The sequence below is a fragment of the Streptomyces lasalocidi genome (assembly GCF_005280215.1).
In the GTDB taxonomy this organism is placed as follows: domain Bacteria; phylum Actinomycetota; class Actinomycetes; order Streptomycetales; family Streptomycetaceae; genus Streptomyces; species Streptomyces longwoodensis.
This window is the reverse complement of record NZ_SZNQ01000001.1, coordinates 6,104,023-6,159,942: the sequence shown is the minus strand read 5'-3', so window position 1 is coordinate 6,159,942 and position 55,920 is coordinate 6,104,023. Positions and strand designations below refer to the sequence as shown.

The 55,920-nt window shown below is 75.0% G+C and carries 53 protein-coding genes and 2 pseudogenes (2 of these 55 cut by a window edge); 21 read left to right on the top strand and 34 right to left on the bottom strand.

What is annotated here, in order from left to right; genetic code table 11:
• A protein-coding gene (locus E4U91_RS27795) for a winged helix-turn-helix transcriptional regulator (RefSeq protein ID WP_137309365.1) crosses the window boundary here: on the bottom strand, nt 1-65 show its 5' end (the start). The gene continues 562 nt to the left of window position 1, outside the view; only the first 65 of its 627 coding nucleotides appear in the window; its start codon is at nt 63-65; its stop codon lies off the left edge, out of view.
• Nucleotides 66-146: 81 nt separating this feature from the next.
• On the opposite strand from E4U91_RS27795, the gene E4U91_RS27790 reads away from it, so the two are divergent.
• The 4 genes and pseudogenes from E4U91_RS27790 to E4U91_RS39100 form a co-directional block, all read left to right on the top strand.
• Complete coding sequence (locus tag E4U91_RS27790; protein WP_137309364.1) at nt 147-1,355, top strand: pyridoxal phosphate-dependent aminotransferase; 1,209 nt, start codon at nt 147-149, stop codon at nt 1,353-1,355.
• Between the two features lie 20 nt (nt 1,356-1,375).
• Nucleotides 1,376-1,975, top strand: a complete 600-nt coding sequence (locus tag E4U91_RS27785) for a histidine phosphatase family protein (protein ID WP_137309363.1) — start codon at nt 1,376-1,378, stop codon at nt 1,973-1,975.
• Between the two features lie 125 nt (nt 1,976-2,100).
• Nucleotides 2,101-2,745 carry a hypothetical protein gene (locus E4U91_RS27780; protein WP_137309362.1) on the top strand — a complete coding sequence of 215 codons (645 nt, stop codon included), beginning with the start codon at nt 2,101-2,103 and terminating at the stop codon, nt 2,743-2,745.
• 25 nt (nt 2,746-2,770) lie between these two features.
• A pseudogene (locus E4U91_RS39100) lies at nt 2,771-3,175 on the top strand (hypothetical protein); the annotation flags it as partial.
• Here E4U91_RS39100 and E4U91_RS27770 read toward each other — a convergent pair.
• Complete coding sequence (locus E4U91_RS27770) at nt 3,084-3,935, bottom strand: SDR family oxidoreductase (protein ID WP_137309361.1); 852 nt, start codon at nt 3,933-3,935, stop codon at nt 3,084-3,086. The pseudogene E4U91_RS39100 and the gene E4U91_RS27770 sit on opposite strands and share 92 nt — an antisense overlap.
• 95 nt (nt 3,936-4,030) lie before the next feature.
• Between E4U91_RS27770 and E4U91_RS27765 the strand changes: the two genes are divergently transcribed.
• On the top strand, nt 4,031-4,831 hold the full coding sequence (locus E4U91_RS27765; RefSeq protein ID WP_137309360.1) for an AraC family transcriptional regulator: 801 nt from the start codon (nt 4,031-4,033) through the stop codon (nt 4,829-4,831).
• Nucleotides 4,832-4,871: 40 nt separating this feature from the next.
• On the opposite strand, the gene E4U91_RS27760 is transcribed toward E4U91_RS27765, so the two are convergent.
• The 7 genes from E4U91_RS27760 to E4U91_RS27730 form a co-directional block, all read right to left on the bottom strand.
• Nucleotides 4,872-6,233: a nucleobase:cation symporter-2 family protein gene (locus E4U91_RS27760; protein WP_137311023.1), complete on the bottom strand. Its 1,362-nt coding sequence runs from the start codon at nt 6,231-6,233 to the stop codon at nt 4,872-4,874.
• Nucleotides 6,234-6,510: 277 nt separating this feature from the next.
• On the bottom strand, nt 6,511-7,890 hold the full coding sequence (locus E4U91_RS27755; protein ID WP_137309359.1) for an 8-oxoguanine deaminase: 1,380 nt from the start codon (nt 7,888-7,890) through the stop codon (nt 6,511-6,513).
• A 133-nt stretch (nt 7,891-8,023) separates the two neighbouring features.
• Nucleotides 8,024-8,953, bottom strand: coding sequence for a factor-independent urate hydroxylase (gene pucL, locus E4U91_RS27750; RefSeq protein ID WP_137309358.1), 930 nt, complete (start codon nt 8,951-8,953; stop codon nt 8,024-8,026).
• 4 nt (nt 8,954-8,957) lie between these two features.
• Entirely contained in the window at nt 8,958-9,362 is a 405-nt protein-coding gene (gene uraH / locus E4U91_RS27745) for a hydroxyisourate hydrolase (protein WP_137309357.1), read from the bottom strand.
• A gap of 4 nt (nt 9,363-9,366) precedes the next feature.
• Complete coding sequence (uraD, locus tag E4U91_RS27740) at nt 9,367-9,879, bottom strand: 2-oxo-4-hydroxy-4-carboxy-5-ureidoimidazoline decarboxylase (RefSeq protein ID WP_137309356.1); 513 nt, start codon at nt 9,877-9,879, stop codon at nt 9,367-9,369.
• Nucleotides 9,880-10,036: 157 nt separating this feature from the next.
• Nucleotides 10,037-10,405 carry a helix-turn-helix domain-containing protein gene (locus tag E4U91_RS27735; protein ID WP_137309355.1) on the bottom strand — a complete coding sequence of 123 codons (369 nt, stop codon included), beginning with the start codon at nt 10,403-10,405 and terminating at the stop codon, nt 10,037-10,039.
• Complete coding sequence (locus E4U91_RS27730) at nt 10,402-10,650, bottom strand: YkoF family thiamine-binding protein (RefSeq protein ID WP_067229708.1); 249 nt, start codon at nt 10,648-10,650, stop codon at nt 10,402-10,404. The genes E4U91_RS27735 and E4U91_RS27730 overlap by 4 nt, the downstream gene beginning before the upstream one ends.
• A gap of 154 nt (nt 10,651-10,804) precedes the next feature.
• Here E4U91_RS27730 and E4U91_RS27725 point away from each other — a divergent pair, with 154 nt between their 5' ends.
• The 3 genes from E4U91_RS27725 to E4U91_RS27715 all read left to right on the top strand — a co-directional run bounded on the left by E4U91_RS27725 (nt 10,805) and on the right by E4U91_RS27715 (nt 13,428).
• A complete protein-coding gene (locus E4U91_RS27725; protein WP_137309354.1) occupies nt 10,805-11,644 on the top strand; it encodes a TIM barrel protein in 840 nt (279 codons plus the stop codon).
• A gap of 87 nt (nt 11,645-11,731) precedes the next feature.
• Nucleotides 11,732-12,646: a 2-hydroxy-3-oxopropionate reductase gene (locus E4U91_RS27720; RefSeq protein WP_137309353.1), complete on the top strand. Its 915-nt coding sequence runs from the start codon at nt 11,732-11,734 to the stop codon at nt 12,644-12,646.
• Nucleotides 12,647-13,179: 533 nt separating this feature from the next.
• The gene (locus E4U91_RS27715; protein ID WP_422070914.1) at nt 13,180-13,428 is read left to right on the top strand and encodes a hypothetical protein; all 249 of its coding nucleotides are present in this window, start codon (nt 13,180-13,182) and stop codon (nt 13,426-13,428) included.
• A gap of 262 nt (nt 13,429-13,690) precedes the next feature.
• On the opposite strand, the gene gcl is transcribed toward E4U91_RS27715, so the two are convergent.
• Complete coding sequence (gene gcl, locus E4U91_RS27710; protein ID WP_137309352.1) at nt 13,691-15,475, bottom strand: glyoxylate carboligase; 1,785 nt, start codon at nt 15,473-15,475, stop codon at nt 13,691-13,693.
• Nucleotides 15,476-15,677: 202 nt separating this feature from the next.
• Between gcl and E4U91_RS27705 the strand changes: the two genes are divergently transcribed.
• On the top strand, nt 15,678-16,382 hold the full coding sequence (locus E4U91_RS27705) for a hypothetical protein (RefSeq protein ID WP_137309351.1): 705 nt from the start codon (nt 15,678-15,680) through the stop codon (nt 16,380-16,382).
• Nucleotides 16,383-16,459: 77 nt separating this feature from the next.
• Nucleotides 16,460-17,566, top strand: a complete 1,107-nt coding sequence (locus E4U91_RS27700) for a winged helix DNA-binding domain-containing protein (protein ID WP_137309350.1) — start codon at nt 16,460-16,462, stop codon at nt 17,564-17,566.
• A 154-nt stretch (nt 17,567-17,720) separates the two neighbouring features.
• Here the strand turns inward: E4U91_RS27700 and E4U91_RS39945 are convergent.
• From E4U91_RS39945 to E4U91_RS27685, 3 genes and pseudogenes are all read right to left on the bottom strand, one after another.
• Nucleotides 17,721-17,864: pseudogene (locus tag E4U91_RS39945) on the bottom strand (trypsin-like serine protease); the annotation flags it as partial.
• A gap of 150 nt (nt 17,865-18,014) precedes the next feature.
• The gene (locus tag E4U91_RS27690; protein ID WP_137309349.1) at nt 18,015-20,837 is read right to left on the bottom strand and encodes a helix-turn-helix transcriptional regulator; all 2,823 of its coding nucleotides are present in this window, start codon (nt 20,835-20,837) and stop codon (nt 18,015-18,017) included.
• Between the two features lie 140 nt (nt 20,838-20,977).
• Nucleotides 20,978-21,817, bottom strand: a complete 840-nt coding sequence (locus E4U91_RS27685; protein ID WP_168218168.1) for a helix-turn-helix transcriptional regulator — start codon at nt 21,815-21,817, stop codon at nt 20,978-20,980.
• Nucleotides 21,818-22,027: 210 nt separating this feature from the next.
• On the opposite strand from E4U91_RS27685, the gene E4U91_RS27680 reads away from it, so the two are divergent.
• Together E4U91_RS27680 and E4U91_RS27675 are read left to right on the top strand one after the other, a co-directional pair.
• Nucleotides 22,028-23,701 (top strand): AMP-binding protein, encoded by a 1,674-nt coding sequence (locus tag E4U91_RS27680; RefSeq protein WP_137309348.1) that lies wholly within the window; start codon nt 22,028-22,030, stop codon nt 23,699-23,701.
• Nucleotides 23,698-25,332 (top strand): AMP-binding protein, encoded by a 1,635-nt coding sequence (locus E4U91_RS27675; protein ID WP_422070913.1) that lies wholly within the window; start codon nt 23,698-23,700, stop codon nt 25,330-25,332. Before E4U91_RS27680 ends, E4U91_RS27675 begins: the two co-directional genes overlap by 4 nt.
• A gap of 79 nt (nt 25,333-25,411) precedes the next feature.
• Here the strand turns inward: E4U91_RS27675 and E4U91_RS27670 are convergent, their stop codons facing one another.
• The 3 genes from E4U91_RS27670 to E4U91_RS38185 form a co-directional block, all read right to left on the bottom strand.
• Nucleotides 25,412-25,867 (bottom strand): hypothetical protein, encoded by a 456-nt coding sequence (locus tag E4U91_RS27670; protein WP_137309347.1) that lies wholly within the window; start codon nt 25,865-25,867, stop codon nt 25,412-25,414.
• A gap of 49 nt (nt 25,868-25,916) precedes the next feature.
• A complete protein-coding gene (locus E4U91_RS27665; RefSeq protein WP_137309346.1) occupies nt 25,917-26,804 on the bottom strand; it encodes an NAD(P)-dependent oxidoreductase in 888 nt (295 codons plus the stop codon).
• Between the two features lie 203 nt (nt 26,805-27,007).
• Nucleotides 27,008-27,148: a hypothetical protein gene (locus E4U91_RS38185; RefSeq protein ID WP_168218029.1), complete on the bottom strand. Its 141-nt coding sequence runs from the start codon at nt 27,146-27,148 to the stop codon at nt 27,008-27,010.
• 112 nt (nt 27,149-27,260) lie between these two features.
• Here E4U91_RS38185 and E4U91_RS27660 point away from each other — a divergent pair, with 112 nt between their 5' ends.
• From E4U91_RS27660 to E4U91_RS27645, 4 genes are all read left to right on the top strand, one after another.
• Entirely contained in the window at nt 27,261-28,058 is a 798-nt protein-coding gene (locus E4U91_RS27660) for an SAM-dependent methyltransferase (RefSeq protein WP_137309345.1), read from the top strand.
• A 189-nt stretch (nt 28,059-28,247) separates the two neighbouring features.
• Entirely contained in the window at nt 28,248-28,886 is a 639-nt protein-coding gene (locus tag E4U91_RS27655) for a DedA family protein (RefSeq protein ID WP_137309344.1), read from the top strand.
• 63 nt (nt 28,887-28,949) lie between these two features.
• Nucleotides 28,950-29,864 carry a glycosyltransferase family protein gene (locus E4U91_RS27650; protein WP_137309343.1) on the top strand — a complete coding sequence of 305 codons (915 nt, stop codon included), beginning with the start codon at nt 28,950-28,952 and terminating at the stop codon, nt 29,862-29,864.
• A gap of 63 nt (nt 29,865-29,927) precedes the next feature.
• Nucleotides 29,928-30,254 (top strand): DUF3040 domain-containing protein, encoded by a 327-nt coding sequence (locus E4U91_RS27645; protein ID WP_137309342.1) that lies wholly within the window; start codon nt 29,928-29,930, stop codon nt 30,252-30,254.
• Nucleotides 30,255-30,359: 105 nt separating this feature from the next.
• Here E4U91_RS27645 and E4U91_RS27640 read toward each other — a convergent pair whose 3' ends face one another.
• The 12 genes from E4U91_RS27640 to E4U91_RS27585 form a co-directional block, all read right to left on the bottom strand.
• On the bottom strand, nt 30,360-31,256 hold the full coding sequence (locus E4U91_RS27640; RefSeq protein ID WP_137309341.1) for a glycosyltransferase family 2 protein: 897 nt from the start codon (nt 31,254-31,256) through the stop codon (nt 30,360-30,362).
• Complete coding sequence (locus E4U91_RS27635) at nt 31,253-32,128, bottom strand: glycosyltransferase family 2 protein (protein WP_137309340.1); 876 nt, start codon at nt 32,126-32,128, stop codon at nt 31,253-31,255. The genes E4U91_RS27640 and E4U91_RS27635 overlap by 4 nt, the downstream gene beginning before the upstream one ends.
• Nucleotides 32,125-33,063 (bottom strand): glycosyltransferase family 9 protein, encoded by a 939-nt coding sequence (locus tag E4U91_RS27630; RefSeq protein ID WP_241678700.1) that lies wholly within the window; start codon nt 33,061-33,063, stop codon nt 32,125-32,127. Before E4U91_RS27630 ends, E4U91_RS27635 begins: the two co-directional genes overlap by 4 nt.
• Complete coding sequence (rfaE2, locus tag E4U91_RS27625) at nt 33,060-34,487, bottom strand: D-glycero-beta-D-manno-heptose 1-phosphate adenylyltransferase (RefSeq protein ID WP_137309339.1); 1,428 nt, start codon at nt 34,485-34,487, stop codon at nt 33,060-33,062. The genes E4U91_RS27630 and rfaE2 overlap by 4 nt, the downstream gene beginning before the upstream one ends.
• A 41-nt stretch (nt 34,488-34,528) precedes the next feature.
• Entirely contained in the window at nt 34,529-35,113 is a 585-nt protein-coding gene (locus E4U91_RS27620; RefSeq protein ID WP_137309338.1) for a D-sedoheptulose-7-phosphate isomerase, read from the bottom strand.
• Complete coding sequence (locus E4U91_RS27615) at nt 35,113-36,339, bottom strand: glycosyltransferase (RefSeq protein ID WP_137309337.1); 1,227 nt, start codon at nt 36,337-36,339, stop codon at nt 35,113-35,115. Before E4U91_RS27615 ends, E4U91_RS27620 begins: the two co-directional genes overlap by 1 nt.
• Nucleotides 36,336-37,268: a glycosyltransferase gene (locus tag E4U91_RS27610; protein ID WP_137309336.1), complete on the bottom strand. Its 933-nt coding sequence runs from the start codon at nt 37,266-37,268 to the stop codon at nt 36,336-36,338. The genes E4U91_RS27615 and E4U91_RS27610 overlap by 4 nt, the downstream gene beginning before the upstream one ends.
• Nucleotides 37,265-38,251: a glycosyltransferase family 9 protein gene (locus E4U91_RS27605; protein ID WP_137309335.1), complete on the bottom strand. Its 987-nt coding sequence runs from the start codon at nt 38,249-38,251 to the stop codon at nt 37,265-37,267. The genes E4U91_RS27610 and E4U91_RS27605 overlap by 4 nt, the downstream gene beginning before the upstream one ends.
• Nucleotides 38,248-38,862: a D-glycero-alpha-D-manno-heptose-1,7-bisphosphate 7-phosphatase gene (locus tag E4U91_RS27600; RefSeq protein WP_137309334.1), complete on the bottom strand. Its 615-nt coding sequence runs from the start codon at nt 38,860-38,862 to the stop codon at nt 38,248-38,250. Before E4U91_RS27600 ends, E4U91_RS27605 begins: the two co-directional genes overlap by 4 nt.
• On the bottom strand, nt 38,859-39,863 hold the full coding sequence (locus E4U91_RS27595) for a glycosyltransferase family 2 protein (RefSeq protein ID WP_137309333.1): 1,005 nt from the start codon (nt 39,861-39,863) through the stop codon (nt 38,859-38,861). Before E4U91_RS27595 ends, E4U91_RS27600 begins: the two co-directional genes overlap by 4 nt.
• Nucleotides 39,860-41,581 (bottom strand): carbamoyltransferase family protein, encoded by a 1,722-nt coding sequence (locus E4U91_RS27590; protein WP_137309332.1) that lies wholly within the window; start codon nt 41,579-41,581, stop codon nt 39,860-39,862. Before E4U91_RS27590 ends, E4U91_RS27595 begins: the two co-directional genes overlap by 4 nt.
• Before the next feature lie 243 nt (nt 41,582-41,824).
• Nucleotides 41,825-42,787, bottom strand: coding sequence for an NAD-dependent epimerase/dehydratase family protein (locus E4U91_RS27585; protein WP_137309331.1), 963 nt, complete (start codon nt 42,785-42,787; stop codon nt 41,825-41,827).
• A 130-nt stretch (nt 42,788-42,917) separates the two neighbouring features.
• Here E4U91_RS27585 and E4U91_RS27580 point away from each other — a divergent pair, with 130 nt between their 5' ends.
• Together E4U91_RS27580 and E4U91_RS27575 are read left to right on the top strand one after the other, a co-directional pair.
• On the top strand, nt 42,918-43,700 hold the full coding sequence (locus E4U91_RS27580; protein ID WP_168218167.1) for a polysaccharide deacetylase family protein: 783 nt from the start codon (nt 42,918-42,920) through the stop codon (nt 43,698-43,700).
• Nucleotides 43,701-43,780: 80 nt separating this feature from the next.
• Nucleotides 43,781-44,221 carry an SRPBCC family protein gene (locus tag E4U91_RS27575; protein ID WP_137309330.1) on the top strand — a complete coding sequence of 147 codons (441 nt, stop codon included), beginning with the start codon at nt 43,781-43,783 and terminating at the stop codon, nt 44,219-44,221.
• Nucleotides 44,222-44,627: 406 nt separating this feature from the next.
• Here the strand turns inward: E4U91_RS27575 and E4U91_RS27570 are convergent, their stop codons facing one another.
• From E4U91_RS27570 to E4U91_RS27550, 5 genes are all read right to left on the bottom strand, one after another.
• The gene (locus tag E4U91_RS27570) at nt 44,628-45,779 is read right to left on the bottom strand and encodes an XdhC family protein (RefSeq protein ID WP_137309329.1); all 1,152 of its coding nucleotides are present in this window, start codon (nt 45,777-45,779) and stop codon (nt 44,628-44,630) included.
• A 48-nt stretch (nt 45,780-45,827) separates the two neighbouring features.
• Nucleotides 45,828-47,285, bottom strand: a complete 1,458-nt coding sequence (locus E4U91_RS27565; protein ID WP_137309328.1) for an NCS2 family permease — start codon at nt 47,283-47,285, stop codon at nt 45,828-45,830.
• Between the two features lie 162 nt (nt 47,286-47,447).
• Nucleotides 47,448-49,844 carry a xanthine dehydrogenase family protein molybdopterin-binding subunit gene (locus E4U91_RS27560; protein WP_137309327.1) on the bottom strand — a complete coding sequence of 799 codons (2,397 nt, stop codon included), beginning with the start codon at nt 49,842-49,844 and terminating at the stop codon, nt 47,448-47,450.
• Nucleotide 49,845: 1 nt separating this feature from the next.
• Entirely contained in the window at nt 49,846-50,430 is a 585-nt protein-coding gene (locus E4U91_RS27555) for a (2Fe-2S)-binding protein (protein WP_137309326.1), read from the bottom strand.
• The gene (locus E4U91_RS27550) at nt 50,430-51,323 is read right to left on the bottom strand and encodes an FAD binding domain-containing protein (RefSeq protein WP_137309325.1); all 894 of its coding nucleotides are present in this window, start codon (nt 51,321-51,323) and stop codon (nt 50,430-50,432) included. Before E4U91_RS27550 ends, E4U91_RS27555 begins: the two co-directional genes overlap by 1 nt.
• Nucleotides 51,324-51,689: 366 nt before the next feature.
• Here E4U91_RS27550 and E4U91_RS27540 point away from each other — a divergent pair, with 366 nt between their 5' ends.
• Together E4U91_RS27540 and E4U91_RS27535 are read left to right on the top strand one after the other, a co-directional pair.
• Nucleotides 51,690-53,393, top strand: a complete 1,704-nt coding sequence (locus E4U91_RS27540; protein WP_137309323.1) for a PucR family transcriptional regulator — start codon at nt 51,690-51,692, stop codon at nt 53,391-53,393.
• A 167-nt stretch (nt 53,394-53,560) separates the two neighbouring features.
• Nucleotides 53,561-54,349, top strand: coding sequence for a hypothetical protein (locus E4U91_RS27535; RefSeq protein ID WP_137309322.1), 789 nt, complete (start codon nt 53,561-53,563; stop codon nt 54,347-54,349).
• A 192-nt stretch (nt 54,350-54,541) separates the two neighbouring features.
• Here E4U91_RS27535 and E4U91_RS27530 read toward each other — a convergent pair whose 3' ends face one another.
• A complete protein-coding gene (locus E4U91_RS27530) occupies nt 54,542-55,387 on the bottom strand; it encodes a GntR family transcriptional regulator (protein WP_137309321.1) in 846 nt (281 codons plus the stop codon).
• A gap of 161 nt (nt 55,388-55,548) precedes the next feature.
• On the opposite strand from E4U91_RS27530, the gene E4U91_RS27525 reads away from it, so the two are divergent.
• Nucleotides 55,549-55,920 carry the beginning of a (2Fe-2S)-binding protein gene (locus E4U91_RS27525; protein ID WP_137311017.1) on the top strand. The gene runs 504 nt beyond the window's last position, so 372 of the gene's 876 nt are visible here — the first part of the coding sequence; the start codon lies at nt 55,549-55,551; its stop codon lies beyond the right edge, outside the window.

The window sequence follows — 55,920 nt, the reverse complement described above, 5'->3', positions numbered from 1 at the left end:
TCGCCCACGACGTCGAGCGCGCGGGCGGCGGAACAGTACTGGTCGTAGCTTCGGCGAGGTGACATGCGACGCAGTCTAGACAAGTCGTTGGACTTTCCAAGCTCCTACTTGGTAAAACCAAGCAACACGAGTTCCCGGAGGGGCGCATGGAGTTCCGGCAGTCGAACAAGCTGAGCGAGGTCTGCTACGAGATCCGCGGCCCGGTGATCGAGCACGCCAACGCGCTGGAGGAAGCAGGGCACAGCGTGCTGCGCCTGAACACCGGAAACCCCGCGCTGTTCGGCTTCGAGGCGCCGGAGGAGATCCTCCAGGACATGATCCGGATGCTGCCCCGGGCGCACGGCTACACCGACTCGCGCGGCGTCCTCTCGGCCCGCCGGGCGGTCGCCCAGCGCTACCAGGCGCTCGGCCTCGCGGTGGACGTCGACGACGTGTTCCTCGGCAACGGCGTGTCCGAACTGGTCTCGATGGCCGTGCAGGCGCTGGTCGAGGACGGCGACGAGATCCTCATCCCCGCGCCGGACTTCCCGCTGTGGACCGCCGTGACGACGCTGGCGGGCGGCAAGGCGGTCCACTACCTGTGCGACGAACAGGCCGAGTGGTACCCGGACCTGGCCGACATGGAGTCGAAGATCACCGACCGCACCAAGGCGGTCGTCCTCATCAACCCCAACAACCCCACCGGCGCGGTCTACCCCAAGGAGATCGTCGAGGGCGTCCTCGACCTCGCCCGCCGCCACGGCCTGATGGTCTTCGCGGACGAGATCTACGACCAGATCCTCTACGACGACGCGGTGCACCACTCGGCCGCCGCCCTCGCCCCCGACCTGGTGGTCCTCACCTTCTGCGGGCTGTCCAAGACCTACCGGGTGGCCGGCTTCCGCTCGGGCTGGCTCGTGGTCACCGGCCCCAGGCAGCACGCCCGGGACTACCTGGAGGGCCTGACGATGCTGGCCTCCATGCGGCTGTGCGCCAACGCGCCCGCGCAGTACGCCATCCAGGCCGCGCTGGGCGGCCGCCAGTCGATCCGCGAACTCACCGCGCCCGGCGGACGGCTGCGTGAACAGCGCGACGTGGCCTGGGAGAAGCTGAACGAGATCCCCGGCGTGACGTGCGTGAAGCCCAAGGGCGCGCTGTACGCCTTCCCGCGTCTGGACCCCAAGGTCCACCCGATCCACGACGACGAGCGGTTCGTCCTGGACCTGCTGCTGCGCGAGAAGATCCAGGTCGTGCAGGGCACCGGCTTCAACTGGCCCTCCCCCGACCACTTCCGCATCCTGACCCTGCCCCACGCGGACGACCTCGAGGCGGCGATCGGCCGGATCGGGCGGTTCCTCGGTGGGTACCGGCAGTGAGGCCGCTCTAGCCTGGGGCCATGAGTGATCTTTTCCTGGTCCGGCACGGAGAGACCGAGTGGTCGCGGTCCGGACGGCACACCGGGTCGACGGACGTCCCGCTCACCGAGCGGGGGCGCGGGGAGGCGCGGCGGCTGGTGCCGCTCATCCGCTCCCACCGCATCGGTGCCGCGTTCGTCAGCCCTCTGCAGCGGGCGCGCGAGACGGCCGAGCTGATCGGCCTGCACGACGTGCGGGTCGACACCGACCTGCGCGAGTGGGACTACGGCGGCTACGAGGGCGTCACGACCGTCGAGATCCAACGGGACCGGCCGGGCTGGTTCCTGTTCGACGACGGGGTCGCGCCGGGCCCGCCGGACCACCCCGGGGAGAGCCCGGAGCAGGTCGGGCACCGGGCCGACCGGGCGCTGGCCAAGGTGGAGGCGGCGTTCGCCAACACCGAGGGCTGCGTGGTGCTGGTCGCCCACGGCCACTTCCTCCGCGTCCTGACCGCCCGCTGGCTGGGTCTCCCGCCCTCCTCCGGCGCCCTGTTCCAACTGGCCACGGGCACCCTGTCCCGCCTGAGCACGGAACACGGGCGCCCGGTGATCGCGGGATGGAACATCCGCCCGCCGGCGTAACGGACGGCCCCGCCCGGTTGTCAGACCCGCGTCGTAGCCTTCGGGCAAGGAGTCGCGTCGGGAAGGGCGGGCGTCGCAGCGCGAGCCCCGGCGCGCGCGGAGTGCCCGCCCGGAGGGAGTGTGTCGTGAGTCGTCCGCCGACCGTCGCCCAGCGGCGGATGATCGAGGGCGCCGATCCGGTGACCGGGCGGCTGACCGGGACGCCCGCGCAGCTCGCCGCGCTGGTCGGGCGTGGGCTGGCCTTCCGGCACCCCCGGCCGCCGCACGACCACTTCCTCACCCCGGCCGGCCACCGGACGCGGGAGTCCCTCGCCCGGCCGCCCGACCCCATTGCCCCGGCCCGGCAGCCCGCGCCCGCCGCCGACAGCGGGGTGTTCAGCGCGCGCATCGGGGGCGAGGAGACCGCGGACGCCTCGCCCCGCCGCGCCCGCGAGGTGCACAGCGCCTGGCAGGGCCTGCTGGAGCTGCGCCGGATGACCCGGCGCGACGGGGCCACGGACCGGCCCTGCGACTGGGAGCGCGCGCACCTCGTGCAGGCCGCCGCGCTCGCCCTGGAGACGGCCGGTCATCGCCCGGCCGGCCCGGACGCCACGGACGGCTACCGGGTGCGCGCCACACCGCAGCCGGAGGCGGTCGCCGTGCACGCCTCCGACGCGGCCGCCCTGCGGGCCTGCGCGGTCACCCTGGAGGCGGCGGGCTGGCAGACCGGCGAGCACACCGACCCCCGCACCCGCGCCCGCTACCTGCTGGCCTCACCCCGCCGGGCGTGACCGAGGCCGCACGCGCCAGGGACTAGGGTTCGCCGCTGCGATGCCCGCGCTGACCGGCCTCGCGATGGCGGGCGCCCGACCGGAGGACGCCGGCCTCGCCTCCGGCCTGTTCAACACCACACAGGTGGTGGGCGGTTCACTGGGTCTTGCGGTGCTGTCCACCCTGGCCGCCGGCCGCACGGACGCCCTCCTGGACGACGGGACCGGGATGGTCCCGGCGACCGCCGAGGGGTACCGACTCGCCTTCCGGGTCGCCTCCTTCGTCGCCCTGGGCGCGCTGGCCCTGGCGGCGACGGTGCTCCGGGAGCGGGCGGCCGAGCCCGACCGAGCCCCCGGCCTCACGCCCCGTCGAACGCCGCCCGGTGGTCCCGCGCCCACGCGCGGTAGGGGCGGGCCGGGCGGCCCAGCACGGCCGGCACGTCCTCGGTGATGAGGGCGTTGCGGCCTTCGCGGGCGTAGGCCAGGCCGGCCAGCACGTCCTCGGCCGCCCGTTCGGTCAGCCCCCAGGCGGCCAGGTGGGCGCGGGTGTCCTCCGGGGAGAGGTCCCGCGCGGTGACCGGCCGACCGAGCACCTCGGCGAGGACCGCCGCCTGTCCGGGGACGCTGATCGCCTCCGGACCGGTCAGCGTGTACGTCCGCCCGCTGTGCCCGGCGTCGAGCAGGGCCCGCGCGGCCACCTCGGCCACGTCGCGCGGGTCGATCACGCCCTGCCGCCCGTCGCCCGACATGTTGGGCACCGGCTCGCCCGCGCCGATCGCGCCCGCCCAGCTGAGGGTGTTGGAGGCGAAGGACGACGGCCGCAGGACGGTCCACTCGGCCCCGCTCTCGCGCACCGCCCGCTCTCCGGGCACGTGCCAGCCGCCGAAGGAGCCGAGGTCCGGGTCGCCGGTGCCTATGGCGGACAGCTTGACCAGGCGGCCGACGCCCGCCGTGCGGGCCGCGGCCACCAGCGCCTCGTCGTGCTGCGCGTCCGGGCCCGGGACGCCCACCAGGAAGACGGCCGCGACCCCGTCCATCGCCGCGCGCAGCGAGGCCGCGTCGCGGTAGTCGCCGGGCACCACGTCGGCGCCGGGCGGCACCCGGCCCGCCGAGGGGTCCCGGGTCAGGGCGCGCACCTCCTCGCCGCGCGCGGTGAGGAGTCGTACCAGTTCACTGCCGATGGTGCCCGTGGCACCGGTCACGAGGATCATGCCCCCACCGTGCGCGGCGGGGGCGGCGGGCCGCTAGGAAATTCCGGCACGGCTGCGCGGCCCGTGCGGGGCCGGGGCGCCCGTACGGTGGGGGCATGACCTCCGCCGTCGCCGAGCGTGCCCAGCCCCTGCCCGAGCAACTGCGGGCCTACGTCACGCGGTTCGCGGTGTCGGCGACGGACGGCACGCCGGGCGAGCCGTACACCTACGTCCCGGACCCGGCGGTGCAGCTCGTGGTGCGCGTCGCGGCCGGCGGCCGGCCCGGTGCCCTGGTGATCGGTCCGCGCACCCGGGCGGCGTACCACGCCAGTGAACGCCCGGCGTCCTGTGCGCGGTTCTCGCTGGCACCGGGTGCGGCCCGGCCGCTGTTCGGGGTGGCGGCCGCCGACCTGGCCGGGCGTACGGTGGCGCTGGCCGAGCTGCCCGGCCGCGAGGCCCGCCGGCTGGTGGACGGCGGGCGCGACCTGACCCCCGAGGAGTGGGCGGACCACCTGGTCCGGGTCCTGCCGGAGCGCCCGTCCCGCGCCGAGGCGGAGCGGGCCGGGCTGCTGCGGGCCGGGGTCGCCGCGCTGTCCGTCCGGCCGGGTCTGCCCCCGGCCCGGGTGGCCGACGTGGCGCGCGAACTGGCGGTCAGCGAACGGCAGTTGCGCAACCTGTTCACCGACGGCGTGGGCGTCTCGCCGAAGTACTTCGCCCGCATCGACCGGGTGCGCCACGTCCTCGCCCACGCGCCGACCTCCCCGTGGGGGGAACTGGCCGCGGCCAGCGGCTACTACGACCAGTCGCACATGACGGCCGACTTCCGCGCCCTGATGGGCGTGCCGCCGCGCTCGTACTTCACGGGCCGGCTGCCCTCGACCACCCCCTGCCGGGCCGCCCGCGCCGCGCGGGGGTGAGGCGCGGCGCGGGCGGCCCGTCGGAGGGCGCAACGGGGGCTCAGGGCGTGGCCGGGGCGTGCGGCGGCGCCACCCCCGTGGCCGCACCGGTGAGCTCCGTCCCCGCTTCCATGGGGTGCGTGACGTCGGCGGCGTCGGTGTCCCGGCCCAGGTGGTTGAAGACCAGGTTGAGCAGGACGGCCGCCACACAGCCCGTGGAGATGCCCGAGTCGAGGACGATCCGCGCGGTCTCCGGGAAGGCGTGGTAGAACTCCGGCGCGGTGATCGGCACGATGCCGACGGCCAGGGAGACGGCCACGATCAGGACGTTGTTGTCCCTGTCGAGGCCGGCCCGCACCAGCGTCTGGATGCCGCTGGCGGCGACCGAGCCGAACAGGACCACGCCGGCGCCGCCGAGCACCGGCCGGGGTACGACCGCTATCAGCGACGCGGCCATCGGGCACAGGCCCATCAGCACCAGGAAGGCGCCGCCGGTGGCGACGACGTACCGGCTGCGGATGCGCGTCATCGCGACCAGGCCGATGTTCTGGGCGAAGGCGCTGCACATGAAGCCGTTGAACAGCGGGCTCAGCGCCGAGCCGAGGGTGTCGGCGCGCAGGCCGGCGGCGATGGTCCGCTCGTCGGCCGGGCGTTCGACGATCTCGCCCAACGCCAGCATGTCGGCGGTGGATTCGGTCATCGAGACGACCATGACGACGCACATCGACAGGATCGCCGCGAGGTGGAACTGCGGGGTGCCGAAGTGGAACGGCGTCGGGAAGCCGACCACGGCCGCGTCGCTGACGGGCCCGAAGTCGGTGGCGCCGAACGGTATCGCGATCAGGGTGCCGACGATCAGGCCGAGCAGGACGGCGATCTGCTTGACGAAGCCCCGGGTGAAGCGGCGCAGCAGCAGCACGATCAGCAGGGTCGCGCCCGCCAGGCCCAGGTGGGTGCCCGAACCGTAGTCGTCGGCCGCCGGGTCGGGCCCCTGCGCCCAGTTGAAGGCCACCGGCAGCAGGGAGACGCCGATCAGCGTGATGACCGTGCCGGTGACGACGGGCGGGAAGAAGCGGACCGCCTTGCAGAAGACGGGCGCCGCGAGGAAGCCCAGGAGCCCGGCGACGATCACCGCGCCGAAGATGATGGGCAGCGCGTCGGACTTGTCGTGCGTGGAGGCGACGACCGCCGTCATGGGGGCGACGCCCGCGAAGGTGACGCCGTTGACGAACGGCAGCCGGGCGCCGATCTTCCAGACGCCCAGGGTCTGCAGGAACGTGGCGAGGCCCGCGGTGAACAGGCAGGCGCCGGTGAGGAAGGTCAGGTCGGTGGCGGACAGGCCGATGGCCGCGCCGACGATCAGGGGTGGGGCGACGACTCCCGCGTACATGGCGGCCACGTGCTGCAGGCCCGTGGTGGCCATCTTCAGCGGGGGGAGCTTCTCGTCGACGGGATGGGGTGCGGCCACTGCGGCTCCTCCGGTCGGTTACACGGCGTGCGGAGCCACGCCGTGGGTGTCAGGGAGGTGGTGCGGGTGTGGTCGTGCGGGACCAGCCCGGGCCGGTGACCGGCCCGGGGCGACGGTGACCGTCCCGGGGCGCACGTGTGCACGCGCGCCCCGGTTCCGGTCGCCATGGGCCCCGCTGGGGTCCACGGCCGCCGGCCGGGAGCCGTCCCTCCCGGCCGGAGTTCTCGGCGGGTCAGCCCTGGGCGGAGATCCGTGCCAGTCGGCGGGCCTGCTCACGTGTCGTGCGCGCCACGGCGTCCTCGTCGGCGGTCAACAGCCGTCCGTCCTCGACAATCTGACGGCCATTCACGAAGGACGCGGTGACCGGTGCCGCCGCGCCGAACACCAGCGCGGTGACCGGGTCGGCGATGGAGGCGTGGGCGAGGGTATCCATCCGCCACAGCACCAGGTCGGCCAGCTTGCCCGGCTCCAGCGAGCCGATCGCGTCCGCGCGGCCGAGGACCTGCGCGCCGCCGTGGGTGCCCAGGCGCAGCGCCTGCCGGGCGTTCAGCGCGGCCTCGCGGTGGGCGCCGAGGCGGTTGATCAGCAGCGCGTTGCGCAGTTCGGTGTGCAGTTCGCCGGACTCGTTGGACGCGGTGCCGTCGACGCCGAGGCCGACCGGGACGCCGGCCGCGAGCATGTCCGGCACCCGGGCGATGCCCGCCGCGAGCCGGGCGTTGGACGAGGGGCAGTGGGCGACGCCGGTGCGGGTGCGGGCGAAGGCGGCGATGTCGGAGTCGTTCATGTGGACGCAGTGCGCCATCCACACGTCCTGGCCGAGCCAGCCGGTGGACTCGAAGTAGTCGGTCGGGCCCATCCCGAACAGCTCGTGGCAGAACTTCTCTTCCTCCACCGTCTCCGAGCCGTGGGTGTGCAGCCGGACCCCGAGGCGGCGGGCCAGCCCCGCGCCCTGGCGCAGCAGTTCGGTGGAGACGGAGAAGGGCGAGCAGGGCGCGACGGCGACCTGGGTCATCGCCTCGAAGGAGGAGTCGTGGTGCCGGCGGACGGTCTCCTCGGTGGCGGCGAGCGCGCCCTCGAGGGTCTCGACGGCGAAGTCCGGCGGCAGGCCGCCGTCCTTGGCGCTGCGGTCCATGGAGCCGCGGGCCAGGGTGAAGCGCACGCCCATGTCCCGGGCGGCGCCGATGATCGCGCCGGACAGGTCGCCGGAGCCGTGCGGGAAGACGTAGTGGTGGTCCATGGCGGTGGTGACCCCGCCGCGGGCCATCATCGCCAGGGAGCCCTGGGCGGCCGCGTGGACCATCGGCTCGTCGATGCGCGCCCACGTCGGGTACAGCGCGACCAGCCAGTCGAAGAGGTTGTGGTCCGTGGCCAGGCCCCGGGTGATCCACTGGTAGAAGTGGTGGTGGGTGTTGACCAGGCCGGGTGTGACCAGGTGCCCGGTGGCGTCGATCCGCCGCACGACGTCCTGGAGGCCCTCGGGGGCCGGGCCCGCGCCGAGCGACTCGATGCGGTCGCCGGCGAGGACGACGTGTCCGCTCGCGTACTCGGTGTCGTGGGCGTCGACGGTGGCGATCGCGCAGTTCTCTATGACGGTGCGCTGGCCTGCTGCCATGGTGCGTCCTTCTCGCTGACTGGACTGTGGGGCTAGGGCACGGCAGGACCCTGGGGAGTTTGAGTGCCGTGGCCGGGAGCTCGGGGCGCCCGGCCACGGGTGCCGAGGGACCGGGGTCGGTCGCAGGGGTCGGTCAGAGGTTGGTGAGGTCCGCCGGGATCAGCTGGGGGCGGCCCTCGCGCAGGACGGTCGCCTCGATCAGGCCGTAGGGGCGGTCGGCGGCGAAGTAGACCTCGTTGTCGTTCTTGAGCCCGAAGGGTTCGAGGTCGACGAGGAAGTGGTGCTTGTTCGGCAGGGAGAAGCGCACCTCGTCGATCTCGTCGCGGTGCTCGACGATGCGCGCGCCCATCTCGTACAGCGTCTGCTGGAGCGAGAGGGAGTAGGTCTCGGCGAACGCCTCCAGCATGTGCCGGCGGGTCTCGGCGTAGGAGGTCTCCCAGTCGGGGGCCTGCTGGGCGTCGTCGGTCCAGTTGAACCGCCAGCGGGCGGACACCTGGGTGGCGAGGATGCGGTCGTGGGCCTCGGGCAGCGTCGTGTACTTGTCCTTGACGAAGCCGTGGAACTCGGAGTCGGTCGAGTTCATCACGACCAGGTCCTTCAGTCCGGAGACGACCTCCCACGACGTGCCGTCGTAGGTGATCTGCGCCAGCCGGGTCTCCTGGTTGGCGCGGACAAAGGAGTGGGCGCCGCGGCCGTGGTGCTCGATCCGCTCCCAGGAGTACTCCTCGACGCGGATGCGGGCCCGGTGGATGGGCTCCTGGCTGGTGACGAAGTGCCGGGCGAGGTGGATGCCGAACTGCTCGGCGGAGGCGATGCCGTGCTCCTTGGCGAACGCGTACACCGTGTTCTTGGTGGTGTCGGTCGGCAGCACGTTCGCGTTGGAGCCGCAGTGGTGGACGTCGTCCATGTCGCCGCTGAGCGCCACCGAGACGTTGAGGTCCTTGATGTGGTGGGTGTCGCCGTCCCGCGTGATCCTGACGACCCGGTTCTCGGCCTTGCCGTACTGGTTCTGGCCGAGGAGCACGGGGCGGCCGGGGCGGGACGGGCTGGGCTGAACGGTCATGTAGCTAGCTCCCTCGGTAAACGGAGTAGCCGAACGGGTTGAGCAGCAGCGGTACGTGGTAGTGCTCGCCCGGTACGACGGCGAACGTGATCGCCACCTCCGGGAAGAACACCCCGGCACCGCTGTCCCGAGTCGCGGGGGCGTCCTGCTGCGCATCGGCTTGCTGGGGCTGGACTGTTGCGAAGTAGGGCTCCAGCGCGAAGTGGAGCCGTACGTGGGTGGTGCCCTCCGGCAGGGCCGGCAGGTCCTTGCACCGGCCGTCGGCGTCGGTCGCCGAGCCGCCGAGTTCCCGCCAGTCGGCGTCCCGGCCGGCGCGGGCCGCGAGGCCGACCCCGACGCCCGCGGCGGGGCGGCCGATGGAGGTGTCCAGGATGTGCGTGGACACGGAGGCGGTGGTGCTGGTGCTCATGGTGTCAGGCGTCCTCTTCGACGAGTCGGGCCAGGCGGATGCGGTTGATCTTCCCCAGCTCGGTGCGGACGATCTCCCGCTCCTTCTCCGGCGCGTTGCCGATCCGCTCCTCGAGCGCGGCGCGCATCTGCTCGGCGCTCAGGCCGGTGGCGCAGATGAGGAAGACGTGGCCGAACCGGTCCTGGTAGGCCAGGTTCAGTTCCAGCATCCGCGCCTTGAGGTCCTCGGAGGCGCCGGCCATGCCGCGCTGTTCGCGGGCGGAGGTCGGGTCGCCGGGCCGGGGCCGTCCGATGGGCGGGTGCCCGGCCATGGCCTCGTCGAGGTCGGCGCCGGTCAGCTCGGCCAGGGCGGCGTCGCTCGCGGCGTAGAGGTCCTCGGGGGTGGTGCAGGGGCGGGCGGCGAGCAGCCGGTCCACCCAGGCCGTGCTGGCGCAGGTCTCGTGGAGGGCGGCGCGGGCCGCGGCCTCGGTGAGATCGTTGAAGCGGGCGAGGCCCGGGGGCGTGGAAGTGGAAGTCACGGGAGCCTCCGTGGCCGTCTCGGCCTGGTCGGAACGGGCTGCGGCTAGCTAACGCCCCTCGTGTGACGACGTCAACACTTTGTTGAAAATTCGCCGTGACAACGCCCGCCGGTCACCGCACCCATGCGTGACGGCACCGGACCCGACCTCCCGTCCGTCAGCTGCCCTTCTCGCGGTTCAGGTAGTTGTAGACGGTGAAGCGGCTGACGCCGAGCGCGCTCGCCACGGTCTCCACGCCGTGGCGCACCGAGAAGGCGCCGCGGGCCTCGAGCACGCGCACCACCTCCTGCTTGGCCTTGCGGTCGAGGTCGGCCAGCGGCTTGCCGCGCTTGCGCTCCATGGCGGCGAGGATGTGGTCGAGGGAGTCGGCGAGCTGGGGCAGGCGCACGGCGAGCACCTCGGACCCCTGCCAGGAGAGCACCACGTCGTCGGGGCCGGCCTCGTCCGGCGGGAGCAGCTCCCCGCCCATGGCGTCGACCAGCGGCTTCACGGCCGTGATGAAGGGTTCGTCCGCGGCGCCGCTCACCGCTCCTCCCCGAGGACGTTGACCTGGAGGGAGATCCGGGTGGCGCCGGCCTCCAGCGTCCTGCGCAGCACGGTGTCCAGGGCCGTCAGGACGGCGTCGGCGCTCCCCTCGGCGGTGTTGCCGAACGGCCCGACGTCGACCGCGTCGAGCCCGGCCGCCTCGATGACCTCGCGCGCCACCAGGGCGTGCGCCGGCGCCTCGTCCAGGTCGAAGGGCTCGGTCGTGAACTCCACTCGCAATCGCACGCGCTCAACCTAACCCGCGGCGACGGCATCCGCCGAGGCCTCTTGACAAGCCGGGACCCCCGACGGCAGTCTTCCAATAAGCAGAAACAAACTTCCGCTATACGGAATATTGAGCACTTCGAGAATATCGACACGGAAGGGAGCGCGGCATCCGATGGGATTCGCAGACCAGCGCTTCAACGTCAACCTGTCGATCCTCTTCACGGAACTCCCGCTCCTGGAGCGCCCCGCGGCCGCCGCGGCGGCCGGCTTCACCGCGGTCGAGCTGTGGTGGCCCTGGATCGACACCCCCACCCCCGAGCGCTCCGAGCTCGACGCCCTGCGCAGGGCCGTCGAGGACGCGGGCGTGCGGCTCACGGGGCTGAACTTCTACGCCGGTGAACTGCCCGGCCCGGACCGCGGCGCCCTGTCGCTGCCGGGCGAGGAGTCCGAGCGGTTCCGCGCCAACATCGACGTGGCCGCCGACTTCGCGCAGTCCCTGGGCTGCACGGCGCTCAACGCCCTGTACGGCAACCGCGTCGACGGTGTCGACCCGGCCGAGCAGGACGCCCTCGCGCTGGAGAACCTGGTGCGCGCGGCCCGGGCCGCCGACCGGATCGGCGCGGTCCTGCTGATCGAGGCGCTCAACGCCCCCGAGTCCCCGCGCTACCCGCTGGTGTCAGCACCGGCCGCGGTCGCGGTCGTCGACCGGGTCAACGAGGCGACGGGGCTGGGCAACGCCCGGTTCCTGATGGACCTGTACCACCTGTCCATGAACGGCGAGGACCTGCCGGCGGTGATCGACCGCTACGCGGCGAGGACCGGCCACGTGCAGATCGCCGACAACCCGGGCCGCGGCGCACCGGGAACGGGCTCGCTGCCGCTGGAGGACCTCCTCGACCGGCTGGCGAAGGCGGGCTACGAGGGCTGGGTCGGCCTGGAGTACAAGCCGGGCGACCGGCCGAGCGCGGAGGCGTTCGACTGGCTGCCGGCGGACCGGCGCGCCGCGCGCTAGCCGCGAACGCCCCCCGAAGCCCCTGGCGGCCGCTCTTCAGCCGCCCCCTCCCCGTCCCCTCCCGCAGCACACCAGAGAGGCACCCTCATGAGCACGCCCACCGACTCCTCCCGCCGGGACCTCCCGAAGATCGCCTGGATCGGCCTCGGCATCATGGGCTCCCCCATGGCCGAGAACCTGATCAAGGCGGGGTACGACGTCACCGGCTACACGCTGGAGCAGGACAAGCTGGACCGGCTGGCCGCCGCCGGCGGCAGGGCCGCCGGCTCCGTCGCCGAGGCGGTGCGGGACGCCGACGTGGTGATCACCATGGTCCCCGCGTCCCCGCAGGTCGAGGCCATCGCCTACGGTCCCGACGGCATCCTGGAGAACGCCCGCTCCGGCGCCCTCCTGATCGACATGTCCTCGATCACCCCGCAGACCTCGGTCGACCTCGCCGCCCGGGCCCGCGACAAGGGCATCCGGGTGCTGGACGCCCCGGTGTCCGGCGGTGAGGCCGGCGCGATCGAGGCCGTGCTGTCCATCATGGTCGGCGGCGAGCGGGCCGACTTCGACGAGGCCCGGCCGGTGTTCGACGCCCTCGGCAGGACGATCGTGCTGTGCGGCCCGCACGGCTCCGGCCAGACCGTGAAGGCCGCCAACCAGCTGATCGTCGCCGTCAACATCCAGGCGTGCGCCGAGGCCGTGGTCTTCCTGGAGAAGTCGGGCGTGGACCTCCGGGCCGCGCTGGACGTGCTCAACGGCGGTCTCGCGGGCTCGACGGTGCTGACCCGCAAGAAGGACAACTTCCTGCGGCGCGACTTCGGGCCGGGCTTCCGCATCGACCTGCACCACAAGGACATGGGCATCGTCACCGACGCCGCCCGCACCGTCGGCGCGGCCCTGCCCGTGGGCGCGGTCGTCGCCCAGCTGGTCGCCTCCCTGCGCGCCCAGGGCGACGGCGGCCTGGACCACTCGGCCCTGCTGCGGGCCGTGGAGCGCCTGTCGGGCGCACAGGTCTGATCCCCCTGAACCCCGGGCGGTGCCGGCGCTGACATCTGTCGTGTCGCGCCCAGGCGCCGGCGCCGCCCGGTACGCCCGCGTCGGCGCACCGCCGACGTACGGCACATGAACGACCTGGCCCGTCCCACGCCGCCGCTCACGCGGCCCCGCGTGGGGAGCCGGTCCGCGCCCTGCGCGCCGACCGGCCATGAGGCCGCGTCCGGGACCCGGCGGGGAGGCCGGGCCCCGGGCGCGCACGACCCGCGGCCGAGCGATCCGGATGAGGGGTGATCGCCCGGCACGGCGGGCAGGGCGCGGACCGCGGCGGTGCGCGAGCCAGTGCGGTGGTGAAGGACCGGCGGCTCCCCTCTCGACCAGAGGGAGGGGACCGGCGCGTCCGTCGCGACCGCCGCGGTCCCGCCCCTCCTCCCCACTTCCCTCCCCCACCGGCCCCGTCCGGCGGCGCGAACGTCCTGTCGCGCCCAGCCTCGCGCCGTCGGACGGCCACCACCTCCCGGAGTGCGCGCGGGCCCCGCCCGCCGCACTCTGGAGGCATGTCCGAAGGCATCCCGCACCGCACGGAGCACCCGCACGTCGTGGTGCACCCCCCGGCCCTGGACGGCTCACGACGGGTCACCGCGGACGGCGAGACCCTGGGGACCGCCGGCCACGAGGACGACGTCGCCGAGATTTTGCGCCTGGCCGACCTGTACGTCACCGACGTGGCGGACGACGACTTCGTCGAATGGCAGGGCGGCGGCCCCGACGACTGGCCGGGCCTGTCGGCCCCCCACGAGCAGTAGGACACCGGGCCCTGAGCCACCGCCTACACCAAGGGCCGTACCGACGGCTACGCCAACCTCAAATCAACCTCTGAACCCCGGGGAACGCGCTTCAACCGCCCGTCCCGCGGGGCATTTTGCTGTCATGCGGGGCCCGCCGACACGGGGGAGGCGGGCTCCGCACCCTCCCTCCCGCCGCGGGGCCCGGGACCCGGTGCCCGGCACACACGTCCGCCCCGGGGACATTTCGTCCCCGGGGCGGTGCGGTGGGCCGCCGGCCGGCTCAGGACTTCAGGGGCCTGATCGACGTCGGGGCGTGGGACGGCTCCGTGGCCAGCTCCTCGAACTCGACGACGTTGCCGATGTCGTTGGTGGTGGACATCGCGATGTTGGTGACCCGTTCCAGGATCGCCTCCACCACGACCGGGACCTGGAACTCGGCGGCGAGCTTCTTGGCCTGCTCGAAGGCGGCGCCCAGGTCGCCGGGGTCGGTCACGCGGATCGCCTTGCAGCCGAGCCCTTCGGCGACCTTGACGTGGTCGACGCCGTAGACGCCCAGTTCGGGCGAGTTGATGTTCTCGAACTCCAGCTTGACCTCGAAGTCGATGTCGAACGCCCGCTGCGCCTGGCGGATCAGGCCGAGGTAGGAGTTGTTGACCAGCACGTGCACGTAGGGGATCTTGTGCTGCGCCCCGACCGCCAGTTCCTCGATCATGAACTGGAAGTCGTAGTCGCCGGACAGGGCCACGACCTGGGCCTCCGGGTCGGCCGTGGCGACGCCCAGCGCCGCCGGGATCGTCCAGCCGAGCGGGCCGGCCTGGCCGCAGTTGATCCAGTGCCGGGGCCGGTAGACGTGCAGCATCTGCGCGCCCGCGATCTGCGAGAGCCCGATGGTGGAGACGTAGCGCGTCTCGGGGCCGAACGCCTTGTTCATCTCCTCGTAGACGCGCTGCGGCTTGATCGGCACGTCGTCGAAGTGCGTGCGGCGCTGGAGCGTGGCCCGGCGCTCCTGCGCGGTGGCCGCCCAGTCGGCGCGGTCGGGCAGCCGGCCCGCCCGCTGCGCCTCCCGGGCCGCCTCGACGAACAGCTCCAGGGCGGCCCCGGCGTCGGAGGCGATGCCGTAGTCGGGGGCGAAGATGCGGCCGATCTGGGTCGGTTCGACGTCGACGTGCACGAACGTGCGGCCTGCGGTGTAGACGTCCAGCTTGCCGGTGTGGCGGTTGGCCCAGCGGTTGCCGATGCCGAGGACGAAGTCCGACTCCAGGAACGTCGCGTTGCCGTAGCGGTGCGAGGTCTGCAGGCCGACCATGCCGGCGTTCAGCTCGTGGTCGTCGGGCAGCGCGCCCCAGCCCATCAGGGTCGGGACCACCGGAACGCCCGTCAACTCCGCGAACTCCACGAGCAGTTCGCACGCGTCGGCCGTGATGACCCCGCCGCCGGCCACGATCAGCGGGCGCTCGGCGGCGTTCAGCATCGCGAGCGCCTTGTCGATCTGGGCGCGGGTGGCGGCCGGCTTGTAGACCGGCAGCGGCTCGTACGTCTCCGGGTCGAACTCGATCTCCGTCTGCTGGACGTCGACCGGCAGGTCGATCAGGACGGGGCCCGGGCGCCCGGAGCGCATCAGGTGGAACGCCTTCTGGAACACGCCGGGGACCTGTGCGGCCTCCAGCACGGTCACCGCCATCTTGGTGACGGGCCGCGCGATCGAGGCGATGTCGACGGCCTGGAAGTCCTCCTTGTGGATCACCGCGGTCGGGGCCTGGCCGGTGATGCACAGGATCGGGATCGAGTCACCGATGGCGGAGTACAGGCCGGTGATCATGTCGGTGCCGGCCGGTCCCGAGGTGCCGATGCACACGCCGATGTTGCCCGGCCGGGTGCGGGTGTATCCCTCGGCCATGTGTGAGGCGCCCTCGACGTGGCGGGCGAGTGTGTGGGTGATGCCCCCGGACGCCTTGAGCGCCGCGTAGAAGGGGTTGATCGCCGCGCCCGGGACGCCGAACGCGGCCGTGACGCCCTCGCGCCTGAGGATCTCAACTGCCGCACGGGCAGCGGTCATGCGAGCCATCGCGTACTCCTGCTTCGACTGTCGGCTGCCGGATGAGCTCTCCCGTCGCGCCCCAGGGTCAGCACTTCCGTATAGCGGAAATTAACTTCTACTATCTGGAAGTAATGTAGGGGGGTGGACCAAGGCCGTCAAGAGTCGGACACGGCGGCGCCCGGTGGAGCACCATGGGACCGCTGTCCGCCGCGACGCCCTGGAGTGGGCCATGTCCGAGAGCGTGCCGGTGCGTTGCCCGGCCTGCCGACGCGAGCGCCTGTACGCCGTGCCGGCCTGGCCCTGTGCGTGCGGGGCCGCCGTCACCCCGCTCCTCGACGGCGCGGCGCCCCCGGCGGTCGTGCTCCACCGCGCCTGGGCCGAGGAGTGGATCACCCTGCACTGCCCGCGCTGCGCCCGCCCCGCCCAGTGGCCCCACCCGGAGCTGGGCTGCCCGTGCGGCACGGTCCTGCGCCTGCCCGTGAGCGGAACGGCGTCCGTGGACACGGGCGGCGGCGACCCGGGCGCCGCGCCCGCACCGGACTCCCCCCGCGCCCGCCGCCCCGCGCACCCCCTGATCATCCGCACCGCCCGCGACGCCGTGACCGCCACCGTGCTGTACCTGCGCGCGCTCGGGTTCCGGGACATCCGGCGGGCCGATCAGCGGCCGACCGCCGGGATCGGGCTCGCGGCCCCCGGCCTGCTCGCGCAGGTCGACCCGAGCGTGCGGCCGGCCACGCTGCGGGACGTGGAGTGCCTGTGGCTCACCGCCATGACGGAGTCGGCCCGCTGCGTCTACTTCTCCCTCGCCGGGTATGCCGACGACACCCGCGCCGCCGCCGACCGCCTCGGCGTCCCCCTCTTCGCGCTCGACCTCACCGGCATCCCGCGGCCGGTCAACCCCGCCGCCGACGCCCTCGACACCGACGGCGCCTGAACCCCCGGGAACGGACCCACCGGACGCGTGCGCCTCGCGGACGGAACCTGTCCGCAACCCCCGCTAGCGTGCCGCCCATGACGAAGACGACGTCCGCACCGGTCCCCGTGCTCGGCACCCGCGCCCTCAACCGCGCCACCCTGGAGCGCCAACTGCTGCTGCGCCGCTCCTCGTCGACCGCGGCGGCCGCCGTACGGCACCTCGTCGGACTCCAGGCGCAGAACGTCAAGCCGCCGTACTACGCGCTGGCCGCCCGGCTCGACGGCTTCGCCCCCGAGGCGCTCTCACGGCTGATGGCCGACCGCGAGGTCGTCCGCATCGTCACCCTGCGCTCGACCATCCACACCCACACCGCCGACGACTGCCTCACCCTGCGCCCGCTGGTGCAGCCCGCCCGCGACCGCGAGCTGGCCTCCTTCCGCACGGGGCTGACCGGCGTCGACCTCGACCGGCTCGCCGCGCTCACCCGCGAACTGGTGGAGGGCGAGCCGCGCACCATGGCGCAGCTGCGTGCGGCGCTGAGCACCGAGTGGCCGGACGCCGACCCGCAGTCCCTGGCCGTCGCGGCACGCTGCCGGCTGCCGCTCGTCCAGGTCACCCCGCGCGGCCTGTGGGGCCGCAGCGGCCAGGTCGCCCTGACCACCGCCGAGCGCTGGCTGGGCCGCCCGGCCGGACCGGCCCCGGAGCCGGAGGCGGTCGTCGTGCGCTACCTGGCCGCGTTCGGACCCGCCTCCGTGAAGGACATGCAGACCTGGGCCGGGCTGACCCGGCTGCGCGACGCGTTCGAACGGCTGCGGCCCCGGCTCGTCACCTTCCGCGCCGAGGACGGCACCGAACTGTTCGACCTGCCCGACGCCCCGCGCCCCGACCCGGACACCCCGGCCCCGCCGCGCTTCCTGCCCGAGTTCGACAACCTCCTCCTGTCCCACGCCGACCGGACCCGGGTCGTCCCGCCGGCCCACCGGGGCCGGCACTGGCAGGGCAACCAGGCGTACCGCACGCTCCTCGTCGACGGCTTCCTGGCGGGCGTGTGGAAGCTGGACGGGCAGGCGCTGGTCGTCGAGCCCTTCGACCCGCTGGCGCGGCGGGCGCGCGCGGAGGTGGTCGAGGAGGCCGAGCGGATGCTGACGGTGATGCATCCGGGGACGTCGTACGACATCCGGTTCGGGACGGTCCGCACCTGAGGGCGCCGCCCGGGGCGAGGGGGGACGCACGTGGAGAGGGGGACGCACGGTGGAGAGGGGGCGCTGCGGGCCGCTCGTGGAGGCCCGCAGCGCCCCCTGGTTCGTCACCCGGGCGCTGCCCAGGAGTCGTGCGTCCCGGTGGCGCGGGCCGGAGGGCGCCACGGGAAGTGATCCCTGCCAGGACGCCCCCGAAGAACGGGGGACCGCCGCTGTCGCCCTGGCAGGAGACTCGGTCGCCGGAAGTGGATCGGCGTGTGCTGTGGTCGTCGGTGCGTCGCGCGGGCGGGGAGCGTGTGCACGGGGACCGCGGGACCGGCCCCCGTGTGCCCGGGCCAGCGGCACGTCACTCAACCTAGGGCCGGCCCGCCGAGGCCCCAATGAGGGAACCCCCTAAGGGACTTGGGGCAGGGAAAACCCTCGGTCGGACCGGACGGCCGGCCTCCGCCCGCTACGTCGCGTGCCGTCCCGCCGCCAGGCGCACGATGTCCACGCGGGAGCGGATGCCGAGCTTGCGGTAGACGCGGGTGAGGGTCGCCTCGACGGTCTTGACGCTGATGAACAGGCGGGCGGCGATCTCCCGGTTGGTGGCGCCCTCCATCACCAGCGCCGCCACCTGCCGCTCCATCGCCGCCAGCCCCTCCAGCGCGTCCGAGGCGGGCACCGACGCCGCGGGCGGCGCCGGGGGCTGCGGCTCCGCGTCCGCCGACGCCTCCCGCTCCACCTGCCGCAGCCACGGCAGCGCGCGGCAGCGCCGGAACAGCCGGGCCGCCTCGTCGTACGACGCCGGGCCGGACCCGGGGGTGGCGCGCAGCCGGGCCAGCGCGAACGCGGCCCGGGCCTCCTCCAGGCCGTAGCCCAGCTTGGCGAGCCGGTCCTGGACGGACGTCAGGCGGCCGACGGCGTCCTCGGTCCCCCCGCGCGCCGCCCGCACCAGCGCCTCCGCGCGGTCCAGCACCGCGAGCACGCTCTCCCGGCCGAGCCGCAGCGCGTGCGCCCTGGTGACGTCGATGAGGTCCTGCGCCTCGCCGACCTCCCCGATGCGCACCAGCGCCTCGGCGAGGTCGCCCTGCCAGCGGCCGCGCGCGGGGTCGTTGATGCCGAGGCCGTGCTCCAGCTCGCGCACCCGGCGCAGCGAGCCGACCGCGCCCGCCGCGTCCCCGGCGACCAGCTGGGCGTAGCCGAGGGCGGCCAGGGCGCGCGAGAGGTACATCTGGTCGCCGTCCTCCTCGGCCCGCCCGGCGGCCTCCCGGGCCAGCACCAGGGCCCGGTCGACGTCGCCGCCGGACGCCTCGGCGAGCGAGGCGAGCATCGCGGAGGCGCCCAGTCCGATGCCGGCGTCGCGGGCCAGGCGCAGGCTCTCGCGGGCCAGGTCCAGGGCGCGTCCGCAGTGCCCGGAGCGCAGCTCGGTGTCGGCGAGGAAGCGCTGGAAGTGGACCTCGCTCTCGACCATGCCCCGCCGGCGCACCTCGCGCAGCAGCGCGGTGATGGTCGTCCGGGCCTCGGGGAGCTGGTCGCTCATCAGCAGCCAGCGGAAGCGGGCGGCGCCGGCGCCGTTGTGGTGGCAGGCGACGTACGGGTCCTGGGGTTCGCGCAGGGCCTTCTTGATGGTGGCCGGGGCGTCCGGGTGACCCATCAGGGTCTCGGTCGACGCCTGGAAGGACAGCGCCATCAGCTCGGTGCGCCGGTCGCCGCCGCGGGCGGCCAGCTCCGCCGCGTGCGCGGCCTCCTGGCGGGCCTCGGCGAAGTCGCCCTCGACGACCAGTCCGCGCCAGGCCAGCTGGTAGTGGACCAGGGCGAGCAGCCGGGGGTCGTCCCCGGCGTCGGCGAGCACCTGCGGGAAGACCGCGTCGACGTCGCCGAGGGACTGCCCGGCGGACTCGATGACCACCATCCAGGCCCGCACCCGGGCCGCCCCCGCGGTGGCGCGGCCCAGCACGTCGTGCGCGATGTCCCGGGCGAGGTCGGTCTCGCCGGCGGTGATGGCGTCCTCGGCGGCCTGCAGGCGCCGCTCGTCGGGGCCGGGGGTGCCCTCGGCGGGGGTGTGCCGGGCGGCGAGCAGGCCGAGCGCGGCGGCGACGGAGGGGGCGCCGCGCTCCCGGGCCAGGGCCGCGGCGCCGGCCAGGCGGGCGGCGACGTCCGGGTCGGTGCCGGTGGTGGCGAGGGCGAGGTGGCGGGCCCGCTCGATGGGGTCGGAGGCCGCGGTGGACAGCGCCGCGTGCGCGGCCCGCCGTTCCCGCGCGGGTGCCTCGGCGTACAGGGCGGCGGAGATCAGCGGGTGCGCGAACCGGACGGCGGGGCCCTCGGGCTCGGTGGCGAGCAGGCCGAGGGCGGCGGCCTGGGTGGTCTCGGCCTCGGCGTTCTCGCGGCCGGCCGCGCGCAGCAGGCCCAGGGTGGGGCGGGCGCCGGCGCTGGCGACGAGCAGGGTGCGGCGGGCGTCGGCGGAGAGCATGTCGAGGCGGCTGAGCACCAGGGCGCGCAGCGAGGTCGGCACCGGCAGCGGCTCGCCGGGCCGGGGCGGGGTGGGGTTCTCGCCGAGGGCGCGGCCGAGCTCCAGCGCGAACAGCGGGTTGCCGCCGCTGGTGCGGTGGATCTCGCGGACGGTGGAGCGGGGCAGGTCGGTGTAGCCGCGGTGGTCGAGCAGGGCGGAGATCTGGCCGCGGGAGAGCGGGTCGAGGCGGACGGCGAGGGTGTCCGGCGGACTGGCGCGCAGGTGACGGTCGTACTCCTGGCCCTCGGTGCGCACCGCGCAGAGCAGCTGGACGGGCGTGTCGCCGAGGCGGCGGGCGGCGAAGCCGAGGAGTTCGGCGCTGGCGGCGTCCAGCCACTGGAGGTCGTCGGCGACGACCAGGACGGGGCCGTCGGCGGCCAGGGCGCGCAGCGCGGAGAGCACGGCGAGGCGCAGGGCGAGCCCGTCGTTCTGCAGAGTCGATTCGCCTCGTCCGGTCAGCGCCGACTCCAGGGCGGTGCGCTGGGCCGTGGGGAGCTTGCCGGCCACCTCCTCCAGGACGAGGCCGAGCAGGTCTGCCAGCGCCAGGAAGGGCAGGTGGGATTCGGACTCGGTCGCCGAGCAGCGCAACACGCGCGCCGTCTCGCCGTAATCCGCGGCCAAAGCGCGCAGCACGGTGGACTTTCCTATTCCGGCCGGGCCGTGGAGCAGCACGCTGCCGCCGCGGGCCAGTTGGTCGCGGGCCGCGGTCACCAGTTCGTCCCGGCCGATGACCAGGTCGGAGCGGCATCGGGCAGACTCCTGGAAGTCCCGTCGCACGGTCACCGCTCCCCTCCGTGTGTCGTGTTCGAGCCAAATTCTAGGCAACGTCTCATTGAATTTCGGAGGCACGGTGTGGTGAGGGATATAACAGGCGGCCGCGGGGAGAAATTCGGTCACCTGTCCGTCGGCCACCTGTGCGGGGATCAGGGCAGCAGTCCCGCCCGCCGTGCCGCGGCCACCGCCTCCCCCCGGGTGTGGGCGCCCAGCTTGCGCATGGCCGAGCGCAGATAGCCCTTGACGGTCTCCGGGCGCAGCCCCAGCCGGGCGGCGGCCACCGCGTTGGTCGCGCCGGACGCCACGCAGGACAGCACGTCCAGCTCGCGCGGGGCCAGCGTCACCCCGCCGTCCGGCACGCCCGTGGTCAGCAGGCCGCACGCGGTGAGCAGCTCCTCGCGCAGCGCGGGGTCGGTGATGCGCGGGGCCAGCGCGCGCAGGGCCGCGTGCGCCTCGCGGACCTGCTCCCAGCCGGGCCCCGGGCCCGGCGTCCCGGGCGGCGTGTCCCGCGGGCGGGCCGCCGCCAGCAGGTCGTGGGCCTGCTCCTGGACGACCAGCGCCTGCTCCAGGTCGCGCGCCGCGTCCACGGCCGCGCCCAGCGTGCGGTCGCCCAGCGGCTGGGCGGTGCGCAGCGCGCCGTACAGCACCCCGCGCACCCGGCGCCGTACGACCACCGGGACCGCGACCACCGAGCGCAGTCCCTCCTCGGCGACCGCCGCGTCGTACTCGTGGCTGATCTGCCGGGACAGCGAGTAGTCCGTCACCGCGCACGGCCGGGACAGCGCCAGGGTCTTGCCGCCCAGGCCGTTGCCCGAGGTCACCGCGAGGCCGCGCAGCGCGAACGTGGCCGCGCCGCTCAGTTCGCTCAGGCGCACCCGCCGCTGCCCGGGCTCCACCAGCCCGCCGAAGGCCACCGGCAGTCCCGTGGCGCGCCGCAGCCGCGCCAGCGCGCCGCGCATCAACACCGTTCCGGACGCGTCTGCTGCCACCTGTTCCGCCCTCTCCCCGCGGCCGGGCCGTGTCGTTGCGCCGCGCACACCCCCGTTCGGGGGTAGTGAGACCTGCATCACGGATTACACGATGGCAGAGAGCCGTCCGGCAATGGTCCGGTACCGCGGGAGTGCGTCGGCGGGCACCGGGACCGTCCGGGCACCGGCGGGCGTCCCGGAGACGGGCGGCCACCTGAACGAGGAGGACGGATGACGACGGCGACGGAGAGTTTCCGCAGGGCACGGGACTTCCTGCTGGAACACCGCGCGGACTGGGCCACGGCGTACGAGGGGTTCGGCTGGCCCCGGCCCGAGCGGTTCAACTGGGCCCTCGACTGGTTCGACGTCATCGCGGACGGCAACGACCGCACCGCCCTGCACATCGTGGAGGAGGACGGCTCCGAGGTCCGGGTCTCGTTCGCGGAGATGGCCGAGCGCTCGGACCGCGCCGCGAACTGGCTGCGCGACCGGGGCGTGGGCGCCGAGGACCGCATCCTGGTGATGCTGGGCAACCAGGTCGAGCTGTGGGAGACCGCGCTCGCGGCGATGAAGCTGCGGGCCGTCGTCATCCCGGCCACCCCGCTGCTGGGCCCCGCCGATCTGCGCGACCGCGTCGAGCGCGGCCGGGTCGGGCACGTGATCGTGCGGGCCGAGGACACCGGCAAGTTCGACGACGTGCCGGGCACGTACACCCGCATCAGCGTCGGCGGCCTGCCCCGGGAGGGCTGGGAGCCGTACGAGGACGTCTACGCGGCGCCCGCCGAGTTCCTGCCCGACGGGCCGACCCTGGCCGACGACCCGCTGATGCTGTACTTCACCTCCGGCACCACCGCCCGCCCCAAGCTGGTCGAGCACACCCACACCTCGTACCCGATCGGCCACCTGGCCACGATGTACTGGATCGGGCTGCGCCCCGGCGACGTGCACCTGAACATCTCCTCGCCCGGCTGGGCCAAGCACGCCTGGTCCAACCTGTTCGCGCCGTGGAACGCCGAGGCGACCGTCTTCATCCACAACTACACGCGCTTCGACGCGGCCCGGCTGATGGCCGAGATGGACCGGGCGGGCGTGACGACGTTCTGCGCGCCGCCGACCGTGTGGCGGATGCTCATCCAGGCCGACCTGACGCAGCTCCGCACCAAGCCGCGCGAGGTGGTGGCGGCCGGCGAGCCGCTGAACCCCGAGGTCATCGAGCAGGTGCGGCAGGCCTGGGGCGTGACCGTCCGGGACGGCTTCGGACAGACGGAGACGGCCGTGCAGGTCGCCAACCCGCCCGGCCAGCCGCTGAAGACGGGCTCCATGGGCCGCCCCAGCCCCGGCTACCGGGTGGAACTGCTCGACCCGGTCTCCGGCGCGCCCGGCGCCACCGAGGGCGAGATCGCGCTGGACCTGTCCGAGCGCCCGGTCGGCCTGATGGCCGGCTACCACGGTGACGCCGACCGCACCGCGGAGGTGATGGCCGGCGGCTACTACCGCACCGGCGACATCGGCTCCCGGGACGAGGACGGCTACATCACCTACGTCGGCCGCGCCGACGACGTCTTCAAGGCCTCCGACTACAAGATCAGCCCGTTCGAGCTGGAGAGCGCGCTGCTGGAGCACGAGGCGGTCGCCGAGGCCGCGGTCGTGCCCGCGCCGGACGAGGTGCGCCTCGCCGTGCCGAAGGCGTACGTGGTGCTCGCCGAGGGCTGGGAGCCGGGCCCGGACACCGCGAAGGCGCTGTTCGAACACTCCCGCCAGGTGCTGGCGCCCTACAAGCGCATCCGGCGCCTGGAGTTCGCCCCGCTGCCCAAGACGGTGTCCGGCAAGATCCGCCGGATCGAGCTGCGCGAGGCCACGGCCGCCGGGTCGGCCGACGAGTACCGCGAGGAGGACTTCCGGTGAGCGCCCCCACGCCCCCGCCGCCCCCGACGCCCCCGACGCCCCCGACGCCGCTGTCGTACGCCCACGGCACCGGCGACACCGTCCTGCTCGGCGACACCATCGGGGCGAACCTGGACCGGGCCGTCGCCGCCTGGCCGGACCGCGAGGCCCTGGTCGACGTGGCCTCGGGGCGGCGCTGGACGTACGCGCAGTTCGGGGCCGCGGTCGAGGAACTGGCGCGGGCGCTGCGCGTGACCGGCGTCGCCAAGGGCGACCGGGTGGGCATCTGGGCCGTCAACTGCCCCGAGTGGGTGCTCGTCCAGTACGCCACCGCCCGCATCGGCGCGATCATGGTGAACATCAACCCGGCCTACCGCACCCACGAGGTGGAGTACGTCCTCAACCAGGCCGGCGTGTGCCTGCTGGTCGCCTCCCTCAGCCACAAGGGCAGCGACTACCGGGCGATGGTCGACCAGGTGCGCGGCCGGTGCCCCGCGCTGCGCGAGGTCGTGTACATCGGCGACCCGAGCTGGGAGGCGCTGCTGGGCCGGGCGCGACCGGACGTGACGTACGACGAGCTGTCCTGCGACGACCCGATCAACATCCAGTACACCTCGGGCACCACCGGCTTCCCCAAGGGCGCCACGCTCTCCCACCACAACATCCTCAACAACGGCTTCTTCGTCGGGGAGCTGATCTCCTACACCGAGCAGGACCGGGTGTGCGTGCCGGTGCCCTTCTACCACTGCTTCGGCATGGTCATGGGCAACCTGGCGGCCACCTCGCACGGCGCGTGCCTGGTGATCCCGGCGCCCTCCTTCGACCCGGCGGCGACCCTGGAGGCCGTCCAGCGGGAGCGCTGCACCTCGCTGTACGGGGTGCCGACCATGTTCATCGCCGAGCTGAACCTGCCGGACTTCGCGTCGTACGACCTGTCGTCCCTGCGCACCGGCATCATGGCGGGCTCGCCCTGCCCGGTGGAGGTGATGAAGCGGGTGATGGCGGAGATGCACATGGAGGAGGTCTCCATCTGCTACGGCATGACCGAGACCTCGCCGGTGTCGCTGCAGACCCGCGTCGACGACGGCCTGGAGCACCGCACGGCCACGGTCGGGCGGGTGCTGCCCCACCTGGAGGTCAAGGTCGTCGACCCGGTCACCGGCGTCACCCTGCCGCGCGGCACGGCGGGCGAGCTGTGCACCCGCGGCTACAGCGTGATGCTCGGCTACTGGCAGGAGCCGGAGAAGACCGCCGAGGCCGTCGACGCGGCCCGCTGGATGCACACCGGCGACCTCGCGGTGATGCGCCCGGACGGGTACGTCGAGATCGTCGGCCGCATCAAGGACATGATCATCCGGGGTGGCGAGAACATCTACCCGCGGGAAGTCGAGGAGTTCCTCTACGGCCACCCCAAGGTCAGGGACGTGCAGGTGGTGGGCGTGCCGCACGCCACCTACGGCGAGGAGGTGCTGGCCTGCGTCATCCCGCGCGACCCGACCGACCCGCCGACCCTGGAGGAGGTGCGCGCCTTCTGCGCGGGGCGGCTCGCCCACTACAAGGTCCCCAGCAGGCTGCAGGTGCTGGACGCGTTCCCGATGACGGTGTCGGGAAAGGTCCGCAAGGTGGAACTGCGGGAGGCGTACGGCGCGTAGGGCGCCCGCGATCATTCGCACCCTGACATGGGGCTCCAGCCGAAAGCGGCTGGAGCCCCTGTTTCACCGGGTCGGTCCGTCAGCAGTTCCTGATGTTCCAGACGGGCGTCCAGTAATAGCTGCGCGAGTAGCTGTACGGCGCGTCCGTGACGTAAGGGACGCCCCCGCTGCCGTTGTAGGAGGTCGCCCGCGTGCCGGGCGTCTGGTCGTTGATCCACGACCCGTACCCGCCCCACGGCATGGAGCGCTTGCCGCAGGCGTACCAGCGCAGGGCGTCGCCCTGGTAGACCTCGCCGCTGTAGGCGCAGAACCAGCCGCTGTGGACCGAGCCCTCGAAACAGGGGTCGGCCGCGGCCAGGCTTCCGTCGCCGGAGGCGAAGTCCCTGGGGCGCACCTCACCGGGGACGGTGACCAGGAGCTCGCCCTTGCCGTTGAGGTGATCGGTGACGCGGCGGCAGGTACCACCGTGCCCAGTGATGCGGTGGCGGTCGCAGCGACGACCGCGAGCATGCGCATGCGCATGCGCATCGAGCACCGCGAACAATGACAACTCGAATGCGGACTTCCGTGGAGCCGTTCCGGCGTCAGCCGTTGTCGTCGGGGAAGCTGGCGAAGTACGCGGCGGCCATGTCCTCGTCCGCGTGGCCCTGTGCGGCCGCGCGCTCCAGCCGCCGGGCGGCCGCCTCGGCCACGTCCAGGCGCACGCCGCTCTTCTCCCCCGCCCGCACGATCAGCCGCGCGTCCTTGGCGGCCGTGTCCACCGCGAACTGCGGCGGGGTCAGCTGGTCGTGCAGGATCAGCGAGGACTTGGCCCGCAGGTAGCCCATGTCCAGCGGGCCGCCCGCGATCGCGTCGAAGAAGTGCTGCGGCTCCACGCCGAGTCCGCGCGCCAGGGCCAGCACCTCGCCCAGCGCGGCGGTGGCCGCGATGACCCAGCTGTTGGCGACCAGCTTGAGCCGGGTCGCGCCGGCCTCGGCGCCGTCCTCGCCGGTCCACACCGTGCGCGCGCCCACCGCGTTGAGCACCGGCGCCACCGCCGCGCGCCCCTCCTCGGGGCCGGCGGCCAGGACCAGCAGTTCGCCGGCCTCGGCGGGCTGGCGGGTGCCCAGCACCGGCGCGTCGAAGAACACCAGCGCGTGCTCGCGGGCGAAGCCGGCCAGGTCCGCGATCGCCTCGACGCCCACGGTCGTCGACTGCACCCAGGCCGCGCCCTCGCGCAGGGCGGGCGCCGCCTGGCGCATCACGTCCAGGACGGCCGGACCGTCGTAGAGCATGGTCAGCACCACGTCCGCGTCCGTGACGGCCTCGGCCGGGGTGCCGGCGACGGTGACGCCGTCGGCGGCCAGGGGCTCGGCCTTGGCGCGACTGCGGTTCCAGGCGCGCACGGTGTGCCCGGCGCGGGCGAGGTTGCGGGCCATCGCGGCGCCCATGATGCCGGTGCCCAGGACGCTGACGGTGAGCTGGTCGGTCATGTTTCCACTTCCCTGTCCGTGTGCCTGACCGCTTGCCTGTCCGTGCGGTCGCGTGACGACGGGGGCCCGGGTACACCGCGCGGGGCGGGGCACACCCGGGCTCCCGGGATCGTCGGACTCCGATCCTGCCGGACGCGGGACACACCGGGCCGTCGGGCCACGCCGTGGCCCGTGGGAGGCGGACGGGAGGGGCCGCGCGCCGCTCAGCCGCCCACGCCGAGCGCGGCCGGCAGCACCAGGACCAGGGTCGCCGCGGCGAACAGGCCGTGGGCGGCGACCACCGGGACGGGCAGGTGCCGCTCCGCGGGCGCCTCGGCGCCGGCCTGCGGGGCGGTGGCCCGCACGACGGGGAGCCAGCTGGGGGCACAACCTGCGTCCGGAGCAGGCCAGTTGGTGTGGGAAGCTGTGCTCGGCCGCCCGGGAGCGGGACGCGGCGGCCGTCGAGAGGAGCGCAGGGTGACACAGGACGGCTTCCGCGCCGAGGACATCGACACCAGCAGGCCGCATCCGGCCCGGATCTACGACTACCTGCTGGGCGGCAAGGACAACTACGAGGTGGACCAGCAGGCCGCCGAGCGGCTGGAGGCCGCCGCGCCCGAGGTGCGGCCGGGGCTGCGGGCCAACCGCGCCTTCCTCCAGCGCGCCGTGCGGTACGTCGTCGACAGCGGCGTACGGCAGATCCTCGACATCGGCACCGGGCTGCCCACCTCGCCCAACGTCCACGAGATCGCCCGGGCGGCGGCGCCGGACGTGCGCGTGGCGTACGTCGACAACGACCCGATCGTCGCCGCGCACGCCGGTGCGCTGCTCAGTGCCTCCGGCACCAACTCGGTGGTGCTGGCCGACCTGCGCGACCCGCGGGGCATCGTGGAGCACCCGGACATCCGCCGGATCATCGACTTCGACCAGCCGGTGGCGCTGCTCCTCGTCGCGATCCTGCACTTCCTCACCGACGCCGACGAGCCGGAGCGGGTCGTCGCCACCCTGCGCGACGCGCTGCCGGCCGGCAGCTGCCTGGTGCTGTCGCACGCCACCGGCGACTTCGCCGACCGCAGCGAGGCCCAGGCCGTCTACCAGCGGGCCACCGCCAGCCTGAACCTGCGTTCCCGGGACCGGGTGGAGCGGCTCTTCGACGGCTTCGAGCTGGTCGAGCCCGGTCTGGCCCAGGTCCCCTACTGGCGCCCGGACACCCCGCCGCCGCCCGGCTCCGAGCTGATCGGCTTCTACGCGGGCGTGGCCCGCAAGACCGGCTGACCCGCGGGCGTCCCGCCCCCGTCCCGTCCGCCCCGTCCGCCCCGCCCCGTCCGCCCGACCCCGGTCCGCGCGCCGGGACGGGCGGGTCCGCCGTCCGCACGCGATGCTGGACGCAGGGCGCAGCCGGGCCGGACGCGGGACGGACGACGGCGCGGGACGAGTCGACGAGGCAGCGGGGAGGCGAGCGCGGTGATCGCCGTCAACCCGACGGACAGCTCCGCGGTGCTGGCCGCCTTCGGCGCGCTCGGGGTGCTGGCGGTCGTCTTCGCCGAGTCGGGACTGCTCGTGGTCGGCTTCTTCCTGCCCGGCGACACCCTGCTGTTCCCGGCCGGGGTGCTCTGCGCGAGCGGCACGGACGGCCGGGCGCCGCTGGAGCTGTGGCAGGTGCTGCTGTGCGCGGCCGTCGGGGCGGTCGCCGGGGGCCAGGTGGGGTTCCTGATCGGGCGGCACGGCGGGCGGGCGCTGCTGGCCCGCTCCCCGGGAGGGCGCCTGGAGGAGGCCGCGGGCCGCGCGGAGCGGCTGCTGGCCCGCTACGGCTACGGCAAGGCCCTGGTGATAGGCCGGTTCGTCCCGCTGGTGCGCACGGTGCTGCACCCGGCGGCCGGCGCGCTGGGCGTGCCCGTGCGGCCCTTCACGCTCTGGCAGGTCGTGGGCGGGCTGCTGTGGTCGCAGAGCCTGGTGCTGGCCGGGTACACCCTCGGCGCGTCGGTGCCGCAGGTCGACCACTGGCTGCTGCCGCTGGTGGCCCTCGTGGTGCTGCTCTCGCTGCTGCCGCTTGCGGTGGAGGTCCGGCGCGAGCGGCGCCGCCGCCGCTCGCCCCCGGACTGACCCCTGCGACCTCTCCCTGCCGCCCCCGCATGCCCTCCGGCCGGCCGGGCACTCGGCCCCGCGATGGAGCCGGTACGGCGAGTCCTGCTGACCGGGTGGTTCAGCTTCCTGGACGGGGAGGCGACCGCCGGGGACGTGCTGGCCCTGGACCGGGTGCGGGTGGTGCTGGACCGGGCCGGCGTCGCCCACGACGTCGCCTGGAGCCCCGGGTTCCGGCCGGACGCGCTGCACCTGGAGGACGCCCGGCCGCAGGACTACTCGCACGTGGTGTTCGTCTGCGGCCCCGCGCACGGGCCCCAGGTCGAGGCGCTGCACCGGCGGTTCGCGGGGTGCGTGCGGATCGCGGTCGGGACGTCCGTCCTCGCGCCCGACGGGCCCGCCGTGCGCGGCTTCCACCGGGTGCTGCCGCGGGACGCGCCCGGCACCGAGCCCTCCCTCGACCTCGCCGCCCGGGCCCCGCGACCCCCGTCCGCCGTGCCGGTGGTCGGCGTCGTCCTCACCCACGGCCAGCACGAGTACGGCGACCGGCGGCGCCACGCGCGCGTGGCCGAGCAGGTCACGCGGTGGCTGGCCGGAGTCGACTGCGCCCGGCTGGAGCTGGAGACCCGGCTCGAAGCCCACGACTGGCGGCTCGGCGCCACGGCCGGCCAGGTGGAGGCGGTGCTCGTCCGGCTGGACCTGGTGGTCACCGACCGGCTGCACGGGCTGGTGCTCGCCCTGCGCTCGGGGGTGCCCGCGCCGGCCGTGGACCCGGTGGCGGGCGGCGCGAAGGTCACGGCGCAGGCCCGCGCCTGCGGCTGGCCCGCGCTGGTGCCCGCCGACGCACTGGACGCGGCGGGGCTGCGGCGGTGGTGGGACTGGTGCCTCACCCACGGGCACGCGGCGGCCGGGCGGGTCCGCGACGACCTGTGCGAGGGCACCGCACGGGACGGCACCGACGCCCTGGCGGCGCTTCTGGAGCCGTCCCGAACCGGTTAGATCCGGGGGTCCACGGGGCACTCGCTCCGGGTGCGCACCCGCCCGGAGCATCAGGAGGGCCCAGTGACCACCGGCCGGCTTCCCGATCACGAACAGCGCATCCTGGACGAGATGGAGCGCGTGCTGCGCCGCGACCGCCGGCTGGACCGGCGGCTGCGCACCCACTGCCGACATCCCCGGCTGGCCCGGGCGGCGGCGTGGTCCCCGCGCCCCTGGGTCGTGGCGGTGTGGCTGGCCGTGGCCGTGGGCCTGATGGTGGCCGGCATCGTCACCGGCGCACCCGGGGTGATCTGGGCGTTCGCCGGTGTCTGGCCGCTGTCGCTGTTCGCGGCGTTCCGGCTGCTGTGCCGGTGGACGGAGCCACCGGGCGGCCCCCGCCCCCACGGCTGAGCCGACGACCGCGGCACGGAGGCGCCGACGACCGCGGCGACCGCGGCACGTCTCCCCGGGCGTCCCGCGTCCCGCCAGGACGACCGGGGATCCGCGCGGCCGACGTCACCCGGTGTACTGCCGCGCCCTCGACCGGCGCTGGGCGTCCTCCAGCAGGCGGAACCGCTCCTCCACCTCGACGGGCAGCACGCGCCGTTCCCTGAGCACCCAGGGCAGGGCCGCCGCGGCCTCGGCGAAGGCGCGCAGCGAGACCGTGTCCCGCGGGACCGTGCGGGCCAGGAACAGGGTGCGGCGCAGCGCGGGCCGGACCGGGCGGCGCAGCCAGGTGAACCACAGGGTGTTGCGGATGCCGTGCGCCCGGCGCAGCGTGGGGTCGCGCACCGTCGACGCCTGGTGGTGGACCGTCAGGTGGTCGGCGTAGGTGAGCCACCAGCCGCCCGACGCGAGGTCGGCCGCGAGCAGCTCCTCCTCCCCGCCGAGCCACAGCCGGGGGTGGAAGCCGCCGGCGGCGCGGAAGGCGTCGGTGCGCAGCACGGTCGCGCCCGCGAGGAACGAGCCGAGGGCCGGGCCGGGCATCCAGGACGGCCGGGTCAGCGGGGAGGTGCGCAGTTCCTCGACGATGGGGTCGTCGGTGCTGCCGGGCTCGACGACGATGCGGGCGGTGACGGAGGCGAGCGCGGGGTGCCGGTCCAGCAGGTCGGCCGCGCCGGCCGGTGAGCCGGGGTCCCACCAGGTGTCGTCGTCGCAGAACACCACGTAGAGCGTGCGTACCTGACGGACCGCCAGGTTGCGGCCGGTCGCGCCGAGGTTGCGGCCGGGGCGCAGCAGGGTCACCTCGGGGTGGCGGTGGGCGACGGCCTCGGCGGAGCCGTCGGTGGAGCCGTTGTCGGTGACGATCACCGGGGGCCGCTCGGGGAGTTCGGCGAGCCGGTCGAGGGTGCGCAGGAGTTCGGCGCGCCGGTTGTGGGTGATGACGACGACGGTCAGGCGCGGGTCGGTCATCGGGCGGCTCCGTCCAGGGCGCGGGCGGCCTCTTCGAGGTACGGGGGAAGCGGGCGGCGGGCGCGCAGCGCGGCGGGCAGCCGGACCAGCGCCTGGCGCAGGGCGCTGCGGGCCTGCGGGTCGTGGCGGGCCTCGGCGGCCAGGTCCCGGGTGCGGGCCAGGGCGTGCGGCAGGGGGCGGCGCAGCCAGTCGGTGAGCAGGGCGTTGCGGCGGAACAGCGCGCCGCGGCCCGCGCGTGACGCCGGGGGCGCCGGGGGCGGGTGGTGGTGGGCGACGACGTCCGGGCAGTGGGTGACGCCCCAGCCGCGGGCGGCCAGGTCGTAGGCGAGCAGGGTCTCCTCGCCGCCGAAGAACAGCACCGGGTGGAAGCCGCCCGCGTCGAGGTAGGCGTCGCGCCGGACGACGCAGGCGCAGGCGAGGAAGCCGAGGACCTGGACGCCGGGCAGGTCCTCGGCGGGGCCCAGCGGGGAGCCGCTCAACACGTCGTTCAGCGGGTCCGGCTCGGCGGCGGGTCCGACCAGGGTGCGGGCGGAGAGCAGGCCGAGCCGCGGGTGGGCGTCCAGGTGGCGGGCGGCGCGTTCCAGGGCGCCGGGCGCCCACCAGGAGTCGTCGTCGCTGAAGGCGACGTAGGGCGTGTCCAGGGCGCGGACGCCCTCGGTGCGGGCGAGGGCACCGCGGTTGGCGGGCAGCCGCAGGGTGCGCACCCGGGGGTGGTGGCGGGCTAGCAGGGCCGGGGTGTCGTCGCTGGAGGCGTTGTCGACGACGAGGATCTCGGGCCGCTCGGGCAGCGCCAGGAGGTGGTCCAGGGTGCTCGCGAGGCGGGGGGCGCGGTCGCGGGTGGCGATGACGACACCGGTGCGGGAGGGGGTCATGGCAGCCGGTCCAGTGCGGTCAGGACGTCCTCGGGGCGGATGCGCAGCAGGGCCGGGTCGGGCTCGGTGCCGTGCGGGTCGCCGTCCGGCCCGGGGTGCCACAGGACCTGGTGGCGGGGGTCGTCCGGCGGGCCCCAGCGGCTGGGCGGGGTGGGTCCGAACAGGGTCACCGACGGGGTCGCGTGGGCGACGGCGAGGTGGGCGAGGCCGGTGTCGCCGCTGACCACGGCGCGGGCGCCGGCGACCAGCGCGGCCAGCCGCCGGTAGGGCAGTCCGCCGCCGAACAGGTCGGTGTCGGGCAGCGCGGCCCGCTTGGCCAGCCCGGCGACCAGGTCGTCCTCGCCCGGTCCCCCGGTGACGACGACGCGCAGGCCGCGTTCGCGCACGGTGTCGGCGACGGCCGCGTACCGGTCGAGGGGCCAGCACCGGGAGGGGGCTCCCGCACCGGGGTGGAGCACGACCGCGCCGGGCGCCGGGGAGGGGCCGGCCGGACGGGGCAGCCGCAGGTCGGTGGGGTCGGCCGGGATGCCGTACGCCTCCAGCAGGCGGCACCAGCGGGCGCGTTCGTGTTCCTCGGCGTACCAGGGCGGCCCCTCGATCTCCGGGGTCCCGGGGTGCGCGAAGGCGAGGAGGCGCCGCGGGCGCAGGGCCTGCAGCAGGCGGTGGCTGGGCGGGCCGTTGCCGTGCAGGTCCACGGCGACGTCGGGCGGGGGCCCGGTCCAGTCGAGGTGGTGGGGCACGGCCCGGCCGGGGGCGGAGGCGGGCAGCAGCCGGTCGACGGCGCCGGTGGCCCGGGCGACCGGCGCGAGGTCGGCGGGCGCGGCGAGGACCAGTTCGTGGCCGGGGAAGGCGCGGCGCAGGGCGCGCAGGGCGGGCACCCCGGCGAGCAGGTCGCCGAGGCCGAGGGCCCGCAGGACCAGGACGCGTCCGGTCACCGCACGCCCTCCGCGGTCCAGGAGCCGGTCCCGGAGACGGTGCGGTCGGCGGGTCCGGGGGCGCCGTCGGGGGCGCCGGTGCGGGTGAGGCCCTCGGCGGCGCGCTCGATGAGGGCGGTGGAGGACCGGCCGTCGAGGTAGGGCAGCAGGACCGCCTGGCCGCCCCACTCCTGGAGCAGGGCCGCCTCGGGGAGTTCGGCGCCCGCGTAGTCGCCGCCCTTGACCCAGATGTCGGGGCGCAGGTCGGCCAGGAGCCGTTCGGGGGTGTCCTCGTCGAAGACGGCCACCGCGTCGACGCAGGCCAGGGCGCGCAGCACCCGGACCCGGTCGGCGAGCGGGGTGACCGGGCGGCCCTCGCCCTTGCGGCGGCGCACGGAGGCGTCGGAGTTGACGCACACCACGAGGCAGTCGCCGAGCCGGCGGGCCGCCTGGAGCAGGCCGACGTGCCCGGCGTGCAGCAGGTCGAAGCAGCCGCCGGCGGCGACGACGGTGCCTTGCCGGGCGCGGACGGCGTCGATCAGGGCGCGCGGGTCGTCCACGGGCGGGGGCGGGCCGGCGGGGTCCAGGGCGGCGCCCGCTCCCCCGGCCCCGACGAACTCGGTCGCGGCGCGGACGGCGCCCTCGACGGCCTCCTCGACGAGCGCGCCGTCGGCGAGCAGTCCGGCCGCGGCGGCGGCGAAACGGTCGCCGGCGCCGCAGGGGTCGCCGTGGTGCGCGGCGGGCGCCGGGACGAGCAGCGGGTTCTCGCCGTACGACAGGAGCGCGCCGCGGGCGCCCAGGGTGACGGTGACGGCGGGGACCCGCCAGTGCCGTACCAGGTCGGCGGCCGCGCGGGACAGGTCGCGCAGGCTGTCGCCGCCCTCGGCGGCGGCGCGGGCCTCCTTCTCGGCGGGGGTGACGAGCCGGGTGCCGGGCACGGGCGGCCCGCCGCGCGGGTGGGGGTCCCAGACCAGCGGGGGGTGTTCGGCCAGTACGTCCCGCACGGCGTCGGCGGCGCCGCGGCCGTAGTCGGAGACGAGGACGGCACGGGCGCCGCGCAGGGCCTCGCGGGCCTCGGTGGTGGCCTCGTGGACCCGGCCGGAGCCCGCGTCGAGGCGGACGACGGGCCGGCCGCGGGCCAGCACCCGTGTCTTCTGCGACAGCGGCCCGGTCAGCGGCAGCGCGATCACCTCGACGTGCCCGTCCAGGAGGCGCAGCAGGGCCCGGCTCGCCGGGTCGTCGCCGATGCCGGTGATCAGCGTGACCGGGCGGCCGTCGCGCGCCGCGAGGTACGCGGCGAGGGCGGCGCCGCCGGGCCGCAGGTGTTCGGCGCAGTCGGCGACGACCGGGACGGGTGCGTCGGGGGCGAGGCGGTCGGCGGTGCCGGTGAGGTCACGGTCGAGCAGGGCGTCTCCGACGACGACCAGCGGGGCGTTCACGGTCATGTCACCTCCGGTCGGGGTGCGGTCGGCGGGGCGCGGGGACGTCACCCGTGGCGCCGTTCCACGGCCGCGTCGAAGGCCTCGCAGATCATGTGGACGGCCACCAGGTGCAGTTCCTGGACGGTCGCCGCGGCGGGGGCCGCCACGCACAGGGCCTCGTCGCTGCCCGCCGTCAGCGGGTTGGGCGCGGGTCCGGTCAGCGCCCACACGCGCAGTCCGGCGCCGCGGCCGGCGGCGGCGGCGGACAGCAGGTTGGCGCTGGCACCGGAGGTGGACAGCAGCATCAGCACGTCGCCGGGGCGGCCGTGGGCGCGGACCTGCCGGGCGAACACCTCGTCGACGCCGTAGTCGTTGGCGATGGCGGTGGTGGCGGAGGTGTCCGCGTGCAGGGCGATCGCGGAGAAGGGCGGCCGGTCGTCGCGGTAGCGGCCGACGATCTCCGCGGTCAGGTGCTGGGCCTGGGCGGCGCTGCCGCCGTTGCCCGCGGCGAGCAGCCGGCCGCCGCCGCAGAGCACGTCGGCGAGCCGTTCGCCCCAGTGCTCGGTGCGGTGCGCGGAGCCGCGGAACGCGCGGATGGCCTGGGCGAGTCGGTCGCAGTGGGCGACGGCCGTGGTCTCCTGGACGCTCATCACGCCACCTCCGTGGACTCCGAGGGCAGGGTGTGGCCGACCACGACCTGCCGGTAGACCTGTTCGACGCCGTCGGCGACGCGCTGCCAGGTGTAGCGGGCCATCACCCGGTCGCGGCCCGCGGCGCCGTAGCGGCGGCGCAGCCGTTCGTCGGTGAGGAGTTCGCGCACCGTCGCGGCGATCGCCGAGGGGTCGCCGGTCGGGACGAGCCGGCCGGTGGCGCCGTCGGCGACGGAGTCGCGGTGGCCGCCGACGTCGGTGGCGACGACGGGCACCCCGCAGGCCATGGCCTCCAGCGGGACGATGCCGAACGGCTCGTAGTCGGGGGTGCACAGCACCAGGTCGGCGCTGCCCATGAGGGCGGGCATCCGGGCCGGGTCGACCGCGCCGAGCAGCCGCACCCGGCCGGCGACGCCCAGGCGTTCGGCCAGCAGCAGCAGGCGCTCGGCCTCGTCGTCGGCCTCCAGCAGCCCGGCGGGCGGGCCGCCGGCGAGGAGGAGTTCGGCGTCCGGGATCCGGGTCAGGGCGCGGATGGCGCGGTCGTAGCCCTTGCGGCGCACCAGGCGGCCGCAGGCGAGCAGCCGGTGGCGCTCCCGCCGTGCGGGCACCCCGGTGCCGGGCCGGCCGGGCCGGAAGTGCTCGGCGTCCACGCCGCACGGCACGACGGACACGTGCTGCGGCGGAACGCCCATGTCGGCGAGTTCGTACACCTCGTCGGTGCAGGTGGCCAGGACCCGGGCGCAGTCGCGGCCGATCTGGCGCTCGATGCCGATGCGTTCGCCGGGGCTGGTGTCCCGGCGGCCCTGGTGGCGGCGCTTGACCGTGCCGAGGGCGTGGAAGGTCTGCACGACCGGGACGCCGCGCGGGCGGGCGCCGATCCGGGCGGCCATGCCGGACATCCAGAAGTGGGCGTGCACCAGGTCGGGCCGCTCGTGCCGCCAGGCGGCGGCCAGCCGGGCCCCGAACCCGGGCATGTAGGGCAGGAGTTCGTCCTTGGGCACCGGTTCGGGCGGGCCGGCCTGGACGTGCTCGACGACGCCGCCGCCGGGCAGCGGCACCCGGTCGGGCAGGTCGGTGCTGTCGCGGCGGGTGTAGACCGTGACGTCGTGGCCGCGGCGGGCGAGTTCCTCGCTCAGCCGCGCGACGTACACGTTCTGGCCGCCGGCGTCGACGCCACCGAGCGCGGCCAGCGGGCTCGCGTGCTCGGACACCATGGCGATCCTCATCGGGTCACCTCCTTCAGCAGCCGCTCCCAGTCGTTCAGGAAGCGGGTCAGCCCGTAGCGGGCGAGCGCCGCGGCGCGTGCGGCCTCGCCGATCAGGCGGGCGTGCAGCGGGTCGGCGACGAAGTCCCGTACGGCGTCGGTCAGGACGTCCAGGCGGTTGGAGACCACCCCGGCGCCGTCGGGCACCGCCTCGGTCACCTCGGTGGTGGCGAGCGCGACGACCGGCATGCCCAGGAACATCGCCTCCAGCAGCGACAGGCCGAGCGAGGTCCAGCGGACCGGGTGGACGTAGACCCGGCGGCGGGCCAGCTCGGCGTGCAGGGCGTGCTGGGGCAGGTCGTGGGTGGTGGTGCCGGGCACGTCCAGCTGGTCGGTGCGCATGCCGAAGACGTCCAGCGGCACGACGTCGGCGAACACCGGCAGCAGGTCGGTGCCGGTGGTGCGGCCGCGGCGGACCGGGTCGTTGACGACGACGGCGCCGTGCGGGAGTTCGCCGGTCCAGAGGTGCCCGGGGTCGATGATCCCGTGCTCGACGACCTCGGTCGCGGCGCGGCCGTTGTCCCACATCAGCCGGTTGAAGTGGGTGACGTGGACGAGGGTGACGCCGGGCAGGTCGGCGACCGGGTGCCGGGTGTCCGGCACGTCGCCGTGCGGGGCGTTGTGCTCGACGTACACGAGCGGCGGGCGGCGCCCCAGCCACTGGTCGACCAGGGCGAGTTCGTGCGGGCGCTGGAGGACCACCAGGTCGACGTCGGCGTCGCGCAGGCGCTCCGGGGAGACCTCGACGACGCTGTCCGGCCAGTCCCAGGTGCGGGCGCGGCCGAGGCCGTCGGGTCCGCGGTCGGGGGTGACGGGGACGAGGTAGGTGTGCGGTCCCTGGACGAACGACGTCGTCCAGGAGCCGTGCACGTGCCAGATCAGGATCCTCACGCCTGCCTCACCTTCTCCACGGCCAGTCGGACGTCATGGGCGGTCACGGACTCCAGGCACGGGTGCCCGGGGACGGGGCACTGCCGGGCGCGGCTGTCGGCGCAGGGCGCGTGCTGGTCGCCGAGCAGCACGCAGGGCACGCCGTAGGGCCGCCAGCGCTCGGCCGGTACGACGGGGGCGAACAGCGACACCACGGGTGTGCCGACGGCCGCCGCGAGGTGGGCGGGGCCGGTGTTGCCGGTGACGACGGCGTCGGCGCGGGCGAGGACGCCGGCCAGTTCGGGGGCGCCGGTGCGCCCGCCGAGGTCGACGCCGTCGTTCCCGGCGACGCGGCGGGTCAGCGCGCGTTCGCCTGGGCCGCCGGTCACCACCACGCGGTGTCCGGCGTCGGCGAGTGCGCGCACGGCCTGGGCGCAGCGGGCGGGGCTCCAGGCGCGGGCCGGGACGCTCGCCCCGGGGTGCACGACGACGTAGGGGCCGGCGCCGGTGAGGGCGCTGGTGTCGGGCGGGGGCAGGATCCGCAGCCGGGTGTCGGCGGGCCGGGGGAAGCCGGCGGCCTCGGCGAGGTCCAGGGCGGCGTCCACCTCGTGGGCGTGCGGGGCGCGGTGGTGGCGGACGTCGAGGAGGGAGCCGGGGTAGTCCTCGCTGTCGGCGGCGATGCGGGTGACGCCGGCCAGCCGCAGCAGCAGCGCGGTGGGCAGCGGGGACTGGTGGAAGGAGGTGAGGACCAGCGCGGTGTCGGCGCGGACGGCCGCGATCAGCTCCTCGACGGCCCGACGGCGCACGGGCGGCGGCTCGAAGCCGGCCCACGGCGCCTCCCAGACCAGCACCTCGTCGACGCCGGGCAGCAGGTGGGCGGCGGGGGCGCCGAGGGGGCCGCACAGCAGGGTGACGTGGTCGGCGCGGGCGGCGACGGCGCGGATCGCGGGCCCGGCGAGCAGCACGTCGCCGAAGCTGTCGAGCCGGGTGACCAGGGCTCTCATAGCGTCCTCCGGTCGGACGCGGACACGGCGGCCGGGGGCCGTTCGTCGTCGAGGAGGTGCCCGCGCGGCGGCCCGGCCGGCAGCAGGGCCCGTACGGCGGTGAGCAGGTCCGGGGCGACGTGCTCGGCGGCGGCCGTCTCCTCGGGGCGGGTCTGCGCGGTGGGCACCAGGACGCCCAGGGCGCCGGCCCGGCGGGCGGCCTCGACGTCGGCGCCGATGTCGCCGATCACGGCGGTCTCCTCGGGCGGGACCCCGAGCCGCGCGGCCGCCTGGAGGACCATGCCGGGCTGCGGCTTGCGGCAGGAGCAGCCGTCGTCGGGGCCGTGCGGGCAGACGGCCCACGCGTCGAACGGGCCCAGGAGGGCGTCGACGCGCTCGTTGACGCGCCGTACGTCGGCCGTGCTCAGCAGCCCGCGGGCGACGCCCGACTGGTTGGTGACGACGCCGGTGGCGACGCCCCGGGCGCGCAGCAGGGCCAGGGCCTCGCGGGCGTGCGGCACGGGGCGGACCAGGTCGGGGTCGCCGTTGTAGGGGACGTCCTCGACGAGGGTGCCGTCGCGGTCGAACAGGACCAGCCGGATGCGGCGGTCGTGGGGCGCGGGCCGGTTCACCGGGCCACCTCCCGCCAGGGCGGGGCGGCGCGGTGCCGCCACGCGCCGCTGAGCCGGTGCCAGCTCGCGGCGGGCGGGATGAGGACGCTGGTGGCGAGCATGGTGGTCACCTCGTCCCGGGTGCGCGGTCCGGGCGCGATGCGGGCCCAGGCGAACTCGGCGGTGCCCAGCGCCCAGCCGAGCCCGGCGAGGGCGGCGGCGCGGGGCCGGCCGGCCGCGGCCAGCGCGAAGGCGGCGAGCCCGGCCGCGGTGACCGCGAGGTGGGCGCGGATGCGGCCGCGCGGGGCGGCGGCCTTCTCCCACCAGTCGGGGCCGTGCAGGGCGCGCATCAGCGCGTCGTCGGCGTTGCCGCGCTGGTTGCGCAGGGAGACCCAGCGGTCGGCGGCACGGACCGGGTGGCGGGTGGTGCGCCGGCCCCGCTGGACGCGCCAGCCGGCGTCCAGGACGCGCAGCGCGACGTCGGCGTCCTCGCGGAAGGCGCGGGGGAAGCGTTCGTCGAAGCCGCCGACCTGCTTGAGGGCGTCGGTGCGGTAGGCCATGTCGGCGGTGATCCAGCGGGCGCGGGCGAGGCCGGCGGTGGTGCGCTCCCAGTCGGTGGGGCGGCGCTCCCCCGGCAGCGGCACGGCGAGCACGCCCTGCACCGCGGCGGTGTCGGGTCCGGCGTCGGCGAGGTCCTGGGCGAGCTGGTCGCACCAGTGGGGGCCGACCTGCACGTCGTCGTCGAGGAAGGCGACCCACGGGGTGGTGACGGCGCGCAGCCCGGTGTTGCGGGCGGCGGCCGGTCCGCGGGCGCCGCCGGGCAGGACCGTGGTGCGGTCGGTGAGCTCGCCGAGGACGGCCAGCGCGTGCTCCAGCGCCGCCGGGTCGGGCTCCGGGCGGTCGTCGACGAGGACGATCGCCGCGGGCCGCGGGCCGTGGGCGGCGACGAGCGCGGCCAGGCAGTCGGCGAGGGTGTCCCGCACGAGGGTGGGGACGACGACGGTGTAGGCCGGGCTGCTCATACGGCCGCCTCTCCGTGGGGGGACCCGTGCGGCTGCCCGGTGGCGGGCGTGGGGTGCTCGTGCGCCGCCCGGACGTGCCCCGGTGCCTCAGGGCCGTCGTACATGCGGCCGCGCCGCACCACGAACGGGCCGATGGCCAGCAGGTCGACCGGCGCGGAGCCGAAGCACTCCAGGGCGTCGCGCGGGTCGTCGACCATGGGCCGGCCCGCGGTGTTGAGGCTGGTGTTGACGACGACGGGCAGTCCGGTGCGGCGCTCGAAGGCGGCCAGCATCCGCGCCACCAGCGGCTCCTGGCGTTCGGCGACGGTCTGGATGCGGGCCGTGCCGTCGACGTGCACCACGGCGGGGATGCGGTCCCGCCACTGGGGCGCCACGTCGTGCACGAACAGCATGTACGGGCTGGGCAGCGGCCCGGCGAACAGCTCGTGCGCCCGGTCGGCGAGGACCATCGGGGCGACGGGGCGGAACTCCTCGCGGCCCTTGACGGAGTTGAGCCGTTCGAGGTTCTCGGCGCGCCCGGGGTGGGCCATCAGCGAGCGGTGGCCCAGGGCGCGCGGCCCGTACTCGCTGCGGCCCTGGAACCAGGCCACGATCCCGTCCCGGGCCAGTTCCTCGGCGACGGCCTCGGCGACGTCGTCGGGCCGCTCGTACGGGACGGCGGCGGCGTCGAGCCAGGCGCGCAGCTCGTCCTCGCTCCAGCCGCGGCCGAGGTCGGCGCCCGGCATGGGCCGCGGGTCCTCGGCGAGGTGCAGGGCGCCGCCGAGCGCGGTGCCGGCGTCCCCGGCGGCGGGCTGCACCCACACGTGCCCGTAGGGGCCACGCGCGGCGATCTTGGAGTTGGCGACGCAGTTCAGGGCGACGCCGCCGGCCAGGGCGAGGGCGTCGCCGCCGGCGGTGCGGTACAGCCAGTGCACCAGGTCGAGCAGGGTCTCCTCCAGCACGGCCTGGGTGCTGGCGGCGAGGTCGGCGTGGTCGCGGGTCCAGGGCTCGCCGGGCGCGCGGGCCGGGGCGAGGGCGGCCCAGTCGACGCCGTGGGCGCGGAACCCGCCGTCGCCGGTGGCGTGGACGTGGGTCCGCAGCTCGGGCAGGAAGCGGGGGGTGCCGTAGGAGGCGAGGGCCATCACCTTGTACTCGTCGCTGCTGCGCAGGAAGCCCAGGTGGGCGGTGAGGTCCTCGTAGACCAGGCCGAGCGAGTGCGGCAGCGCCTGGGTGGCGAGGGTGTCGAGCTTGCCGTCGCGGTAGCGGCCCGCGAGGTGGCTTGCGCACTCACCGCGCCCGTCGAGGACGAGGACGGCGCTGTCGGGGTACGGGGAGGCCGGTCCTGCGGAGGCGGCGTGCGCCACGTGGTGCGGGACGTGCACGACCCGGTCGGGGTCCAGGCCGGGCAAGGCCTCGGCGAGGAACTCGGGGGCGCGCCGGGCGTACTCCAGGCGCAGCGCGTCCCACGGGTCGAACAGCCCCATGTCGGCGGCCGGGCGGGCCAGCCGGGGGTCGAAGGAGTAGGCCACGGCGTCCAGCTCGGCCGGGCGGACCCCGGCGTGCTCCAGGCACCAGCGGGCCGACAGCTCGGGCAGCTCCCAGGCGGAGAACGGCACCGGCCGCTTGCCGTGCTTGCGCCGGCTGAAGCGCTCCTCCTCCGCGGCGGCGACCACCTCTCCGTCGACGACGAGGGCGGCGGCCGGGTCATGGAAGAGTGCGTTGATGCCGAGGATGCGCATGGGGGTGACTCCGTCCCGGGCGGCACTATGACGAATGAAGAAATGTCTCAATTGCGGTTTTTGCACCTGCCGGGTGCCTGAAGGAGGCTGTCTCAAACACTTGGAGACAACTTCCGGGGGAACAGGCCGGGATGTCGCTGCGCGCAGTCGTTGGTGACCGTGCGCGACCACAGGCGGGCGTGCGGCCCCGGCCGCGGTGCGGTTGTGTTCACAGGGCTGTGCCGACTGCCAGCCCCGGCAGGCTCAGGCGGCCTGGGCGCGGGCGAACCAGCCGATGGTGCGCTCCAGGCCCTCGCTCCAGTCGACCCGGGGCGCCCAGCCGAGGCGCTCGCGGGCCAGCCGGGTGTCGGGGCGGCGCCGGCCGGGGTCGTCGACGGGGCGTTCCACGAAGCGGATCCGGGAGGCGGAGCCGGTCAGCTCGATGATCCGGCGGGCCAGCTCCAGCATGGTGATCTCGTCGCCGCCGCCGATGTTGACGGGGCCGGTCTCGCCGGACGCGGCCAGGGCGAGGACGCCCTCGACGGTGTCGTCGACGTAACACAGGGAGCGGGTCTGGCTGCCGTCGCCGGCGACGGTGAGCGGGGCGCCGTCGAGGGCCTGGGCGACGAAGGCGGGGACGGCGCGGCCGTCGCCGGTGCGCATGCGCGGCCCGTAGGTGTTGAAGATCCGCACGATGGCGGTATCGGTGCCGCGCACCCGGCGGTGCGCGGTGACCAGGGCCTCGGCGAAGCGCTTGGACTCGTCGTAGACGCTGCGCGGGCCGACGGGGTTGACGTTGCCCCAGTAGCCCTCGCTCTGGGGGTGCTCCAGCGGGTCGCCGTACACCTCGGAGGTGGAGGCGAGCAGGAAGCGGGCGCCGTCGGCGCGGGCGCGCTCCAGGGCGTACCGGGTGCCGGTGCTGCCGACGTCGAGCGTCTCCAGCGGCAGGCGCAGGTAGTCGACCGGCGAGGCGGGACAGGCGAAGTGCAGCACCAGGTCGAAGCGGCCGGGCAGGGCGCGCCAGGCGGCGGGGTCGGTGGCGTCGCCGGGCACGAAGGTGAAGCCCCGGCGCTGCTCCAGCGCGGCGACGTTGGCGCGGGAGCCGGTGGACAGGTTGTCGAGGCAGACGACGTCGACGTCGTCGTCGAGCAGTCGTCCGCACAGGTGCGATCCCACGAATCCGGCCCCGCCGGTCACCAGTGCCCGGCGCCAGGTGCGTGCGCTCATGGGGCCCTCCTTGCTCTCGCCTGCACGGGGTGACGGAGCGAGTAACCAGACGAAAGGGACACATGCCTGGATTTCGGGCACAACCGTCCGACTATGCACTGCGTGCATACACGCTGCGTATAGTCCAGGCATGCCTTCTCTGGACAAGAGGACGAAGAAGACGGGGAACGCGTTGCTCGGGGGGTTACTGGCCCTGTGCCTGGCGTCGGCCCTGAGCGGGTGCGGCGGGGCCGGCACCACGCGCCCGAGCAGCGCCCGCACCCAGGGCGCCGGCGGCCCGACCGCCCAGCCGCGGTTCGGGAGCGTGGACTGCCGCGAGGTCAAGTGCGTGGCGCTGACCTTCGACGCGGGGCCGAGCGGGAACTCCGCCCGCCTGCTGGACGTCCTGCGGGCCAAGGGGGTCCCGGCGACCTTCTTCCTGCTGGGCGCGCGGCACATCGAGAAGTACCCCGGGCTGGTACGCCGGATGGCGGCCGAGGGGCACGAGGTGGCCAGCCACACCTGGGACCACCGCATCCTCACCCGCATCCGGCCGGACGAGGTACGCGCGGAGCTGGAGCGCACCAACGAGGCGATAGAGCGCCTGACCGGGCGGCGCCCCACCCTGATGCGCCCCCCGCAGGGCCGCACGAACGACACCGTGCACGCCGTCTGCCGCGAGCTCGGGCTGGCGGAGGTGCTGTGGACGGTGACGGCCAAGGACTACCGGACCACCGACCCCGCGCTCATCCGGCGCCGGGTACTGGCCGGGGCCGACCGGGACGGGATCATCCTGCTGCACGACCTGTACGACGGGACGGTCCCGGCCGTGCCGGGCATCATCGACGCGCTCAAGGAGCGGGGCTTCGTCTTCGTCACGGTGCCCCAGCTGCTGGCGCCGGGTGCGGCGCGGCCGGGGAAGGTGTACCGCTGAGCCGGCGGTCGGCCCGGCCGTCGACCACGCACGGGGGCCGGGAGCGGGCCGGGTCCCGTCGCGGTGCCTACGATCGTCCCGTGGCCCTCTTCCGTCTCGAACGCACCGCTCCCCTCCCGCCCGAGGAGGTGTGGCGCCGGCTCACGCTGTGGTCCCGGCACGGGGACGTGGTCCCGCTGACCCGGGTGGTGGTGGAGACGCCCCCGCCCACGGGGCAGGGCACCGTCTTCGTCGCCCGTACGGTGCTCGGCCCGCTGCGCGTCGACGACCGCATGGAGGTCACCGTGTGGCGGCCCCCGGCCGGCGACGCGCCGGGCCTGTGCCGTCTGGAGAAACGGGGCCGGGTCGTCCTCGGCTGGGCGGAGATCGAGGTGACCCCGAGACCCGGCGGCCGGACCCGCGTCCGCTGGACCGAGGACATCGGCATCCGCCGCGTACCCCCCTTCTTCGACCCGGCGCTGCGCACCGCGGGCCGCTTCGTCTTCGGCCGCGCGACGGACCGCCTCCTGCGGACGCCGTAGGGGCGGGGGGTGGCGGCGGGGTCCGGTGGCCGGGGGCCGGAAATCGGCGGCGGCAGGGGTCGCAGGCAGGTGGCCGGTGATCGGTGGTCGGTGACCAGGCGCCGGCGATCGGTGGCCGGTGGTCGGGGGCCGGGACCGGCAGCCAGCGACCGGGGATGCGCGGCCACGGCCAACGGCCAGGAACCGGCGGTCCGAGGAGCGCGGACCCAGACCGGGCGCCCACGGGCGGGCGGCCCACAGCCGGGAACCAGCCACCCGAGGAGCGCGGACCTGGACCCGGCGCCCACGGACGGCGGCTCACGGCATCCGGCGACGGGACCCGCGGGCGGTGGCAGGGGAGCGCGTCCGACGAGCCGCGGGCCGCGGGCCGGCGTCGGGCGGCCCGCACCCGCCGGTCGGCGTGGGTTCAGGCCACCGAGTCGATGCGTCGCGTGGGGTGCGGGGGCCGGTCGTGGTGGATCGGGGTGTGGGCGCCGGTGAGGGACGCCCCGGTGCCGCCGCGGCGGTTCGCGACGATCTCCGCGCCGATCGACAGGGCCGTCTCCTCCGGCGTGCGGGCGCCGAGGTCGAGGCCGATCGGGGAGCGCAGGCGGGTCAGTTCCAGGTCGGTGACGCCGGCCTCGCGCAGCCGGCGGTTGCGGTCCAGGTGGGTGCGGCGCGAGCCCATCGCGCCGACGTAGGCGACCGGCAGCCGCAGCGCGCGCTCCAGCAGCGGTACGTCGAACTTGGCGTCGTGGGTGAGGACGCACAGGACCGTGCGGCCGTCGACCTCGGTGCGCTCCAGGTACCGGTGCGGCCACTCCACGACGACCTCGTCGGCCTCGGGGAAGCGGGCCGGCGTCGCGAACACCGGCCGGGCGTCGCACACGGTCACCCGGTAGCCCAGGAACCGGCCGACGCGCACCAGGGCGGCCGCGAAGTCGATCGCGCCGAAGACGATCATCCGGGGCGGCGGCACCGAGGACTCGACCAGGACGGTCAGCGGGCTGCCGCAGCGCGAGCCGCGCTCGCCGATCTCCAGGGTGCCGGTGCGCCCGGCGTCCAGGAAGGCGCCGGCCTCGGCGGCGACGGTGCGGTCCAGTTCGGGGTGGGCGCCGAAGCCGCCCTCGTGGGAGCCGTCGGGGCGGACCAGCATCGCCCGTCCGCGCAGCTCGGGAGGTCCGGAGACGATCCGCGCGAGGGCCGCCGCCCCGCCGCCCGCGGCGGCGGTGAGGGCGCCGGCGAGCACCGGGCGGGCCAGGTCGCCCGCCCGGACCGGGGTGACGAGCACGTCGATGACGCCGCCGCAGGTCAGGCCGACGGCGAAGGCGTCCTCGTCGCTGTAGCCGAAGCGCTCCAGGACGGTCCCGCCGTCCTGGAGCGCCTGCCGGCACAGCTCGTACACCGCCCCCTCCACGCACCCGCCGGAGACCGAGCCGATCGCCGTGCCGTCGGCGTCCACCGCGAGGGCGGCGCCCGGCTGGCGGGGCGCGCTGCCGCCCACGGCCACGACGGTGGCCACGGCGAACTCACGTCCCTGCTCGACCCACCGGTTCAGTTCCTCGGCGATGTCCAGCATGCTCGGTCTCCTCAACGGGTTGCGGCGGACGGGGTGTCGGGCGGGCCGTCAGTGGACGCCCAGCCAGCTCTCGATCGGGTGCAGGGCGAAGTAGACGAGGAAGATCGCCGTCAGGCCCCACATGAAGGCCCCGATCTCCCGCGCCCGGCCCTGGGCGGTCTTGACGGCCACGTACGAGATCACGCCGGCGGCGACGCCCGCGGTGATGGAGTACGTGAACGGCATGATCACCACGGTGAGGAACACCGGGACCGCGGTGGCGCGGTCGGCCCAGTCGACGTGCCGCGCGTTCATCAGCATCATCGAGCCGATGACCACCAGCGCGGCGGACGCGACCTCCTGGGGGACGATCGCCGTCAGCGGGGTGAAGAACAGGCACGCGGCGAAGAACAGGCCCGTCACCACGGAGGCGAGGCCCGTCCGGGCGCCCTCGCCGACGCCCGTCGCCGACTCGATGAACACGGTCTGGCCCGAGCCGCCGGACACGCCGCCGATCGCACCGCCCGCGCCGTCGATGAACAGCGCCTTGGACAGGCCCGGCATCCGCCCCTTGTCGTCGGCGAGCCGCGCCTCGGTGCCGACGCCGATGATGGTCGCCATCGCGTCGAAGAACCCGGCGAGCACCAGCGTGAACACGATCATGCCGACGGTCATCGCGCCGACCTGCCCCCAGCCGCCGAAGTCGACGTGGCCGAAGAGCGAGAAGTCGGGCATCGACACGGCGCTGCCGTGCAGTTCGGGCGCGCCGTTGGCCCAGGCGCCGGCCGCGACGACCCCGCCGGCGTTGAGGACGGCGGCGACGGCCGTGCCGGTGACGATGCCGATGAGGATGGCACCGGGGACGTTGCGGGCCTGGAGCATGAAGATCAGCAGCAGGGTGCCGGCGAACAGCAGCACCGGCCAGCCGGCGAGTTCGCCCGCCGGGCCGAGGGAGACCGGGGTGGCCTTGCCCTGGTGCACGAAGCCGGATTTGTAGAAGCCGATCAGGGCGATGAACAGGCCGATGCCCATGGTGATGCCGTGCTTGAGGGCCAGCGGGATCGCGTTCATGATCATCTCGCGCAGGCCGGTGACGACCAGCAGCATGATGACCACGCCGTAGACCACGCACATGCCCATCGCCTGCGGCCAGGTCATCTGCGGGGCGACCTGCGAGGAGAGCACCCCGGAGACGGACAGGCCGGCGGCGAGCGCGAGCGGCACCTTGCCGACGAAGCCCATCAGCAGCGTGGTGGCGGCCGCGGCGAAGGCGGTCGCGGTGATCAGGGCCTGCCGGCCCAGGGTGTCCCCGGCCACGTCCTTGCCGGACAGGATCAGGGGGTTGAGCAACAGGATGTACGCCATCGCCATGAAGGTGGTGACGCCACCGCGCACTTCGCGCGCGACGCTCGATCCGCGCCGGGATATGTGGAAGTACCGGTCGAGCCAGGACCTGCCGGCCGGGACGCGGGCGCCGTCGCCCGCGTCGTCGGCTGTGGTCCTCGGCTCCAGTGACTGCTGGGTCATGTGGGCCTACTCCCAAGGTTCATAGGGGCACCCGTCCTGCGCGGCTGCGGATACGGGATTTGGGAAGGTGCATCGGCCGCACGACCCGGGGGACGGCCCGAGACGAACGATCTCTGCTCCGGGCGGCGCGGTGACTGGCGCCGGCGCCGCCCGGAGGGTCTGTCACGCGGTGCCGGTGAGGTGTTCCGGCCGGACCGGCGTGCGGTTCAGTTCCCGTCCCGTCGCGTTGCGGATCGCCGCGAGGACGGCCGGGGTCGAGGACAGGGTGGGGGCCTCGCCGATGCCGCGCAGCCCGTACGGCGCGTGGTCGTCGGCGAGTTCGAGCACGTCGACGGGGATGGTCGGCGTGTCGAGGATGGTGGGGATCAGGTAGTCCGTGAAGGAGGGGTTCCTGACCTTTGCGGTCTTCGGGTCGACGACGATCTCCTCCATGACCGCCACGCCCAGGCCCTGCGTGGTGCCGCCCTGGATCTGGCCGATCACGGACAGCGGGTTGAGCGCCTTGCCGACGTCCTGGGCGCAGGCCAGTTCGACGACCTTGACCAGGCCGAGTTCGGTGTCGACCTCGACGACGGCGCGGTGCGCGGCGAAGGAGTACTGCACGTGGCCGTTGCCCTGGCCGGTGCGCAGGTCGAAGGGCTCGGTCGGCCGGTGCCGCCACTCGGCCTCGACCTCCACGGCGTCGTCACCGAGGACGTCCACCAGGTCGGCGAGCACCTCCCCGCCGTCGGTGACGACCTTGCCGCCCTCCAGCAGCAGCTCCGCCGTTGCCCAGGCCGGGTGGGCCGCGCCGAACCGGCGCCGTCCCAGCTCGAGGACCTTCTCGCGCACCAGCTCGCAGGAGTTCTTCACGGCGCCGCCGGTGACGTAGGTCTGCCGGGACGCCGACGTCGAACCCGCGCTGCCGACCTCGGTGTTGGCGGGGTGGATGGTCACCTGGGCGACACCGAGCTCGGTGCGGGCGATCTGGGCGTGGACGGTGACGCCGCCCTGGCCGACCTCGGCCATCGCGGTGTGCACGGTGGCCACCGGCTCACCGCCGACCACCTCCATGCGCACCTTGGCGGTGGAGTAGTCGTCGAAGCCCTCGGAGAAGCCGACGTTCTTGATGCCGACCGCGTAGCCGACTCCGCGGACGACGCCCTCGCCGTGGGTGGTGTTGGACAGGCCGCCGGGCAGTTGCCGTACGTCGGCGCCCTCGCTGGACTCCCACTGGCGCTCCGGCGGCATCGGCATCGCCTTGACGCGGCGCAGGAGTTCGGCGACGGGAGCGGGCGAGTCGACGGGCTGGCCGGTGGGCATCAGCGTGCCCTGTTCCATGGCGTTGCGCTGCCGGAACTCCACCGGGTCCAGGCCGAGTTCCTTCGCCACCTTGTCCATCTGCGCCTCGTAGGCGAAGCACGCCTGGACCGCGCCGAAGCCGCGCATGGCGCCGCAGGGCGGGTTGTTGGTGTAGAGGGCGATGGCCTCGATCTCCACGTCGTCGACCCGGTAGGGGCCGACGCCGAGCGAGGAGGCGTTGCCGACGACCGCCGGGGAGGCGGAGGCGTACGCGCCGCCGTCCAGCACGATGCGGCACTTCACGTGGGTCAGCTTGCCGTCGCGGGTGGCGCCGTGCTCGTAGTACAGGCGGGCGGGGTGGCGGTGGACGTGCCCGAAGAACGACTCGAAGCGGTTGTAGACGATCTTGACGGGCTTGCCGGTGCGCAGGGCGAGCAGACAGGCGTGGATCTGCATCGACAGGTCCTCGCGCCCGCCGAACGCGCCGCCGACGCCGGCCAGCGTCATGCGCACCTTGTCCTCGGGCAGGCCCAGGACGGGCGCGATCTGGCGCAGGTCGGAGTGGAGCCACTGGGTGGCGATGTAGAGGTGGACACCGCCGTCCTCCTCGGGGACGGCGAGCCCGGACTCGGGGCCGAGGAACGCCTGGTCCTGCATGCCGAAGTAGTACTCGCCCGTGACGACCACGTCGGCCCGCGCGCGGGCGGCCGCCACGTCGCCGCGGACGATCGGCTGGCGGTGGACGATGTTGGGGTGCGGGACGTGGCCGATGTGGTGGTCGTCGCGCCCCTCGTGGACGAGGATCGCGTCCGGGGCGGTCGCGGAGGCCTCGTCGGTGATGACGGGCAGCTCGCGGTAGTCGACCTTGATCTTGGCGGCGGCGCGGCGGGCCGTCTCCGGGTGGTCGGCGGCGACGATCGCGACCGGCTCGCCGTGGTGGCGGACCTTGCCGTGCGCGAGGACCGGGGTGTCCTGGATCTCCAGGCCGTAGTGCTTCACCTCGGTGGGCAGGTCGTCGTAGGTCAGCACGGCGTACACGCCGGGCAGCGCGAGGGCCTCGGAGGTGTCGATCGAGACGATCTCCGCGTGGGCGACGGTGGAGCGCAGGATCTGCCCCCACAGCATGTCCTCGTGCCACATGTCGGAGGAGTACGCGAACTCGCCGGTGACCTTGAGGGTGCCGTCCGGGCGGAGCGTGGACTCGCCGATGCCGCCCCGGGTCTGCGCGCCCTGGGTGATCTTGGTGGGGGTGCCGTTGGGAGTGGTGGGAGTAGTCACGTCAGACCGCCTCTCCCTGCCGGGCGGCCGCGAGCCGGACCGCGTCCATGATCTTCTCGTAGCCGGTGCAGCGGCACAGGTTGCCCGACAGCGCCTCGCGGATGTCTGCGTCGCTCGGGGTGGGGTTGCGCTCCAGCATCTCGTCGGCGGCGACCAGCAGGCCGGGCGTGCAGAAGCCGCACTGCACGGCGCCCGCGTCGATGAACGCCTGCTGGATCGGGGACAGTGCGGTGCCCTCGCCGGTCCGGGAGTCGGCGCCGCCCGCCTGCCAGGCCTTCGCCTCGTCCGGGCCGGTGCCGCCGCAGGCGCCGGACGCGCAGCCGCCCTCGGCCCGCTGCCGGGCGAAGTCCGCGAGCCCCTCGACGGTCACCACGTCCCGGCCCTCGGCCTGGCCGGCCGCGACCAGGCAGGAACACACCGGCACGCCGTCCAGGCGGACCGTGCAGGACCCGCACTCGCCCTGTTCACAGGCGTTCTTGGAGCCCGGCAGGCCGAGCCGCTCACGCAGCACGTACAGCAGGGACTCGCCCTCCCAGACGTCGTCCGCCTCCTGCGGCCGTCCGTTGACGGTGAGATTGACGCGCATCACGCAGCTCCCTCGGTGGCGCGGTGGGTGCCGCGGTACGACTCCCAGGTCCAGGTCAGCGTCCGGCGGGCCAGCACGCCGACCGCGTGCCGGCGGTAGCTCGCGGTGCCCCGGACGTCGTCGATCGGGTTGCAGGCGGCGGAGCACAGGTCGGCGAACTGCTTCGCGACGGACGGGGTGATGATCTTCCCGTTGTCCCAGAAGCCGCCCTCCTCCAGCGCCGCGTTCAGGAACTCCTCGGCGGTCTTCGCCCGCACGGGCGTGGGCGCCGCCGAGCCGATGCCGGTGCGCACGGTCCGGGTGTCCGGGTGCAGCGCCAGGCCGAAGGCGCACACCGCGATGACCATGGCGTTGCGGGTGCCGACCTTGGAGAACTGCTGGGGCCCGTCCGCCTTCTTCACGTGCACGGCGCGGATCAGCTCGTCGGACTGGAGGGCGTTGCGCTTGACGCCGGTGTAGAAGGCGTCGATCGGGATGAGCCGGGTGCCGCGGGCCGCGGACTCCGCCTCGACCTCGGCGCCGGCCGCGAGGAGGGCGGGGTGGGCGTCGCCGGCCGGGGAGGCGGTGCCGAGGTTGCCGCCGACGCCGCCGCGGTTGCGGATCTGCGGGGAGGCGACCGTGTGCGAGGCGAGGGCGAGGCCGGGCAGTTCGGCGCGCAGGTTCTCCATGATCCTCGTGTACGGGACCGAGGCGCCGAGCCGCACGCTGTCCTCACCGACCTCCCACTCGTAGAGGTCGCCGACACGGGTCAGGTCGAGCAGGTGCTCGGGCCGGCGGTGGTCGAAGTTGATCTCGACCATCACGTCGGTGCCACCCGCAATCGGCACAGCGGCGGGGTGCTCGGCCTTGGCGGCGAGCGCCTCCTCCCAGCTGGCGGGGCGAAGGAAGTCCATGACCGGCTCTCTTCTGCGTCTCGTGGTGCGTACGGATCGAGCCAGGATCGGTGCGGCGGGACCGGCTCGTTCATGTGGTGTTCACGCGGAGTGGGCTCAGTACACAGGGGTGTGCTCCGACGGGGTCAGTCACCGAAACCATGAAGGAGTTGGCTGGCCTCGTCAGCCATCTTGTAGATTCATATGAACGGAGGTCATCAGAAACCTCCTGGTTCTCCTGCGGAAACGCGGGAAACAGCCCGGCCCGCACCGGGCGCGGACCATGACCGCCCGGGCCGGCGACCGGGAGCCCCGCGACGGGTCCCGCCCGACGACACCCCTCACGATCCATCGTAGATTTCTAGACAGAGAACGGCGGCGACGAGAATGCGGCTGCGCGCACTGCTGGACACCGACGCGCTCGGGCTGCGGCTGCTCGGCGGCGAGGACGAGCTGGACCGCACCGTGCGCGGGGTGATGACCACCGACCTGCGCGACCCCAGCCGCTACCTCTCCGGCGGCGAACTGGTCCTCACCGGTCTGGCCTGGCGGCGCGACGCCGCCGACTCCGAGCCGTTCGTACGGATCCTGGCGCACGCCGGGGTGGCCGCGCTGGCGGCCGGCGAGGCCGAGCTGGGCGACGTGCCCGACGACCTGGTCGCCGCCTGCGTCCGGCACCGCCTGCCGCTGTTCGCCGTGCACGAGTCGGTGGCCTTCGCCACGATCACCGAGCACGTCGTCCGGCAGGTGAGCGGCGAGCGTGCCGGGGACCTCGCGGCGGTCGTCGACCGGCACCGGCGCATGATGACCTCCGGCCCGGCGGGCGGCGGCCCCGACGTGGTCCTGGACCTGCTCGGCTCCGACCTGGACCTGCGCGCCTGGGTGCTCTCCCCCACCGGGCGGCTCGTCGCCGGCCCCAAGGCGGCAGGCGCGGCGCTGCCGGGCGGCCTGGGCGCCGGGCTCGCGGCCGAGCACCTGGCCGCGGTGCGCTCGGGCCGGCGGGCCCCGAACCGGGTGACGCTCGGCGCGCAGGTCTACTCGCTGTTCCCGGTGCGCACCGGCGGGCGGGGCCCGCAGGCCACGCGGGACGTGCGCGAGACGGTCCTGTCGGACTGGCTGCTGGCCGTGGAGGCGGACGCCGGGGACTGGCCCGAGGAGCGCCTGGACCTGCTGTACGGCGTCGCCCAGCTCATCGCCGTCGAACGCGACCGCCGGGACGCGGCCCGCACGGTGCGCCGCCGGCTGGCCCAGGAGGTCCTGGAGCTGGTGCAGACGGGCGCCGCACCGGCCGAGATCGCGGCCCGGCTGCGGGTCGCCGCCCCGGTGCTGCTGCCCGGCCTCGGCGCCGCCCCGCACTGGCAGGTCGTGGTCGCGCGCGTCGAGTGGGACGGCGCCGGCCTCGACGGTGGCCCGGCGGCGCAGGCGCTGCTGGAGGAGGTCCTCGCCGACGCCGCGGGGCCCACCGGCGCCGCGGGCCCCGCCTCCTCGCCCGGCGCGGAACCCGCCGACCGCATCGCCGTCGCCCACACCGGTGAGGAGGCCGTCGCGCTGGTGCCGCTGCCCGCGGTGGTCAGCGAGCACGACGGTTCCGAGACCGGCGTCCAGGCCGACGCCCTGCTGGCCGCCGTGCGCGAGCCGCTGACGGCCGGGCTCGACGGCGACGGCCGGGTCACCCTCGGCGTCAGCGCGGCCGTGCACTCGGCCGAAGGGCTGCGCGGAGCGCTGGAGGAGGCCCGGCACGCCCGCCGGGTCGCGGCCGCCCGCCCCGGCCCGGTGTGCGCCGCCGGCCACCAGGAGCTCGCCTCGCACGTCCTGCTGCTGCCGTTCGTCCCCGACGACGTGCGCCGCGCCTTCACCGCCCGCCTGCTCGACCCGCTGCGCGACTACGACCGCCGCCACCGCGCCGAGCTGATCCCCACCCTGGAGGCGTTCCTCGACTGCGACGGCTCCTGGACCCGCTGCGCGACCCGTCTCCACCTGCACGTCAACACGCTGCGCTACCGGGTCGGGCGAATCGAGCAGTTGACGGGCCGTGACCTCTCGCGCCTCGAGGACAAGCTGGACTTCTTCCTGGCACTGCGGATGAGCTGACGCCACCCGCGCCTTCCCGCCACCGCGGAGTCCCACGACTTTGTGAAATCCTTCACCCGCCCCCTTGGCCCGGCCCGGTGATCCGTGCTGAGATGCGCCCACCCACTCATGAGCTCCACGGGTGCCGGCGCACGACAAGGCTTGGACACGGCCTACGGGAGGGCAACGTGGCGCAACCCGCCATGTCCGGTATGGGATCCGGTACGGCAGGCACCGCCGGGGACGATCCGCTCCAGACCGCGGTGTGGCGGCTGCGCTCGCGGGCCTGCTGGGGCGACGCGGCCGCCCTGCTCCCGCCCGACACCGCGGCGACCGCCCTGCAACGGGCGTCGCTGCTGGTCGAACGGTGCCTGTACACCGAGCACGGCTGGGAGGAGGCCGAGGACGCCCTGCGCACCGCCGAGGCCCTCACCCACACCGACGACGAACGCGGCGCCGCCGCCTGCGAACGCGGGTACCTGGCCTACGCCGCCACCCTGCACGGCGTGCGCGACCGCGCCGACGAGGCCCGTGCTGCCCTCGGCCGCGCCGCCGCCCTGATCCCGCCCGGCGCCGCCGCCCGGGCCCTGCTGGACTTCCGGCGCGGCCTGGTCGCCCAGAACGTCGCCGAGGCCCCCCAGGCGGCCCGCGCCGCGTTCCGCCGCGCCCACGCGGGCGCCACCGCCCACGGCGACCTGCTCCTGCTCTCCTTCACCTGGCGCCACCTCGCGGGCCTGGCCCTGCGCGAGGGCGAACTGGCCGAGGCCCGCCACGGCTTCACCGAGTCCCTGCGCATCCGCGAGGAACTCGGCTACCTGGTCGGCACCGCCCCGGCCCTGGTCTCCCTCGCGGACGCCGAGACGGAACCCCAGGCCTCCCGCCTCCGCGAGGAGGCCCGCCGCCTGTTCCGCCTCCTGGGAGGCGTACCGACGTGGCTGGCGACCCAGCTGGCCCCTCCGGGAACGGCGACGGCGTAGGGGACGTCTCGGCGCGGGCCCGGTGCATCCAGCCCGTCTTCTCGCGCCCCTCCGAGGGCTTCTCGGCGAGCGCCCGGTGCTTCCAGCCCGTCCGGCGTTTGAGGACGAGGCCCCTTCAGGGCCGAAGCGGGGGCCTGGGGGCGGCAGCCCCCAGCAACGGCGCGCAACCACCCCACCACCCGCCGCCGAACATCAGACCGCGCCCGTGAAGTGCTCCCGCACCAACGCCCCGACCACGTCGAGATCCCGCCCCACCAACGCATCCAGCAACGCGCCGTGCTCCGCCGCGTCAGCGATCAGCTCCGCCCGCTCCCGCCCACCCCGCACCCCACCCACCAACGGCCACTGCGCCCGCCGGTGCAGGTCCTCCGCGATCCGCACCAACTGCTCGTTGCCCGACTGCGCCAGCACCGCCCGGTGGAAGGCCCGGTCGGCCTCCGCGTACGTCGCCCGGCACCCCGAGGCCGCCGCCCGCACCGTCGCCTCCGCGAGCGGCCGCAGTTCGGCCCACCGCTCGGCCGGCACCGTCCGCGCGAGCCGCAGCATCACCGGCACCTCGACGAGCGCCCGCACCTCGGCCAGTTCGGCGAGCTCCCGCGCCCCGCGCCGGACCACGCGGAAACCCCGGTTGGGGACGACCTCGACGGCACCCTCCAGGGCGAGCTGCTGCATCGCCTCGCGCACGGGGGTCGCGGACACCCCGAACCGCTCCCCGAGCGCCGGGGCGGAGTACACCTCGCCGGGCGTGAGGTCACCGGCGACCAGCGCGGTGCGCAGCGCGTCGAGCACTTGCCCGCGCACGGAGGAGCGCTGCACGGCGGGACGCGGTACGCCGGGCCGCGGCAGCGGCGTCTCGGAGTGGACGTGCTCCCCCCGGGCGCCCGCAGCGCCGGTACCGCCCGCACCGTCGGCCCCGCCCTCCCCCGGCCGGACCCGTCCGCCGCCGTCCGCGGCCCGCCCTTGCGCGGGGACGCGCGGCGCGCGCGCCGCGCCCTCGGGCGCTCCCGTCCCGGCGGAGCCCTGCGTGCCCTGTGTCACGGGGTCCTCCTCCGGCTCCGGGCTTGTCGGTACTTGGGGTCATTAGGTCCGGTTGTTACTCGTCCGTCAAGCACCTTAGGCGCAGCGGCCGCCACTTCCAATTGCGTCCACCATTGCTAAGGTTAGGCTTACCTTTGATCACGGAGAGATCGGCGGTCCGCATGCCCCTGTCCCCGCCCGCCCCGGCCCCGGCCCGGGCCCGCTCGGTCACCGCGGACGCCTACGCCCGCCTCAGCGGGGCGTTCCCCACCCTGACCGTCACCGAGCTGGCCGCCGGCGAGCCCGCTCCCCGGGGCGGCGGCTGGGTCGGGGCCGAGGCGCTGGCCGGGGGCGGGGCCGCGCTGGACGCCTTCCTCGCCTGGGACGACGCCCAGGTGCTGCGCGACTACGGCACCCGGGCCCGCCCGGACGTGGTCGCGAGCTTCGCGCTGCACCGTTACGCCTGGCCGGTGTGCCTGCTGATCACCGTGCCGTGGTTCCTGCACCGCCGGGTGCCCCGGCTGCCGGTGACGCACGTGTCGTACGACCGGACG

Coding starts and splice junctions, on each gene's coding strand:
- E4U91_RS27790 (WP_137309364.1), top strand. CDS start 147: ATGGAGTTCCGGCAGTCGAACAAGCTGAGCGAGGTCTGCTACGAGATC.
- E4U91_RS27785 (WP_137309363.1), top strand. CDS start 1,376: ATGAGTGATCTTTTCCTGGTCCGGCACGGAGAGACCGAGTGGTCGCGG.
- E4U91_RS27770 (WP_137309361.1), bottom strand. CDS start 3,935: ATGATCCTCGTGACCGGTGCCACGGGCACCATCGGCAGTGAACTGGTA.
- E4U91_RS27765 (WP_137309360.1), top strand. CDS start 4,031: ATGACCTCCGCCGTCGCCGAGCGTGCCCAGCCCCTGCCCGAGCAACTG.
- E4U91_RS27760 (WP_137311023.1), bottom strand. CDS start 6,233: ATGGCCACCACGGGCCTGCAGCACGTGGCCGCCATGTACGCGGGAGTC.
- E4U91_RS27755 (WP_137309359.1), bottom strand. CDS start 7,890: ATGGCAGCAGGCCAGCGCACCGTCATAGAGAACTGCGCGATCGCCACC.
- pucL (WP_137309358.1), bottom strand. CDS start 8,953: ATGACCGTTCAGCCCAGCCCGTCCCGCCCCGGCCGCCCCGTGCTCCTC.
- uraH (WP_137309357.1), bottom strand. CDS start 9,362: ATGAGCACCAGCACCACCGCCTCCGTGTCCACGCACATCCTGGACACC.
- E4U91_RS27725 (WP_137309354.1), top strand. CDS start 10,805: ATGGGATTCGCAGACCAGCGCTTCAACGTCAACCTGTCGATCCTCTTC.
- E4U91_RS27720 (WP_137309353.1), top strand. CDS start 11,732: ATGAGCACGCCCACCGACTCCTCCCGCCGGGACCTCCCGAAGATCGCC.
- E4U91_RS27715 (WP_422070914.1), top strand. CDS start 13,180: ATGTCCGAAGGCATCCCGCACCGCACGGAGCACCCGCACGTCGTGGTG.
- gcl (WP_137309352.1), bottom strand. CDS start 15,475: ATGGCTCGCATGACCGCTGCCCGTGCGGCAGTTGAGATCCTCAGGCGC.
- E4U91_RS27705 (WP_137309351.1), top strand. CDS start 15,678: ATGTCCGAGAGCGTGCCGGTGCGTTGCCCGGCCTGCCGACGCGAGCGC.
- E4U91_RS27700 (WP_137309350.1), top strand. CDS start 16,460: ATGACGAAGACGACGTCCGCACCGGTCCCCGTGCTCGGCACCCGCGCC.
- E4U91_RS27680 (WP_137309348.1), top strand. CDS start 22,028: ATGACGACGGCGACGGAGAGTTTCCGCAGGGCACGGGACTTCCTGCTG.
- E4U91_RS27665 (WP_137309346.1), bottom strand. CDS start 26,804: ATGACCGACCAGCTCACCGTCAGCGTCCTGGGCACCGGCATCATGGGC.
- E4U91_RS27650 (WP_137309343.1), top strand. CDS start 28,950: ATGGAGCCGGTACGGCGAGTCCTGCTGACCGGGTGGTTCAGCTTCCTG.
- E4U91_RS27640 (WP_137309341.1), bottom strand. CDS start 31,256: ATGACCGACCCGCGCCTGACCGTCGTCGTCATCACCCACAACCGGCGC.
- E4U91_RS27635 (WP_137309340.1), bottom strand. CDS start 32,128: ATGACCCCCTCCCGCACCGGTGTCGTCATCGCCACCCGCGACCGCGCC.
- rfaE2 (WP_137309339.1), bottom strand. CDS start 34,487: ATGACCGTGAACGCCCCGCTGGTCGTCGTCGGAGACGCCCTGCTCGAC.
- E4U91_RS27620 (WP_137309338.1), bottom strand. CDS start 35,113: ATGAGCGTCCAGGAGACCACGGCCGTCGCCCACTGCGACCGACTCGCC.
- E4U91_RS27615 (WP_137309337.1), bottom strand. CDS start 36,339: ATGAGGATCGCCATGGTGTCCGAGCACGCGAGCCCGCTGGCCGCGCTC.
- E4U91_RS27605 (WP_137309335.1), bottom strand. CDS start 38,251: ATGAGAGCCCTGGTCACCCGGCTCGACAGCTTCGGCGACGTGCTGCTC.
- E4U91_RS27595 (WP_137309333.1), bottom strand. CDS start 39,863: ATGAGCAGCCCGGCCTACACCGTCGTCGTCCCCACCCTCGTGCGGGAC.
- E4U91_RS27590 (WP_137309332.1), bottom strand. CDS start 41,581: ATGCGCATCCTCGGCATCAACGCACTCTTCCATGACCCGGCCGCCGCC.
- E4U91_RS27585 (WP_137309331.1), bottom strand. CDS start 42,787: ATGAGCGCACGCACCTGGCGCCGGGCACTGGTGACCGGCGGGGCCGGA.
- E4U91_RS27580 (WP_168218167.1), top strand. CDS start 42,918: ATGCCTTCTCTGGACAAGAGGACGAAGAAGACGGGGAACGCGTTGCTC.
- E4U91_RS27570 (WP_137309329.1), bottom strand. CDS start 45,779: ATGCTGGACATCGCCGAGGAACTGAACCGGTGGGTCGAGCAGGGACGT.
- E4U91_RS27565 (WP_137309328.1), bottom strand. CDS start 47,285: ATGACCCAGCAGTCACTGGAGCCGAGGACCACAGCCGACGACGCGGGC.
- E4U91_RS27555 (WP_137309326.1), bottom strand. CDS start 50,430: ATGCGCGTCAATCTCACCGTCAACGGACGGCCGCAGGAGGCGGACGAC.
- E4U91_RS27550 (WP_137309325.1), bottom strand. CDS start 51,323: ATGGACTTCCTTCGCCCCGCCAGCTGGGAGGAGGCGCTCGCCGCCAAG.
- E4U91_RS27540 (WP_137309323.1), top strand. CDS start 51,690: ATGCGGCTGCGCGCACTGCTGGACACCGACGCGCTCGGGCTGCGGCTG.